Source organism: Ruegeria sp. YKSF57 (assembly GCF_059612585.1).
Map to the genome: position 1 here is coordinate 1 of NZ_JBXWQW010000022.1, position 57,671 is coordinate 57,671.

At 56.7% G+C, this 57,671-nt stretch carries 44 protein-coding genes, 1 pseudogene and 1 riboswitch (1 of these 46 running past the window's edge); of the genes and pseudogenes, 12 read left to right on the plus strand and 33 right to left on the minus strand.

The features are described 5' to 3' along the window. Positions 1–152: 152 nt before the first annotated feature. Positions 153–1,658: a MocR-like pyridoxine biosynthesis transcription factor PdxR gene (gene pdxR, locus AC2FLX_RS10925; RefSeq protein ID WP_496875428.1), complete on the minus strand. Its 1,506-nt coding sequence runs from the start codon at positions 1,656–1,658 to the stop codon at positions 153–155. Between the two features lie 570 nt (positions 1,659–2,228). Here pdxR and AC2FLX_RS10930 point away from each other — a divergent pair. Beyond that, positions 2,229–2,441: pseudogene (locus tag AC2FLX_RS10930) on the plus strand (transposase domain-containing protein); the annotation flags it as partial. 181 nt (positions 2,442–2,622) lie between these two features. Here AC2FLX_RS10930 and AC2FLX_RS10935 read toward each other — a convergent pair. The 7 genes from AC2FLX_RS10935 to AC2FLX_RS10965 form a co-directional block, all read right to left on the minus strand. Beyond that, positions 2,623–3,306 carry a hypothetical protein gene (locus tag AC2FLX_RS10935; protein ID WP_496748522.1) on the minus strand — a complete coding sequence of 228 codons (684 nt, stop codon included), beginning with the start codon at positions 3,304–3,306 and terminating at the stop codon, positions 2,623–2,625. Positions 3,307–3,602: 296 nt separating this feature from the next. After that, on the minus strand, positions 3,603–4,295 hold the full coding sequence (locus AC2FLX_RS10940; protein WP_480751927.1) for a thiamine ABC transporter ATP-binding protein: 693 nt from the start codon (positions 4,293–4,295) through the stop codon (positions 3,603–3,605). Further along, positions 4,282–5,829 carry an ABC transporter permease family protein gene (locus tag AC2FLX_RS10945; protein WP_496810346.1) on the minus strand — a complete coding sequence of 516 codons (1,548 nt, stop codon included), beginning with the start codon at positions 5,827–5,829 and terminating at the stop codon, positions 4,282–4,284. The genes AC2FLX_RS10940 and AC2FLX_RS10945 overlap by 14 nt, the downstream gene beginning before the upstream one ends. Beyond that, positions 5,805–6,785: a thiamine ABC transporter substrate binding subunit gene (thiB, locus tag AC2FLX_RS10950; RefSeq protein ID WP_496810345.1), complete on the minus strand. Its 981-nt coding sequence runs from the start codon at positions 6,783–6,785 to the stop codon at positions 5,805–5,807. Before thiB ends, AC2FLX_RS10945 begins: the two co-directional genes overlap by 25 nt. A gap of 32 nt (positions 6,786–6,817) precedes the next feature. Next, positions 6,818–6,923: riboswitch (TPP riboswitch) on the minus strand. A 189-nt stretch (positions 6,924–7,112) separates the two neighbouring features. Beyond that, positions 7,113–8,237 (minus strand): ABC transporter permease, encoded by a 1,125-nt coding sequence (locus tag AC2FLX_RS10955; protein ID WP_480751923.1) that lies wholly within the window; start codon positions 8,235–8,237, stop codon positions 7,113–7,115. Further along, the gene (gene rbbA / locus AC2FLX_RS10960; protein WP_496810344.1) at positions 8,238–10,931 is read right to left on the minus strand and encodes a ribosome-associated ATPase/putative transporter RbbA; all 2,694 of its coding nucleotides are present in this window, start codon (positions 10,929–10,931) and stop codon (positions 8,238–8,240) included. Then, positions 10,928–11,923 (minus strand): HlyD family secretion protein, encoded by a 996-nt coding sequence (locus AC2FLX_RS10965; RefSeq protein WP_496810343.1) that lies wholly within the window; start codon positions 11,921–11,923, stop codon positions 10,928–10,930. The genes rbbA and AC2FLX_RS10965 overlap by 4 nt, the downstream gene beginning before the upstream one ends. 247 nt (positions 11,924–12,170) lie before the next feature. On the opposite strand from AC2FLX_RS10965, the gene pobA reads away from it, so the two are divergent. From pobA to AC2FLX_RS10990, 5 genes are all read left to right on the plus strand, one after another. Next, a complete protein-coding gene (gene pobA / locus AC2FLX_RS10970) occupies positions 12,171–13,340 on the plus strand; it encodes a 4-hydroxybenzoate 3-monooxygenase (protein WP_496810342.1) in 1,170 nt (389 codons plus the stop codon). Between the two features lie 88 nt (positions 13,341–13,428). Beyond that, complete coding sequence (gene pcaC / locus AC2FLX_RS10975; RefSeq protein ID WP_480751918.1) at positions 13,429–13,806, plus strand: 4-carboxymuconolactone decarboxylase; 378 nt, start codon at positions 13,429–13,431, stop codon at positions 13,804–13,806. Between the two features lie 46 nt (positions 13,807–13,852). Next, a complete protein-coding gene (pcaH, locus tag AC2FLX_RS10980; RefSeq protein WP_480751916.1) occupies positions 13,853–14,581 on the plus strand; it encodes a protocatechuate 3,4-dioxygenase subunit beta in 729 nt (242 codons plus the stop codon). Between the two features lie 2 nt (positions 14,582–14,583). Continuing rightward, the gene (pcaG, locus tag AC2FLX_RS10985) at positions 14,584–15,204 is read left to right on the plus strand and encodes a protocatechuate 3,4-dioxygenase subunit alpha (RefSeq protein ID WP_480751915.1); all 621 of its coding nucleotides are present in this window, start codon (positions 14,584–14,586) and stop codon (positions 15,202–15,204) included. 60 nt (positions 15,205–15,264) lie between these two features. Continuing rightward, entirely contained in the window at positions 15,265–16,110 is an 846-nt protein-coding gene (locus AC2FLX_RS10990; RefSeq protein WP_480751913.1) for a 3-oxoadipate:acetyl-CoA acetyltransferase, read from the plus strand. Between the two features lie 227 nt (positions 16,111–16,337). Here AC2FLX_RS10990 and AC2FLX_RS10995 read toward each other — a convergent pair whose 3' ends face one another. The 15 genes from AC2FLX_RS10995 to AC2FLX_RS11065 all read right to left on the minus strand — a co-directional run bounded on the left by AC2FLX_RS10995 (position 16,338) and on the right by AC2FLX_RS11065 (position 32,755). Next, entirely contained in the window at positions 16,338–17,711 is a 1,374-nt protein-coding gene (locus AC2FLX_RS10995; RefSeq protein WP_480751912.1) for an aspartate aminotransferase family protein, read from the minus strand. A gap of 26 nt (positions 17,712–17,737) precedes the next feature. Next, complete coding sequence (locus AC2FLX_RS11000) at positions 17,738–19,213, minus strand: NAD-dependent succinate-semialdehyde dehydrogenase (RefSeq protein ID WP_496745822.1); 1,476 nt, start codon at positions 19,211–19,213, stop codon at positions 17,738–17,740. Between the two features lie 110 nt (positions 19,214–19,323). Then, positions 19,324–19,803 carry an Lrp/AsnC family transcriptional regulator gene (locus AC2FLX_RS11005; protein WP_496810341.1) on the minus strand — a complete coding sequence of 160 codons (480 nt, stop codon included), beginning with the start codon at positions 19,801–19,803 and terminating at the stop codon, positions 19,324–19,326. Positions 19,804–19,816: 13 nt separating this feature from the next. Beyond that, the gene (gene doeB, locus AC2FLX_RS11010; RefSeq protein ID WP_496810340.1) at positions 19,817–20,809 is read right to left on the minus strand and encodes a N(2)-acetyl-L-2,4-diaminobutanoate deacetylase DoeB; all 993 of its coding nucleotides are present in this window, start codon (positions 20,807–20,809) and stop codon (positions 19,817–19,819) included. A gap of 3 nt (positions 20,810–20,812) precedes the next feature. Further along, positions 20,813–22,000 carry an ectoine hydrolase DoeA gene (gene doeA, locus AC2FLX_RS11015; RefSeq protein ID WP_480751906.1) on the minus strand — a complete coding sequence of 396 codons (1,188 nt, stop codon included), beginning with the start codon at positions 21,998–22,000 and terminating at the stop codon, positions 20,813–20,815. A gap of 19 nt (positions 22,001–22,019) precedes the next feature. Next, positions 22,020–23,009 (minus strand): cyclodeaminase, encoded by a 990-nt coding sequence (locus tag AC2FLX_RS11020; protein WP_496810339.1) that lies wholly within the window; start codon positions 23,007–23,009, stop codon positions 22,020–22,022. Then, on the minus strand, positions 23,002–24,015 hold the full coding sequence (gene eutB, locus AC2FLX_RS11025) for a hydroxyectoine utilization dehydratase EutB (protein WP_496810338.1): 1,014 nt from the start codon (positions 24,013–24,015) through the stop codon (positions 23,002–23,004). The genes AC2FLX_RS11020 and eutB overlap by 8 nt, the downstream gene beginning before the upstream one ends. 17 nt (positions 24,016–24,032) lie before the next feature. Continuing rightward, positions 24,033–24,797, minus strand: coding sequence for an ectoine utilization protein EutA (gene eutA / locus AC2FLX_RS11030; RefSeq protein WP_480751901.1), 765 nt, complete (start codon positions 24,795–24,797; stop codon positions 24,033–24,035). Positions 24,798–24,807: 10 nt separating this feature from the next. Next, the gene (locus tag AC2FLX_RS11035; RefSeq protein WP_496807836.1) at positions 24,808–25,245 is read right to left on the minus strand and encodes a universal stress protein; all 438 of its coding nucleotides are present in this window, start codon (positions 25,243–25,245) and stop codon (positions 24,808–24,810) included. A gap of 15 nt (positions 25,246–25,260) precedes the next feature. Beyond that, entirely contained in the window at positions 25,261–26,547 is a 1,287-nt protein-coding gene (locus AC2FLX_RS11040) for a TRAP transporter large permease (RefSeq protein ID WP_480751899.1), read from the minus strand. Between the two features lie 10 nt (positions 26,548–26,557). Then, positions 26,558–27,124: a TRAP transporter small permease gene (locus AC2FLX_RS11045; RefSeq protein WP_480751898.1), complete on the minus strand. Its 567-nt coding sequence runs from the start codon at positions 27,122–27,124 to the stop codon at positions 26,558–26,560. 67 nt (positions 27,125–27,191) lie between these two features. Then, complete coding sequence (locus AC2FLX_RS11050; RefSeq protein WP_480751897.1) at positions 27,192–28,211, minus strand: TRAP transporter substrate-binding protein; 1,020 nt, start codon at positions 28,209–28,211, stop codon at positions 27,192–27,194. Positions 28,212–28,307: 96 nt separating this feature from the next. Continuing rightward, a complete protein-coding gene (ehuR, locus tag AC2FLX_RS11055; RefSeq protein WP_496810337.1) occupies positions 28,308–29,702 on the minus strand; it encodes a MocR-like ectoine utilization transcription factor EhuR in 1,395 nt (464 codons plus the stop codon). 206 nt (positions 29,703–29,908) lie between these two features. Continuing rightward, positions 29,909–32,089: a serine/threonine protein kinase gene (locus AC2FLX_RS11060; RefSeq protein WP_496745836.1), complete on the minus strand. Its 2,181-nt coding sequence runs from the start codon at positions 32,087–32,089 to the stop codon at positions 29,909–29,911. Positions 32,090–32,128: 39 nt separating this feature from the next. Then, positions 32,129–32,755: an OmpA family protein gene (locus AC2FLX_RS11065; RefSeq protein WP_496810336.1), complete on the minus strand. Its 627-nt coding sequence runs from the start codon at positions 32,753–32,755 to the stop codon at positions 32,129–32,131. A gap of 118 nt (positions 32,756–32,873) precedes the next feature. Between AC2FLX_RS11065 and AC2FLX_RS11070 the strand changes: the two genes are divergently transcribed. Continuing rightward, on the plus strand, positions 32,874–33,719 hold the full coding sequence (locus AC2FLX_RS11070; RefSeq protein WP_480751892.1) for a M15 family metallopeptidase: 846 nt from the start codon (positions 32,874–32,876) through the stop codon (positions 33,717–33,719). 67 nt (positions 33,720–33,786) lie between these two features. Here the strand turns inward: AC2FLX_RS11070 and AC2FLX_RS11075 are convergent, their stop codons facing one another. Then, complete coding sequence (locus AC2FLX_RS11075) at positions 33,787–35,178, minus strand: hypothetical protein (protein WP_496810335.1); 1,392 nt, start codon at positions 35,176–35,178, stop codon at positions 33,787–33,789. A gap of 359 nt (positions 35,179–35,537) precedes the next feature. Between AC2FLX_RS11075 and AC2FLX_RS11080 the strand changes: the two genes are divergently transcribed. The 3 genes from AC2FLX_RS11080 (at position 35,538) to AC2FLX_RS11090 (ending at position 42,667) form a co-directional block, all read left to right on the plus strand. Next, positions 35,538–37,109, plus strand: a complete 1,572-nt coding sequence (locus AC2FLX_RS11080; protein ID WP_496810334.1) for a ShlB/FhaC/HecB family hemolysin secretion/activation protein — start codon at positions 35,538–35,540, stop codon at positions 37,107–37,109. Between the two features lie 4 nt (positions 37,110–37,113). Beyond that, a complete protein-coding gene (locus AC2FLX_RS11085) occupies positions 37,114–41,544 on the plus strand; it encodes a two-partner secretion domain-containing protein (protein ID WP_496810333.1) in 4,431 nt (1,476 codons plus the stop codon). 691 nt (positions 41,545–42,235) lie between these two features. Further along, the gene (locus tag AC2FLX_RS11090; protein WP_480751887.1) at positions 42,236–42,667 is read left to right on the plus strand and encodes a GtrA family protein; all 432 of its coding nucleotides are present in this window, start codon (positions 42,236–42,238) and stop codon (positions 42,665–42,667) included. Positions 42,668–42,669: 2 nt separating this feature from the next. Here AC2FLX_RS11090 and AC2FLX_RS11095 read toward each other — a convergent pair whose 3' ends face one another. From AC2FLX_RS11095 to AC2FLX_RS11125, 7 genes are all read right to left on the minus strand, one after another. Then, positions 42,670–44,046, minus strand: coding sequence for a hypothetical protein (locus tag AC2FLX_RS11095; RefSeq protein WP_496810332.1), 1,377 nt, complete (start codon positions 44,044–44,046; stop codon positions 42,670–42,672). Positions 44,047–44,049: 3 nt separating this feature from the next. After that, on the minus strand, positions 44,050–46,872 hold the full coding sequence (locus AC2FLX_RS11100) for a peroxidase family protein (RefSeq protein WP_496810331.1): 2,823 nt from the start codon (positions 46,870–46,872) through the stop codon (positions 44,050–44,052). A 13-nt stretch (positions 46,873–46,885) separates the two neighbouring features. Next, positions 46,886–48,616, minus strand: coding sequence for a thiamine pyrophosphate-binding protein (locus tag AC2FLX_RS11105; protein ID WP_496810330.1), 1,731 nt, complete (start codon positions 48,614–48,616; stop codon positions 46,886–46,888). 417 nt (positions 48,617–49,033) lie between these two features. Beyond that, positions 49,034–49,531 (minus strand): sarcosine oxidase subunit gamma, encoded by a 498-nt coding sequence (locus tag AC2FLX_RS11110; protein ID WP_496810329.1) that lies wholly within the window; start codon positions 49,529–49,531, stop codon positions 49,034–49,036. A 1-nt stretch (position 49,532) separates the two neighbouring features. After that, positions 49,533–52,403 carry a 2Fe-2S iron-sulfur cluster-binding protein gene (locus AC2FLX_RS11115; protein WP_496810328.1) on the minus strand — a complete coding sequence of 957 codons (2,871 nt, stop codon included), beginning with the start codon at positions 52,401–52,403 and terminating at the stop codon, positions 49,533–49,535. Further along, positions 52,393–52,647 (minus strand): sarcosine oxidase subunit delta, encoded by a 255-nt coding sequence (locus AC2FLX_RS11120; protein WP_480751879.1) that lies wholly within the window; start codon positions 52,645–52,647, stop codon positions 52,393–52,395. Before AC2FLX_RS11120 ends, AC2FLX_RS11115 begins: the two co-directional genes overlap by 11 nt. A 16-nt stretch (positions 52,648–52,663) precedes the next feature. Next, positions 52,664–53,875, minus strand: a complete 1,212-nt coding sequence (locus tag AC2FLX_RS11125; protein WP_496810327.1) for an FAD-dependent oxidoreductase — start codon at positions 53,873–53,875, stop codon at positions 52,664–52,666. Between the two features lie 387 nt (positions 53,876–54,262). On the opposite strand from AC2FLX_RS11125, the gene AC2FLX_RS11130 reads away from it, so the two are divergent. Continuing rightward, entirely contained in the window at positions 54,263–55,330 is a 1,068-nt protein-coding gene (locus AC2FLX_RS11130; protein ID WP_496748506.1) for an aromatic ring-hydroxylating dioxygenase subunit alpha, read from the plus strand. Between the two features lie 95 nt (positions 55,331–55,425). After that, positions 55,426–56,004, plus strand: coding sequence for a helix-turn-helix domain-containing protein (locus AC2FLX_RS11135; RefSeq protein ID WP_480751873.1), 579 nt, complete (start codon positions 55,426–55,428; stop codon positions 56,002–56,004). Positions 56,005–56,031: 27 nt separating this feature from the next. Here the strand turns inward: AC2FLX_RS11135 and AC2FLX_RS11140 are convergent, their stop codons facing one another. Then, entirely contained in the window at positions 56,032–56,787 is a 756-nt protein-coding gene (locus AC2FLX_RS11140; RefSeq protein WP_480751871.1) for an amino acid ABC transporter ATP-binding protein, read from the minus strand. Positions 56,788–56,796: 9 nt separating this feature from the next. After that, positions 56,797–57,671, minus strand: partial view of an amino acid ABC transporter permease gene (locus AC2FLX_RS11145; RefSeq protein ID WP_496875429.1) — the 3' portion only. It continues 34 nt past the right edge of the window; 875 of the gene's 909 nt are visible here — the last part of the coding sequence; its start codon lies beyond the right edge, outside the window; its stop codon occupies positions 56,797–56,799.

Genomic DNA, 57,671 nt, shown 5'->3' on the forward strand with positions numbered 1-57,671 from the left:
GCGGCATCAAGGACAGCGGAAACGGCGTAAAAGAAGGCGTCATCGAAGCCATGAAGTTCTTCACAAACGTCAAAACATACTCCCTGCCATGGCCAACATGATAAACTGGGAAGAAGGGGAAAAGGCCCCGGCAACGGGGCCTTTCCAGATGTTCATGTGAGCTGAACACCACGTTTCAGGCAAACAACAGCTTGCATGGTCTTTTCGACAATCTGTTGTTCCGGTGCGCAGGCAAACCCCAGCAGAAGGCCGGGGGCAACAGGCGCCTGATCCCTGAAGATCGAGACCGGCAGGCAATCGATGCCGGCATCCCAAAGGCGCTTTGCCATTTCACGATCGGATATCGTGGTATCGTTGAACCTTGCAAAAAGATGGATACCCGCCTTGCAAGGTGCTGATTCCAGAATATCTGCTGCGTGATCCGTCAAGGTTGTGACAAGAAGATCGCGACGCTGTCGGTATGCTTGTTTCATCTTTCGGATATGAGCATTGTAACTCCCATCCTGCATGAAAAGAGCCATCGCCTTTTGTTGGAGGAGCGATACATTCTGACTTAGCAATGTTCCAGCGGTGGCAAAGGCGCCGCTAAATCCGGGCGGGCAAATCAGATAGCCAAGCCGAATGGCAGGAAACATTGTTTTTGAAAAGCTGCCGACATAGAGAATTCCCGCGTTCGGGTCGAGTGCCTTGAGGGCGGGTTGGGGGCGCTCTTCATAGTGGAATTCGCTGTCATAGTCGTCTTCGACAATCCACGCTTTCTGATCGCGCGCCAGTTCCAGCAACTCCATTCTGCGAGGGAGGCTCATCGTCATGCCAAGCGGGTGTTGGTGCGACGGCGTGACAAAAATCAGGTTGCAGGGGTCATGATTGGCGACGGCATAGGCGATTGAAAAACCTTCGCTATCAAGCGGTACGGATCGAACGTTCAACCCCTGAAGCCGCGCGGTATCCCGAAATGCAATGTGGCCCGGATCTTCCATCCATATGGTGTTGCCGCGCGTCAGAAGGGTCATGAGAACAATTGAAAACGCTTGTTGAGCACCGGCTGTCACGACGATCTGGTCCGCGTCGCATTCGATACCTCTGCTGTCCCTGACATGGCCGGCAATCGCACGTTTCAACTCTTCAAGCCCACCTGGGGGGCCGTATCCAAGCAAAGCTGAATCCTGATTGCGGGTTGCGCGAGATTGCGCCTCGGCCCAGGCACGGCGCGGAAAAAGATCCAGGGCCGGAATACCCGGTCTGAACGCCGAGACCTGGTCAAGTCGGGTTGTCGAGCGCGACCCGAGGATCTGCTCTATATGGGGTGATACAGGGCCGAGGTTGAGCGAGGGATGCGATCGCCGCGAGGGAGAGACTTCGATCGGCAGATCCCCGAGTGACAAGTTTGCCACGTAAGTGCCTGAGCCTGTGTGTGATTCCAGAAAACCCTCGGTGACAAGCTGTTCAAATGCGTTTTTGATCGTAAGACGTGATACACCAAGATCCTGTGCCAATTGGCGGGTTGAAGGTAAGCGCGTTTCCTGGGGCAGGGAGCCATTCAGGATCGCTTTGCGTATCTTGTTCTCAAGTTGTCGGGTAAGGGGTGTTTTGGTTCGCCTGTCCAGGTGCAGCATCGACAAGAAGGCGCCGCCGGTTTTCTTCATCTTGCCCGTCATCGTGACGGCACTCCTCAACTGGATATACGTCTAATTGCCTTCTGGGGAGTTTCACATATCCATTTTTACGGCACAATGGCGGGTGATCATGATCCGGTGCGAGATCCTGACATCGGTTGACGGTCGACCCGTACAGGTTTGGCCGGATTGCCCGGTTCTCCGTGAAGGGCACAGGTTGCTGTCCAGGGTAGCGCCCCCCTGCGCGTGGAGAATGTTGTAACCAAGTAGAAATGTCGCTGGTTCTGCAAAATGGACATGTCCCAACTGGGCGCTGAGGTGAGCAAAGCCCGACAGGGCGGAGACCTCAGACATCGCAGCTCTGGCTGGCTTTGCGAGCTTCCTTGGCGCAGCGTTTCTTCGGCGGGGTTTTGACCTGCTCGGCCTTGATGTGTTCCAGCACCGCGCTCATCCTTTCTGCAGGACACACGGGCAGGCGGTTCAATTCGGGCTAAATGCTATCAAAGGAGCGGCATCAAACCGCAACACGTCCAGAGCCTGACTTTGCACCTTTGGTTGTGACCTCTGATCCTGTTCCCGGTATCTCGTCGTCGGCGGCAACGTTGGATTTTCGCCAAATCACTCATCGGTGAGACCCAGAGCTACATTGCCAAATACCGGGAAGGCCTGACCGTGTTCCTTGGCGACGGTCGCGTGGAACTGGAGCCAAACAGCGTCGATCCCCATGCCGCGTGGCTTGCCAAAACCCTGACCGCCATCGCAATCGGGCACAAGCAATCCGATATCAACGTCCTGCTGCCCTGGACTTACACCCTGCAAATGTGATCGGCGCACCGCTTATTTTTTTGATGACGAAAAGCGAGAACTTTCGTCAGACAATGTCAGTGTCCGAATTTCGTAGGGGCAGCTCACGACGCCACCGTCGCAGCGATGGCGCTTGTGCTACTGAAGATGTGACATTTCGACTGTGCTTGGCACATGTTAACCAAGTACAGGTGTCGCAGACTCAATCGATTGCGAAGCAGTACAGCAAACCTGCGCCGCCGGTCTTGGGAAGATCCGCCTCACCACATCCTACTGAGGCATGCGAGGAATTCCACGACACCATATTCCGAGAGTCGTTCAGCCCGGCCCGGTCATGGTGACCGACTATTGCAGAACCCTCGCCGTTGCTTGTCCAGTTGCCGCAGGTCGTATCCCCGCCAGCTGTCGAGAAATGTCCGTTCGAGTCTGTTCCTGTAAGGATGTCATGTTCGTTCGGCTTGCTGCCTCGTCCATTGATAGGATTGCCGTTTTCGTCCAGCCCGGTTTCAAGGTTGATATTCGCGTTGGCACTGTGCAGATCGTCCACATCTTTCGCGATCATCTCACCTTTGGCATTGTACCACGGGCCTGATCCGATCCGGTCTCTTGCGCTGATGCCGTTGGTTACTTTGGGGCTTCCGCTGCTGCGGTCAATCACCATGCTTGCGCTCAGATATGCGGCCCATGTTCGCGAAGATCCGGCAGCTTCGGCAAGTTTCGTGCAATGCGCATCAGCACCTTCCAATCCGCCGAAATTCGCACCGTCACCAGCCCCGTCACTTGTAATGAAAAATGACATCTCCTGGGCGTTGCCAGTGGTAGCACTCCCAAGGGTAGACAGTGCTATTGTTGCGCCTAAGATCGTGCCGGTTGCTATTTTGAACATATTATCCTCCCATTATTAAATTCTTGTCAGAACGTTAAGCAGTGACCGCCAATACGTCTAGTCTGAGGCGGTCACGTGATAGAGAGCTGGCGCCAAAACCAGGACTTTTTTGACCCGGACCCAATTCAGATTTCGACAACACTATCGATATCAGCTGTATTTCGAGGTTATTGTGCAAACTTCATTCGCGATATCATCAGCCTTTGGTCGTACAACTTCATACTCAGGTTGGGTTTCGATCGCGAACGAAACGATCCGTGGCTGCGATCGCTGATGGTCGCCCATTCGGAGCACCCCTAGCCCAGGTAGTCGCGCAGGCCCGGAGGGGGAGTTTCAAAAAGTTGCGTTGTCACTGCCGGAGGATGCACGAGCCCATCCGTGACCAGGATCGTCTGATTTGCAATACGACGCGCATCTTGGGGATCATGGCTGATCATCAACAAGGTTGTATTGGTCTCGTTAACCAGATTGGAAACAAGATCCAGCATTTCCGCTTTCAGTGCGGGACCAAGGGCGGCGAACGGTTCGTCCAGCAAAAGCAACTGTCGCCGCTGCACAAGCACGCGAGCCAAGGCGACGCGGCTTTGTTGCCCGCCGGACAGCTGGGAAGGCTTACGATCACCCATCCCGGACAACCCAACTCGCATCAGGGCATCCTGTACCTGTACCTCTTCGGCCTTTGAAAGGCGACCTTTCGGGCGGATCCCCAGGGCTATGTTCCGCTCGGCACTTAGATGAGGGAAGAGATTGCCGTCCTGAAACAACATTGCCAATGGGCGTTTTCCCGGCGGGATATGGGTCATGTCTCGACCCTGCCACGATATCTGCCCTTCTTTCAGATCGCGGAACCCGGCGATGGTTTCCAGAAGGGTGGTTTTTCCTTCCCCCGAAGGGCCAATTATCGCGACACTCGCTCCGGCCTCGATCTGGAGATTGGCGCGCAAAACGAAATTGCCGTTCCCAAGAACGCAGTTCTCAAGCTTCAGCATGCCACCGCCCTCCGCGATCCAAAGCCCAGAATGCTCCCATCGATAGGATCAGCAATATCAATGCGCCGCCCGCTGCGGCCTGCATTTGATAAGCGCCCATCAAGCGGTAAATCTGAAGGGGCAGGGTGGCAACCTGTGCGTCGGCAAAAAGCGCGATCACTCCGAGATCGCCCATGGAAAGCGCGGCAGCGAGACCTGCGGCAAACCCGATCTGCGGGCGCATACGGGGAAGCATGACGCGCTTAAAGAAAACCCATCCGCCCATATCCAGCGAGAGTGCCAAGCGCCCGTATCGTGAAGATACATCTCGTGCGGCGGGCACAAGAATTCGCAAAGCAAACGGCAATGCCATGACCGCATTTACCAGCGCAGTGACCGGCAATGCCAACATCGTTGGATTTGCCACCGGCCGGATCATGATGAACAATCCGGTGCCGATCACCAACGGCGACGCGGCAAGCCCGAGGATGCCTCCGAGTTCAACCAGCCCAAAGCGCCTGTTGGCAACCGCTGCGGCCATTGGCAGGGCCAGAAGCAAAAGGAAAACCGTACTGGCGGCGGCGACAAGAACCGAAATCAGTGCCGCGCGAATGATCGGTATGGGCAACTCTGCAAGCCCCGTTATTCCTGATATCACAACCGAGGCAAGCGGCAGAAACAAAAAAGTCGCACCTGACACGATCCAAAGCGTATCGATAATCGTTCCGTCACCGTCCCAACGTCGAATGGCCCTGTCGAGCCCTGAACCGAACCCTTCCCGGCGTGAAAGCCTTAGGGCGGTCAGTGCGGCGGCGGCGGTCAACAGCAACTGCAAGGCAGACAAAAGTGCCGCCCGCCCCAGATCAAAGTCATAGGTAAATGCCTGATAGATAGCGAGTTCGACCGTTGTCGCGCGCGGCCCGCCCCCCAAGGTCAGGGCGACCGCGAAGCTGCTCAGGCAAATGGCAAAAATGACGGCCATCGTTCCGGGAAGAACACGGGTCAGCATCGGTATCTCGATCAACCGGAAAATGGCGCGACCGTCACAGCCCAGTTGCGCAGCCAGTCGAAAGCGTTCCGCGGGGATTTCCTGCCAGCCCTGAAGAACAAGACGGGTTGCCAGGGGAAGGTTGAAAAACACATGGGCCAAGACCACCCCGTGCAATCCATAAATCTGAATGGGTGGTAGCCCGAACAGGCTCAGAAAATCCGAAATCCAACCGGCACGTCCAAAGACTTGCAACAGCCCGAGAATCGCAACGATGACGGGCAAAATGAATGGCGCTCCCAGCAACGCGATCAACGCACGCCGACCCCGAAAACGCCGTCGTGCAAGCGCGCGGGCGACCGGAATGGCCAGCCCGGTGCTGATCAATGCCGATAGAGTGGCTTGCGTCAGGGTAAACCGCAAGGCAGCCCAGTCCGCCGGGCCGAATCCACGCCCGGCTTCGGCACGCAGGGCTACTGCGCTGAGTGTCCCCAGTATCAGCGCGGCCACAAGTGCAGCCGCGCAGAACCCCGGATAGGGGCTTACTGGCTGAGTGCGCCCAGCCATTCGGCCAGAGCCTCGTCTCGCACGGGTTCAGCTTCGTCAGGCTTGAAAAAAAGAGCCTTTGCGGGTGTGTGCAGGGTTTCGAACCCTTTGGGCAACCCAGCTGACGGGATTACGGCGGGATACATCCAGTTCGTTGTTGGAATGATCTGCTGGAACGCGTCAGAAACCATGAAGGTCAGAAATTCGTCGGCCAGTTCCGGCTGGTCGGTATGTGCCAGTTTTGCGGCCACCTCAATCTGCATGTAATGTCCTTCGTCGAACATTGCGGCGGATTTGGACGCGTCTTCCTCGGCAATCAAGTGATAGGCGGGCGAGGTGGTGTAGCTCAGCACCATGTCGGATTCACCTTCGAGAAACAGACCATAAGCCTCGGACCAGCCCTTTGTGACGGTCACGATATTGTCGGACAGATCTGCCCAGAGAGCCGGTGCGTCGGCCCCATAGGCCGCCTTGACCCACAATAGCAGGCCCAGGCCCGGTGTGGACGAACGCGGATCCTGAATGATGATCTTGGTGTCGCTGTCCGCCAGCTCGCGGAAGTTGGCGGGAGCCGGCACGTCGGCGTTGTGAACAAAGGCGAAATAACCCCAATCATAGGGGACAAATTCTGAATCGCTCCAGTCGACGGGCAGCGCAAAGTTGGCGCTCACCGAATGGGATGCGAACAGCCCGGTTTCCCTCGCTGCTGAAATCAGGTTTGTGTCGAGCCCCAACACAACATCTGCGTCCGAGTTCTCGCCTTCCAGCCGCACACGCGACAAAAGGGCTGCGCCGTCTTCGAGGCCAACAAGATTCAGGTCACAGTCACACACTGCCTCGAACGCCTCTTCGATCTGAGGGCCGGGGCCCCAGTCGGATACGAAGCTGTCATAGGTGTAAACGGTCAACTGGGGTTTGTCGGCGGCAAAGGCCGACGTTGCACTCAGTATTCCCGCAGCAATAATCAGATGTCTCATATCATCCTCCATTGCGGCGTCAGGACAAGGATGGATGAATCCGCTACCTTTCCCTCCGCCGGTTCTAGCCGGTTCAGGTTCAACGGGTTCGCCGGATGGCATCTCAGCGCGATGTGACGCGCACCCCGAGGTAGTGCCGTGACTAGGGCAAGTTCGAACCGAACTCAACAGAAATCCGCGAGCGTTGTCCGCGCCGAACAGGGATTGCTGGGCCTTGAGCCAGGTTCTTCGAACGTAGCGTGGCGCCGGATTCACAAGAGAGCAATCAGAACAGTACGGCAGGTGGTCAGAAGAACACGACGTGGCCTTGCTTGTCGCCGCGCCCCTCTAGCTGCCATGCGCAACGGAACGCCGAAAGAGTAAAAGGCTTGTGGTCAAAAGCATGGCCCCCAGCAATGTCATCCAGAAGAACTCAGGCCAGACGGTTTCGATCCCGGCTCCCTTGAAGACGATTGCCTGGCTGGCGGACATGTAGTGGCGAGACGGAAGGAGCAGAGTTGCAACCTGCAACCATTCGGGCTGCCCCTCGATCGGGGTTTCGCCGCCTGACAGCATCAGCATCGGCAGGATCGTCAGCATCACCAAAAGCGCAAACTGCGCCATGGATCGCGCGAGCGTTGCCAGAAATACCCCCAAAGCTGTAGCGGTGAAAAGAAACAACGCGGTGCCGAGAAGAAAAAGAACCTTCGACCCCGCGATGACCACTCCCAATGATCCTTGCAGAACAAATGTCATCGACAGCGCCGTCGCAACAAGAACCACTGCGGCGTTTGCCCATATCTTGGCGGCAGCGATATCGAACGGTGTTACCGGCATGGCAAGCAAATGCTCGATCGTTCCATGCTCGCGCTCACGGATCATCGCTGCTCCTGTCAGGATCGTGGTCAGCCACATGATCTGACCGATCAGGGCAACGATCCCGGCAAATCGGACCGTATCGCGGTTCGGATTGAAGGCGCTGCGCACGATCATGCCGATTTTGGGCGGATCCAATAGATCGGCACCAATGGCGAAGCGGCGGATTTCAGCACTCAGAATGTTGGAGATATAGCTTGACCCTATCCCCGCCTGTTCCATTGCGGTTGCGTCGATGAGCACCTGAATCTCTGGAGAACGGTTGGCCCGGAGATCCTTTTCGAAACCCGGCGGTACAGCAACGACAAAGATGAAACGACCCGCATCCATCTCTGCCGTACCCGTCCCGGGCTTGATGTGCACCACGGGCTGGAACTCTGGTGGAAAGAATGCAGCGGCCAACGCACGAGAAAGCGGAGAGTTGTCTTCATCCGAAAACGCAATTGACGCGTTGTTGACAGAAGTTGAAACTCCGGTCGCTTCCATGATCGGTGACAGAGTGAACGACCAAACCAGTAGCGCCATCATCACCCAATCGCGGCGCAGGCTTATCATCTCCTTCAGTCCAAGCCAGAAAATGCAATGCAACCGTCGCATTTACTTCTCCTGAGCCCGAAGCGCCAGCACCGCAATTGCTGTAAACACCGGCCCAAAGCAGGCCAGCGCCAGAATATCAGGGCCAAGCGCTTCCCAACTCAGACCTTTGGTGAATGCACCGACGTTCAAGTGCAGGAAATAGGACGACGGCCACAGCGATCCGATCGTCTGCGCGCCGGGCTCCAGGGTCGAGACCGGTTGCAGCAGGCCGGAAAACTGGATGGTGGGCACAACCGAGGCGATGGCGGTTGCAAAGGTTGCGGCAACCTGGCTTGACGTCATGGTTGCGATCAGCAAGCCATAGGACGTTGTGGCCCAAACATAGAGGAGCGCGCCAATCGCAAGTGGAATCGGATTGCCTTTGAGCGGCACACCGAAAACCAGAATGATCATCCCGGTCAGAAGCAGAAAATTGGCAAATGCGATCACAATATAGGGGATCTGCTTGCCGATCAGGAATTCGAGCCGCGTCGTGGGCGTCACATAGAAATTGACCACCGAACCCAATTCCCGTTCCCGCGCCACACTGACGGCCATCAGGATCGCAGGCAGCATGATGAGCAGGATCGCGGGCATGGCAGGAGCCATCGCGGCTATGCTCTCGAAACTCTGATTGTACCGGAAACGCGGCTCGATCCGGGCAATCTCTGCTTTCTTCGCGCCACTGTTGTCGGCCAGAACGTTCAGAAATGTTTGGTGCAGCCCCATGGCATAGCCTTCGACCGTCTCGCCTTTGAACGGGATTGCCCCATCCACGATCGCCAGAACCTCTGTCGGCTCGCCCGAGCGCAGCTTGCGTCCGAAATCCGGCGGTAATTCCACGACCAGAGAAACTTCGTTGGCGGCCAACCGACGATGCCCTTCGGTTGCAGAGGTCAGTGGGGTCGTTGGCTGGAAGTACCGTGACCCTTCGATTTCGGCAACATAAGCTCGGCTTTCCGGGCTTTGTGACAGGTCGTAAACCGCAAAGTTCAGCTCCTCAATATCCAACGTGATCCCGTAGCAGAAAACCAGCATCAACAGCGCTGAACCCAAAAACGCGAACGCAAGCCGAACTCGGTCGCGCAACACTTCTATCGCTTCACGTCGAGCATACGCCAAAACCCGCCCGACTCCTCCTCCGGTTCCTGCGCGCGCTGTGTCAACCGGGATCGTCGGAGCCGAGACTGGAACTGGCGGATCGGCGGCTTGCAGAACGGACACGAAGGCGGCTTCCAGACTGTCGACACCTTCCGCCGCAATCAGCTCATCCGGTGTACCTTCGACAAGAACCCGACCCGCATGCATGAACGAGACGCGGTCGCAACGTTCGGCCTCAGACAAGAAGTGGGTTGAGACGAAGATTGTCACGTTCTCCTGGCGTGCCAGCTCGATCAGAAGCTCCCAGAACGAGTCGCGCGCCTCGGGGTCCACGCCTGACGTCGGTTCATCCAGAATGAGAATTCTCGGGCGGTGGATCACAGCGACTGCAAGTGACAATCGTTGCTTGATGCCAAGAGGCAATGACATGGCCAGCGCATCACTATGGGCTCCAAGAGCGAAGCGATCCAGCAATTCGTCGATCCGCGCATCGCGGTTATCGATCTCGAAAATTCGGGCGTGAAGTTTCAGGTTCTGGCGGACAGTCAGTTCGCCATAAAGCGAAAATGCCTGACTCATATAACCGATTTCTCGGCGCAATTGCAGGTCATGCGCGTCAGCAGGCCTGCCAAACAAATAGGCCTCGCCCGAACTCGCGGGCAGCAGGCCGGTCAGCATTTTCATGGTTGTCGACTTGCCGCAGCCATTCGACCCGAGAAAGCCGAAGATTTCTCCAGGCCTGATAGCGAAATTGACGGCATCGACTGCAACGAAATCCCCAAAACGACGGGTCAGGCCGCGTGCGATAATAACAGGTTCAGCGGTGGTATGTGGGCTTGGCTTTTGTTCCTGGCTTTGCTGCGGTGTCTTGTGTGTCCGGAGCCGCCTATAAGCTGTTTCGAGATCTTCTTCGTCGCCCCTTAATCCTTGGGGCGCCCCCTGGAAAAGTACGCGCCCCCTATCCATGGCGACAATTTGGTCAAATTGCTGAGCCTCATCCATATAGGCCGTTGAAACCAGTACGGTCAGGTTGGGGCTGTCCGCCCGAATTGCGTCGATCAACGCCCAGAATTGCCGACGTGACAGCGGATCGACGCCGGTTGTCGGTTCATCCAACACCAGAATTTCCGGATCGTGGATCAGCGCGCAACAAAGCCCCAATTTCTGTTTCATGCCGCCTGAGAGTTTGCCCATCAACCGATCGGCGAAGGGTGAAAGCCCCGTCGCCGCCAACAGCGCGTCGATTCGGATATCGCGTTCCTCCGGGCCTTGTCCGAAGATGCCCGAAAAAAACTCCAGGTTCTCTCGGACCGACAGTTCGGCATACAGGTTGCGGCCCAGCCCTTGCGGCATGAAAGCGATGGAAGGGCACACGCGGCGACGATGTGCCGGATCGTCGATTGGACCCCCAAGCACATCAATTGTTCCGGCCTGCAGTTTTTTCGCTCCGGTCACAAGCCCCAGCAGGGTCGACTTTCCGACCCCATCCGGCCCGATGAACCCGGTGAGCCGGCCGGTGGGAAGTTCCAATGATACTGCGTCCAGTGCGACAACCTTGCGATACCGATGTGTGACGCCCTGAACGCGGATCGTTGCGGCTGCTCCGGCACTCATTCGAACAACTCAGGTGGAATGCGCCTTTCCAGAGCGTCTGGCCATACGGCGCCAGACGTGAGGCGTATCACCGCCATACCCCTCAGTCCGGTTTTGACATGTTCTATCCGCTCCGAGACCAGTTCCTCTGGAATGCGGACGCGGACCCGAAACACCAGTTGTTCGCGTTCGCTCAGTGTCTCCACCTGCTTTGGTGTGAACTGAGCTTCGGGCGAGACGAAAGTAACGGTTGCCGGGATGGCATAGTCGGGCAGGGCATCAAGTACGATGCGCGCTTCGGCACCGATTGGCAAAAGACCTGCTTCACGGGCCGGAAGGAACACTTCCATATAGATGTTTTCAAGACTGAGAAGGGTCAGGATCGGCTCTCCCGCGCCGACGACTTCTCCGGGCTCAGCCAATCGATAGAGGACCCGTCCGGGCATGGGGGCAACAAGGGAGCTGTCCTCGATCTTTGCAACGATCCGTCGAACCTCGGCCTCGGCCGCCACGATCTGGCTAGCCGCAGTTGCAACGCGGGCCTTGGCCGCGCCCAGGACAGCCTCGGCCACTTCCTTGGCGGTTACGCGTGCCTCGAACACGGTTTCGGAAATATTCTGGCCGGCCAGCAACGCTGTCGCGCGGTCAAATTCCTGCTTTGCCCTGCGCTGTTCGCTCTCTCGCTGGACGACCACGGCCTCGGCTTCGGCCTTGTTCTGGCGCGCCAGGGCAACTTCGGCTCTGGCTCGATCAAGTGCAGCCGACAACTCATCCGTATCCATTTCGACAAGGATATCACCAGCCGAGACAAGTTCGCCTTCTGCTGCCATGATCCGGGCGATGCGCCCGGCGCTGGTCGGGGCGATTTCAACCTGTTCAGCCTCGATCCGCCCGTTGCCGTGCACAAAGCCGGGCGGCAGTTCTTCGCCGTTCCTGGCGATGACCACATACGCCACTGCCCCTGCCAGCAGGAGTATGGTTGCAAAAGTTATCGAGCCTGCCGTCAGTTTCATGAACAAGTGTCCAACTGTTGACGATGCGCTTTGAATATATTTTTTCCCAACCCAACCTACATTGCGATGAATCAAACGGCAGTAATGGCCTGACGACGGGTACCTATTTGTCGTTGACACACTTCCGACGCGGCTAAGAGCGATCGGGCATCGAGCCATAGTTTCCAAAAGGCGGGAACGATAAGATCGTTTTACTTTGATCTATTCGACAAGCAATATCTTATTCAAAGATTTTGGGAGGACCACCATGCGCACGCAAGTCGCCATAATTGGCGGTGGCCCGTCAGGGTTGTTGCTGGGCCAGCTACTCCATCGAAAGGGTATCGACACGGTCGTTCTGGAAAGGAAAACCAGGAACTATGTTCTCGGCCGCATTCGCGCGGGGATTCTGGAAGTCGGATTTGTCGAGCTTATGCGCGAGGCAGGAGTATCGGAAAGAATGGACAGGGAATGCTTTGTCCATGACGGTACGGTGATCTCTTATGGCGGTACGGAATTTGGCATCAACTTCAAGGAGCTGACCGGCAGTCACGTTGTCGTCTATGGCCAAACCGAGTTGACACGGGACCTATACGATGCCCGCGAGGCCGCAGGTGGCAAGGTCATTTTCAATACAGACAATGTCACCATTCACGGCGCAGATACCGATACACCGCACGTCTCCTACATGGTCGATGGCACCGAATACCGCATCGATTGTGACTACGTCGCCGGTTGTGATGGGTTTCACGGGGTCAGTCGTCAGACCGTTCCCCTGACCGTGCGACGCGAATACGAAAAACTCTATCCTTTTGGGTGGTTGGGCGTTCTGTCTGAAACTCCACCTGTGAACGACGAAGTGATCTATGCTGGATCCGACCGTGGCTTTGCCCTGTGCTCGATGCGCAACGAACATCTCAGCCGGTACTACATCCAGTGTTCCCTGTCCGACAGCCCCGAGGATTGGACGGACGGCGCATTCTGGGATGAACTCAAGCGCCGCATTCCCGAAAAATACGCGGAAAATCTGGTGACCGGCCCATCGGTCGAGAAATCAATTGCGCCGCTCAGGTCTTTCGTTGTCGAACCCATGCGCTGGGGGCGCCTGTTCCTTTGCGGGGATGCCGCCCATATCGTACCCCCAACCGGGGCCAAAGGATTGAACACCGCCGCCAGCGACATTCACTATCTCTATCATGGATTGATGCAGTTTTTTGAGGAGGGTGACAGTGAAGGTATCGACCGCTACTCGGAAAAGGCATTGGCGCGCATATGGAAAGCAGAGCGTTTCAGCTGGTCAACCACCAACCTGCTGCATCGCTTTCCATATCAGAACGAATTCGATCTCAAGATGCAGCAGGCAGACATAGATTTCCTGCGGGAAAATCGCGAGGCACAGTCGGTGTTTGCGCAAAACTATGTGGGGCTGCCATATTGATGTGGACAGGATGTTTGAACCCAAATCGTCCGTTTCATGTTGCCCTGTTTGCCGATCAGAGAAACGAGGTTTCAAAGGAGACGCTTGAATGAACGACCGATTTCGCGACGGAATGGAGGTGCGCCGGAGAATTCTGGGTGACGCCCACGTTGATCGTGCCGAAGCGGCAAAGTCGGATTTTGATGAACCGTTCCAGACCCTGATCACCGAAGCGGCGTGGGGCACGGTCTGGGCCTCGGATGGGATCAGTGACCGCGAACGTTCGATGCTGACACTTGCCTTGTTGGCGGCACTGGGAAACTTTGACGAAATCCCCATGCATATCCGCGCCACGGCTCGGACCGGGGCCAGCAAGCAGGATGTGTTGGAGGCATTTCAGCATGTGGCGATCTATGCCGGTGTGCCGCGTGCCAATCACGCATTCAAGCTGGCCAGGCAGACCTATGACGAAATGGAAAAGGAATGACAGCCAAACGCGCGCAGCACCAGAATAAGGGAGGAGAGATCTGACAATGTTGAAACCAGGCGAGTTCTATCAGAGGGATCGTGAATGGCATCCTCCAGCCCTCACGCCAAATTACAAGACAAGCGTGTCGCGCTCACCTCAGTACTCTTTGATCTCGTTGCAAAACTCGATCGGCGAAGTCACGGGTCCCGTCTTTGGTCACAACGACATCGGCCCGAATGACAACGATCTGATCTACAATTACGCGCAACCCGACCAAAGCGCCATCGGCGAGCGCATCATACTTCATGGGCGCGTTCTGGACGAAAATGGTCGACCGGTTCCTGGTACCCTGGTCGAGATCTGGCAGGCCAATGCGGGCGGTCGTTACCGGCATAGGAAAGACACCTACCTCGCGCCGATCGATCCGAATTTTGGTGGTTGCGGCCGAACCCTGACTGACGAAAATGGATACTACTACTTTCGAACGGTCAAACCCGGGGCCTATCCCTGGCGAAACTGGGTCAACAGTTGGCGTCCTGCACATATCCACCTGTCGATATTCGGTAGCGCGTTTGCGCAGCGTCTGATCACTCAGTGCTATTTCGAAGGCGACCCGCTGATCCCGCAATGCCCGATCATCAACACCATTCCGGACCCAGACGCAATCGAGCGACTGATCGCGCCTTTGGATCTGAACTCTACCATCCCGCTCGACACAATCGCCTACAAATTCGACATGGTGCTCAGGGGGCGCCGTTCGACCCTGTTCGAGAACCGCCTGGAGGGGAACTGATCATGCCGCAGGAGCTCAGATACCTCAAGGAAACACCGTCTCAGACGGCTGGGCCGTATGTCCATATCGGTCTTGCGCCGGGGGCAGCCGGATTTGACATATACAAACACGAACTTGGGCACGACATCGCAGGTCCAAATGCGAAAGGAGAGCGCATTCGCATCGAAGGTGTGGTGATTGATGGCACCGGCAGCCCGATCAAGGATGTGTTGCTTGAGGCGTGGCAAGCCAATTCCGAAGGTCACTATGCACACCCGGAAGACGAGGGAGAGGTTGAGGTCGGATTTCGAGGCTGGGGCCGCGTCATCACCAACTTTGACACCGGCGAATGGGCATTCGATACGGTCAAGCCCGGACCGACCCGGGGGCGCAACGTTGGCGTTCAGGCCCCACATATCAGTTTGTGGATCGTTGCCCGCGGCATCAATGTCGGACTGAACACGCGCATTTATTTCGACGACGAAGTCCAGGCAAATGCTGCTGACCCGGTGCTTAACCTGATCGAATGGGAACGACGGCGCGATACTCTGATTGCGAAGCGTTCCGAACGGGACGGGCAGGCGGTTTATCGCTTTGACATCAAGCTGCAAGGCCAGGATGAGACCGTTTTTTTCGATATCTGAGGCAGTTTGTTCATCGCCCGGTTCAAGTTGGCCGGTGGACCCACCAGGATAGGCCAAGCCATGACCAAGCCCTGCATCATCTGCGTTGCCATCACGGGGTCGTTGCCAACAAAGGCCAACAACCCTGCAGTTCCTATTACCGTGCAGGAACAGATCGAAAGCACCCACGAAGCGTTCGAAGCAGGGGCTTCAATCGTCCATGCCCATGTTCGGAACGACGACCAGACACCAAGTTCGGACCCCGAAAAATTTGCCCGGCTCAAGGAAGGTGTGGAAAAGCACTGCCCCGGGATGATCATCCAGTTTTCGACCGGAGGACGCTCGGGCGCAGGGAAAGAAAGAGGTGGAATGCTGCCTTTGGCACCCGATATGGCCTCGTTGTCGGTAGGCTCGAACAATTTTCCCACGCGCGTCTACGAAAACCCGCCGGATCTGGTGCGATGGCTCGCTGCTGAAATGCGCAAATACAACGTAATCCCCGAAGTCGAAGCCTTTGACCTCAGCCATATTCTGAACGCCATTCACATGCATGGCGAAGGCATTTTGCCGGGCCAACTCTATGTGCAATTCGTTATGGGGGTGAAGAATGCGATGCCCGCTGACCGTGACGTATTCGACTATTACGTCAAAACCATGCAGGCCCGTGCACCAAACGCTGAATGGTGCGCCGCTGGTATCGGGCCGAACCAGATTGTTGTCAACGAATGGGCTATTGCCGCCGGTGGTCACACGCGCACTGGCCTCGAAGACAACGTCAGGCTCGATAGAAGTACGCTAGCGCCTTCCAACGCGGCGCTGGTAAGACGCGCGGTCGAACTTTGCGACCGCTATGATCGTCCCGTGGCAACATGGCGGCAGGCAAGAGAGATGCTGAAGCTCGCAAGAGCTATTCCCGAAAAATGTTAACTGCAAGGCCGGGAAAGAGAACTATTCACCGACCGTCAGCGTGTCTAGGTACGGCTGTGGTTCGGCGGCAGCGCGACTCTGGCGCGCAGACGTTTTTCAACGGCACTTAACTTGTGCGCCGCCTGATTAAGCCCAGGCTGGCGCGATCCTGACAACTGGCGAGTTGAACAAGCCGGAATGACAAAGGGCCGGAATGACCGGCCCTCTCGTCAGACTATCGGCGGGGTTCATCCAAGTACGGCTTTGACGGCCTGAACTGTCCCGGCCACAACCTGATCCGCCTCTTCGCGGGTCAGGCAGAAGGGTGGCGCAAAGCCGAGGATGTCGCCTTGTGGCATGGCGCGGGCGATGATTTTGCTTTGCTCCAGCAATTTGGCCGATACCTGCGGGCCGATCTTGTCGGCTGCGTCAAAGAAGGTGCGACTGTCCTTGTCCTTCACGAACTCAACAGCGCATAGCATACCTTCGCCGCGCACGTCGCCGACATTGGCATGGTCCGACAATGCCTCGGCCATGGTGGCATTGAGGTAGGCCCCAACGTCGCCGGCATTTCGCACAAGGTTCAACTCGTCAATCAGCTTGAGGTTGGCAACCCCTGCCGCGGCCCCGATCGGGTGCGCCGAATAAGTCCAGCCGTGGCCGATCGGGCCATTTTCATCCGTGCCCTGTTCCAACACTTTCCAGACCTTGTCCGAGACGATGGATCCGGAAAGCGGCGCATAGGCCGAGGTGAGGCCCTTGGCGATGGTTATGATGTCGGCCTCTATCCCATAGTGATCCGAACCGAACATGGTGCCGAGGCGGCCAAAGCCGGTTACCACCTCATCTGCGACCAGCAGGATGTCGTGTTTTTTCAGCACCGTCTGGATCGCTTTCCAGTACCCTGCGGGCGGCGGAACGATGCCGCCGGTGCCCAGCACCGGCTCGCCTATGAAGGCTGCGATTGTATCTGCGCCCTCGCGCTCGATCAGCGCTTCCAGTTCGGCCGCGCAATGGGCCGCAAACTGGTCTTCAGTCTGTTTCAGGTCGGTGCGGCGATAGTAATAGGGCGCCTCGGTGTGGATCACCTGTTCCACCGGCAGGTCGAATTTCTTGTGAAACAATTCCAGCCCGGTCAGTGAGCCGGTAACCAGACCCGAACCATGATACCCTCGCCAGCGCGAGATGATCTTCTTCTTCTCGGGGCGACCCAGAATGTTGTTGTAGTACCAGATCAGCTTGACATTGGTTTCATTTGCATCGGAACCGCCAAGCCCAAAATAAACCTTCGACATGTTCTTGGGCGCCCGGTCCAGGATCATCTTTGACAGCGTGATCGAGGCCTCGGTACCGTGACCCACGTAAGCGTGGTAATAGGCCAGTTCGCGGGCTTGCTCTGCAATCGCCTCGGCAATTTCCTGACGACCATAGCCGACATTCACGCAATAGAGCCCGGCAAAGGCATCCAGCAGCTTGTTGCCGTCACGATCTTCGATAAAGACGCCGCTGGCGGTCTTAATCACGCGGTTCGGGCTTTCCCCCCGAGCGTGCTGCGCCAGATGGGTCGAGGGGTGGAAAAAATTCTCGCGATCCCACTGGTCGAGTTGGTCGTTCTTCAGCATCAGTTTTCCTTTCTCATCCGTGTGGATCACGCCCAGTCACGGCAGACGTATTTTATTTCGGTAAATTCTTCCATGCCCAAACGGGCCCCTTCGCGACCCAGGCCGGATTGTTTGGTGCCGCCGAACGGTATGGGCGCGCCAGTGACCTTTGTGCGGTTGACCGCCACCATGCCATATTGCAACGCCCGGCTCAGCCGGTAGATACGGCGTGGGTCGTGACTGTGAACATAGGCCACCAGCCCGTATTCGCTGTCATTGGCTCGTGCAATCACTTCTTCCTCGGTGTCGAAAGGAGTGATCGGGGCGACAGGGCCAAATGTTTCCTCCGACATGATCAGAGCGTCAGCGGGTACATCCGTCAGCACGGTGGGTTCATAAAACAAAGGACCCAGCGCGTGACGCTTGCCACCACAGGACAGCTTGGCACCCTTGGCCATCGCGTCCGCCACATGCTCTTCCTGCTTCTGTACCGCCTTTTCGTTCATCAATGGGCCGATATCACAGTCATCCAGGCCCCGTCCGATTGTCAGAGCCTTTGCAGCTTCGGTGAACTTGGCACAGAATTCTGCATAGGCCGGGCGTTCGACAAAGATCCGGTTCGCCCCAAGGCAATCTTGTCCGGATGTTGCAAACTTTGCCTTGATGGTTTCGGCAACCGCCCGATCCAAATTGGCGCCTTTGAAAACAATCACCGGCGCGTGTCCACCCAATTCCATCACCAGCCGTTTCACCGTGTCGGCGGACTGGCGGTAGAGCAACTTGCCGATGGCTGTAGAGCCCGTGAATGACAACGCCCGGACCCGCTTGTCGCGCGTCCACGGCTCCACGATTGTGGCGGCCTCTCCGGTGACGACGTTGAACACACCCGCAGGGATGCCCGCGCGTTCGGCAAGTTCTGCCAACGCCAACGCGCTGAAAGGGGTTTCGCCGGACGGATGGGCAACAACGGTACAGCCTGCTGCCAGAGCCGCAGCTGCCTTGCGGGTGAGCATCGCCGAGGGGAAATTCCAGGGCGTGATCAGGGCCGCAACACCCATTGGTTCGCGCCACAATTCCACTTCAGCATCCGGCAGGTGGCTGGTCACGCCTTCGATATTTGGGCGTTTGGCTTCCTCGGAATAGAACTCCACAAAAGCTGCGCCGTACTCGATCTCGCCGCGGGCTTCCGACAACGGCTTGCCCTGTTCCAGCACCATGATGCGGGCCAGGTCCTCCTTGTGATCCAGCTGCAGCTCGTACCAGCGGCGCAAGATCTTTGCGCGCTGTTGGGGAAGAAGTGCGGACCAAGCCGGAAAAGCTGCCTGAGCAACCTCAACCGCACCAGATGATTCCTCTGCCGAAAGGCTTGCGACATGACCGAGTTCGGTTCCGTCTGCCGGGTCGGTGACAGGAAAAGATCTGCCATTGGCGGCAGCACACCATTTTCCATTTATATAGGAAAAAGAACGTACTAATGCCTTGTCTGCAATATCTGCGCGAGCAGAGAGAGCGGTTTCTGTCATGAACAACCTCCAAACCTTCGCAGCCGATTCTGCCCGATCGCCTTAGAAGTTGTGGCCGAATTTGGCCCCGCTGACAGAAGATTCATCTGACAAGGACCCTGAACCTTTGCCTAACTCCGGCCTAGCAACAGTTCAAAGGGTGGAGGGCTTTGACCCTTGACCGGTTTGGTCACGACATATGTGAAATACCTCGACAGACCGATGCGGGCGTCCAGCATTTCGTCGATCAAACGTTGATAGGCGTCGATATCCCGGGTGATGATCTGCAGAAGATAGTCAAAACCTCCGCCAAGTGCCCAGCAGGCGGTTACCTCGTCATAGCGCTGCATCGCAGCCTCAAAAGCCCGAAAGCTGGCAGCGGTGTGATCGGTGATCTCTGCCGCAACAAACACTGTCACATGCGGCGCCAGTTTCCGCAGGTTGATGTGGGCACCGTATCCTTCGATCAACCCGGCTTGTTCCAGCTTCTTCAGCCGGTCCCAGCAGGGCGTCGGCGACAAACCGATCCGGTCGGCCAGCGCGGCCTTGGTAATGCGGCCCTCGGTCGAAAGCACGCGCAGAATCTGTAGGTCGCGCTGATCCAATTGCATGTGATTGGTCCGGTTACGTCTCGGTCACGCCAACAACTGCCAGACAATCCCCGGACTGGATCAGGCCGGGATAGTGGCGGCTGATGACATGGCCATCGCGGCGCGCGTGGTATTCGCGCGGTGGCTGCCCAGTTCGGTCCAGCGGCCAGACACGGGCGATCAGATCGCCCTTGGAAACCGGTTCACCCAAATCCACCATCACCTCATAAAGCCCGTCGCCTTCGCTGAACAAAAAGCACTCGTCATCGGGCATGGACAGGTTCACCGTTTCGTCGATCTGCATCTCGCCTTGCAGGATGCCGAAGTGTATCAGGACGTTGCGCAGTCCCTTCTTGGCAATCGCATTACTGCGGGCGGTGGAAGAGCCGCCACCACCAAGTTCGGTAGTGACGAGCACCTTGCCCATCTCCTCGACTGCGGTGTCGTACATACCGGCGCTGTCAATTTCCAGAAGCTGTACCGAGTACGGGGCATTGAATGCCTTCATCGCGGCGAAACAGGCGTCCTGCGTGGCCTTGTCCTCAAGAATATGGGCTGCGGCAAAAGGTACAAAATCCAGTGTTCTGCCGCCTGAGTGGAAATCCACTGCGACGTCGGCCAACGGCAGAAGCGTGCGCTGGAAATAGTCAGCGATCTTCTCGGTCACGGTGCCGTCAGGGCGGCCCGGAAACGACCGGTTCATGTTGCCTTTGTCGATCGGCGAAGTACGGGTTCCGGCCCGGAAGGCGGGATAGTTGAAGGCAGGGATGATGATCAGCCTGCCGGTCACATCTTCGGCGCGGGTCGTGGCCGCCAATTCGTGCAGGGCGATGGGGCCTTCGTACTCATCACCGTGGTTGGCCCCGGTCAAAAGCGCAGTTTTGCCTTCGCCATTCCGGATCACGGTCAGCGGGATCATGATTGAACCCCAAGCGCTGTCATCGCGGCTGTAAGGTAGTTTCAGAAAGCCGTGATGCACCCCATCCTGGTCAAGCGGGATGGTGGATGAGATCGGATTTTCCTTCATGGATCAGTCCTTTACGACCATTTTGCGCGGCACGTTTGACAGGCATTCCGGCCCGTTCGCGCCGATGCGAATGCTTTCGGTGATCTCGAAACCCCAGTCTTCCATCCAAAGACCCGTCATGAAGTGGAAAGTCATGTTTTCCTGCAGAACCGTCGTATCGCCCGGGCGCAGCGACATGGTGCGCTCGCCCCAGTCCGGCGGGTAAGACACGCCGATGGGATAACCGGTGCGGTTGTCCTTCTCGATGCCATATTTTTTCAGAACCTTGAAAAAGGCCTTGGCAATGTCTTCGCAGGTGTTGCCTGCCTTGGCCATCTCCAGCCCCGCATCCATGCCTTCAAGCACTGCTTTTTCGGCATCCAGGAAGGTTTGCGTCGGATTGCCCAGAAACACGGTTCTGGACAATGGGCAATGATAGCGGTGCACGACGCCAGCAATCTCGAAAAAGGTCCCTTCGCCAGACTTCATCGGCAGGTCATCCCAGGTCAGATGCGGCGCGGCGGCGTCGGGTCCAGACGGCAACAGTGGCACGATGGCCGGATAATCACCGCCAATGCCCAAACTTTCGTCAAAGCGCAGTGCGGCGTCATAGATATCGGCGACAAGATCGCATTTGCGCATGCCGGGTTCGACCTTGTCGAAGATCCGCTGATGCATCCGTTCGACGATCTTGCCGGCCTGGCGCATAAAGGTAAGTTCGGCCTCGGATTTTACCGCACGCTGCCAGTTGACCAGCGCATTGGCATCGGCAAAGCGGGCATTGGGCAGGTGTTTTTGCAACGACGCAAAAGCTGCGGCCGTGAACCAGTAGTTGTCCATCTCGACGCCGATATTGCCGCTGTCGTGTCCACGGTCCTTCAGTTGTGCCGAAAGGTAATCCATCGGGTGCCGTTCGGTCGACTGCACATAGTGGTCCGGGTAGCCGATGATATTGGCGGGATTCATAAAGCAGGTGCGCAGGGCGCCATTTGCATCCTGACCACGCCCATACCAGATCGGGTCGCCGTCCATGCCCAGCACAACGCATTGATGCACATAGAAGGACCAGCCGTCATAACCGGTCAGCCAGTTCATGTTCGAAGGATCGGTAACGATCAAAAGATCGAGTCCACGCCGCGCCATTTCGGCCCGGGTATTGCTGATGCGTTGCTGGTATTCAGCATGCGAAAAATACAGCTTTGGGTTTGCCATATGGGTAAGTCCTGGTTGATCAGCTGGTAATGTTGGTGCCTGCACCCGCCGCATTGGCGCGGGAACCTGCAAGTGTTGCTATAGCGGTGTCCTGTACACCGGTTCCGGTCAAGTCGCAGACGGTGATGTCCGCATCCGAAGCCCGGCCCGGTACCTGGCCCGCAATAATTTGGCCCAGTTCGGGAAATCTCCCTGTTTCGGTGACAGTGCCCGCGGCCAGTGCAGGGCGTAACTCGCCTTGCTTTACGGATTGTGCCAGCCGGTCCACAACAAACAACGTCGCGGCGGGGATCACATCTGGTGAAAGCTCGGTCTTGTAATCGGCATCAGAACCCATGGCAGTCACATGTTGTCCGGGCCGGAGCATTTCGGCACTGATCAGCGGTTCGCCGGATGGTGTGGTGGTCACAACGATATCAGCCTGCTCCATTACTTCGGCAATGCTGCCAGCGGTGACCTGGATGCCCAGTTTTTCCGCGCAATCCCGCGCACACGCCTCGGCTTTCTGCACATCGCGGCCCCAGATGACGGCGCGTTGGATATCGCGCACCAATGTCAGCGCTTCCAGTTGCAGCCGTGCCTGAATACCTGTGCCGAGGACGCCTGCGACTGTGCTGTCTTCCCGCGACAGATGTTTGGCCGCGACCGCACCGGCGGCGGCGGTACGGACATCGGTCAAATAGCCGTTATCCAAAAGTACTGCCTGCACGATGCCGGTTTTCGCGTCAAACAGCACCATCAATCCATTGAGGCTGGGCAGGCCCAGATTAGGGTTGTCGAAAAACCCGGGACTCATCTTGATGGCAAACCCGTCCAGCCCCGGCACGTAGGCGGTCTTTACGTCTACCTCCCCGTTGTACTCAGGCACATGAAAACTAAGAATCGGGGGCATCTGCACATCTTTGGTGGCAAGCAGGCGAAATGCCTCTTCCACGCACATGACCGCGTCACCATCCAGCGCAACAGCGTTGCGCAGATCGGATTCCGTAAGAATCTTGATATCAGGCATCCACGCTTCCTTGTTTTCTGGTTTCTGCTTCGACATCGACGTTTTCGCCATTGATGATGCGCTTGTGCAAAACCATGTCGATGTTCTGCCCGCTTATCAGCGACACACAGCGGCCAGGATTGTCAACCTTGCCCGACAGCAGCGCGGCAATGCCGACGCTGCCAGAGCCTTCGATGACCTGTCGCTCTTGAAAATACGCATGACGGATTGCCTCGGCGATTTCAGTTTCAGTGACAAGTACAATTTCATCCACCAACGCTTTGGTCATTTCAAAGGTATAGGCATTGTCCAACCCAATGCCTCCGCCTAGGCTGTCGGCCAGCGTCGCTTTTTCTTCGACCAGAATGGGTTTGCCTGCTTTCAGGCATTCGTACATGGCGGCACCTCGTTCCATCGAGACGCCGATCACCCGTATTTCCGGGTTTGCGGCCTTCATCACCATCGCCACTCCGGAAATCAGCCCGCCTCCCGACAAGGGCACCAGCACGGTTTCCAGATTTGGCTCCTGCTTGAGAATTTCCAGCGCTACGGTGCTTTGGCCAGCTATGATATCGCGGTGATCAAAGGGGGGCAGCATGGTCATGCCCTCTGATACCAGCCAATCGACTTCGACCTGCGCATCATCCTGCGAACGACCGACAATGCGCACTTCTGCGCCGTGGGATTTGATGCCGTCAACCTTGTTCCGAGGCACCAGTTCCGACATGCAGATGACGCAACGCACACCCGCCTGTGCCGCGGCATATGCCAGCCCGCGTCCGTGATTGCCGGTAGAAACGCCCACGACTCCTGCAGCACGCTGGTCATCGGTCAGCGACAGAACCGCGTTGGTGGCGCCGCGCAGTTTGAAGCTGCCGGTGTTCTGAGTATTTTCCAGCTTCAGGGATATATTTCCGCCGGTCAACGTACTCAAGGACGGAGAGGAGGCCATGGCCGTCTTCCGGATACGTCCGGCAATCCGCGCGTGCGCCAGAAAGCTGTCCTGAAGGGTTATTTGTCTTTTCATCGGGCGTGTCCGTCTGCCTATAGTTCAAAAAGCCTGCCGTAACCCTGTCTCTGATCCGGAATTCCGGCCAAGCGCAGGCAACGCCAGACCATTGCCTGGTTCGAGCTCACAACCGGCTTGCCCAACGCATCCTCGATCCGTTGCACGCAAGTTGCGGCACGCAGAGCGGTGCAGGAGAGAAACAGTGCATCTGCCTGGCTGTCACAGGCAGCAATCGCGCCGTCGATAATGCTGTCCTCGGAAATCCGCGCCATTTGCCGGTCATCGGTCAGCCCAAAGCAGGTGGCGCTGACAACTTCGGGACCATGCGCCGCAAAGTACTGAGCCATTTCATCGGTTACGTCCGGGCTGTAGGGAGTCAGCAATGACACCCGTTTTGCGCCAAGGGCTGCAAAGGCATCAAAGGCAGCGGAACTCGGCGTGACGCAGGGCGTGTTCGGCTTGGCGGCGTTCAGATACCGGGTCACGGTATCATTGCCCAGCACGATTGAGGCCGCGGTACAGCAATAGGCGACCACATCCACCTCTTCATCCGGCAGGATCTGCGCCGCGGCCGCAGTCAGGCGCGGCCCGGTCTTCAGAAGCGTTTCCTTGGTGGTCGGATTTTCGAATTCGATCCGGTTCACGTAGACGCCAACCTGATCCGGATCACAGATTCGAGCGAAGTCGCGCTCAGACGTATGATCGGTTGCCAATGCCACCAGAGCAATCCGCTTTTTTACCGGGCGGGTGTCCAGCCGGGCGGGAATGCGCGACGGTGTGGTGTGGATATCCAGTGCCATTTTCGTACTCCTAAACGACAAGAACTGGCGTTTCGGCAAGGCTGGTCACCTTGTGCGAAACGCTACCCAAAAACACCCCTTCGAGCGACCCCAACCCGCGGCTGCCAATAACGATCAGATCGTTCTGGTGTTCTCTGGCAAAGCCGACGATTGTGCGCGCGACGGGACCGCCCTTGACGAAAGCCCGCACATTGGGAACGCCGGCTTCGCTTGCAAGAGACTTGCCGCGCTCGGCCACTTCTTTTGCGTGTCCCCGCATGATGTCGTCCAGATTGTCGGGTTTGTCCGAACCTACTATATGCATCGAGGCTTCGAGCAAGGAGTGGTGACGATATACCGTCAGTAGGGTCAAATCGGCTTTGCACAGCTGCGTCAGTTTCGCCGCCTTTTGCAGGGCCGCCTCGGCCCCGTGAGATCCGTCAAATGGAACCAGGATTGAAGCAAACATGGGGATATCCTTCCCTTACTTGGCAAAGGCCAGATCACGCAGAAACAATGCTATCTGCGGGAAAAATATCAGCGCCACCGACACGCCCAGCAGCATCAGGATAAATGGCGGCGTGCCACGTACGACCTCGGCATAAGGGCGTTTGAAGACCGCAATCGCGGTGAATATATCGCACCCAAAGGGTGGTGTGGCCGAGCCGATGGCGACTTGCAGCGTAATGATGGTGCCTACCAGCACGGGATCGATACCGACCGATTTCACGACGGGCGCAAAGACCGGAACCAGTACCAGGATCACCACGATCGGATCCACGAACATGCAACCGATGAAAAACGCAATTGAAATCACGAACAACACGCCAATCGCGCCCATCTCGCTGATACCGATGGCGCCCAGTATCTGCTGCGGCACCTGCGCGAAAGAAATCACCCAGGAAAACGCAGCACCAGCGCCAACCAGAATAAAGACGATGGCTGTTATGAGACCAGTGGATTTGGCCGTGTCATAAACATTTGCCAGCGTCATCGACCGGAAGACACCAACTTCGAGGATAAGCGCGTAAAGCACGCAGGCCGCTGCCGCCTCGGTCGGGCTGAAGATGCCTCCGTAGATGCCGCCAATGATGATGATCGGAAAGCCCATTGGCCAAAGCGCCTCCCGCATGGTCGTCAGGCGCTCGCCCCAACTGGCCTTGGGTTCGGTCGGAACGTTGTTGCGCACGGCGTACACGTAACTGTACCCGGAAAACAGGACGAGGATCAGCAGCCCGGGGCCAATGCCCGCGATGAACAGTTCAGCAATCGACGTGCTGGAAACAACACCATAGATGATCATCCCGATCGATGGCGGGATCAAAAAGGCAATGTCGCTGGCGTTGACGATCAGTGCCAGCACAAAGCTGTCTTTGTAGCCTGCCTTCAACATGCGGGGCCGCAGCGGCGAGCCGATCGCCACAACCGTTGCCTGGGTCGATCCCGAAACGGCGCCAAACATGGTGCAGGCAGCAGCGGTGGAAATCGCCAGCCCGCCACGGATATGGCCGACATAGGCCATCACCACATTGATCAACCGTCCGGCTGACTGGCCGCGCGTCATGATATCGGCAGCAAAGATGAACATCGGCACCGCAATCAAGGATGCGGGGCGGATGCCGGCCATCATCTGCTGCACCATCGTCTCGGTCCTGGCCAAATCACCGAACAGCATCAGAAAACCGATGAATGCACCGGCAATCAGCGGGATCATCATCGGGAAGCCCAGAAGAAGCAGGACAATCATGGTCAGGAAAATTGTTGCAGCCATTGAATTGCCCTCAGATCTCGATTTCTTCTTCGCTCTCATACCCTTCTTGCACATGGGTCGAGAGATAGATTTCGGGCGACGTAAAGTTACGCACCGCGGTCAGCAGATACTGGGTGCCGGTCATGAAGAACCCGGCAGGTACCCAGATCAAAATCACCCAAACAGGGATCTGCAACGCGGGCAACACGCGCCCGCGCGACGCCTGAGCGCCGATGTACTTCACCGAGTAGTAACAGAGCAGGAACATGAAAAATGCCGTGATCACGGCAATCACGACCATAAGTGCCTTGCGAACGCGTGGTGGAAACGTGTCATAGATGGCCGACATGCGGATATGACGGGCATGGCGTGCAGCATAGCTGATACCAGCAAATGTGATCAGGATGATCAGTATGCGGTTCAGTTCTTCGGAAAAGAAAATCGAATGCCCCAGCAAAAACCGTCCAACAACGTTGGCCACGGTATTGGCCGCCATCAGCAGGACGCCTGCGGCCAACAGAAATGATTCCGTACGGCTTATTGCGCTGTCCAGAACACCCAAAAATCCCGGCAAGGCCGAATCATGCGGATTGCCCATTTTCTCTCCCTATTGATTGGGCGGCAGGCCGGTCGTGTCCCGGCCCGTCGCGTTTCACCAAAGGGTTTCAGTTTGCTGTGGCCGCGAGGTCCGCTTTCATTTGCTCGAGAATGGCCGCGCCGCTATCGCCGGTCATTTCGACAAACTTCGCCTCAACCTCGGCTGCCGCCTCCTTGAAACACTGGCGCTGATCATCGCTCAGCACGGTAACCTGCATTTCCGGCTTGGCCTCCATGATCTTGGCCAGCTCCGTCTCTGCCGCCTGCTGTTGATACACAACCGTGTGGTCATAGGCGGCCTGGGCCGCGTTTTGAACGACCTGCTGATCTTCGGCGCTCAACCCGTCATAGAAATCCTTGTTGGCCATTACTGCCGTGGTGAAGTTGTTATGTCCTGCATAAGTGATGTAGTCGGTCACTTCGTAGATCTTGGTGGAGTAGAGGAAGAACGTCGGGTTCTCTTGTCCCTGGATAACATTGGTCTGCAGACCACCATATACCTCGCCCCAGGGAAGTGGCGTCGGCGTGGCGCCAAAAGCCTTGTAGCTTTCCACCAGAAGCGGGTTGGTCATGACCCGGAATTTCACTTCGTCCAGATCGGAACATGTTGCAACCGGCGTTTTGGTGGTCATGGCGACCTCGCCTTCGGGGAACATGTTCAACAACTCCAGCCCCTGATCGGCATAGAGTGGTTTGAACATTTCATTGATCGCCTTGCTCTCTTTGTAGAAGCGCGCCAGATGCTCCTGATCAGTGGGCAGCAGGTAAGGGACAAAAAAGACCTGCGCTTCGGGAATCAGCGACCCGGTAAAACCTGGTGATTGGTCCACGAACTGCAGAATTCCGTCCTGAGTCTGCTCCATGATATCGGCGGATTCACCCAAGGTGCCATAGGGGAACAGCTGGATCTCGTGATCCGAGTTCGCCTCGATCTCTTCCTTGAATTTCTGGGCATAAATGCCCTGCACATCGGTCATCGCTTCTTCGAATGCATAACGCCAGGTTTCCGCCTGCACGGTGGTGCCTGCTGTCAGTGCAATTCCCGCAGCCGTCAGGACTCCAAATGTAAATTTGATGGATTGAGCCATAGTTTCCTCCCAAGATCACCGGTGCCGGAGCACCGTCGTGCTCGGTTTGAGAGAAATTGTACTGCATGTCAATTTATTTATTGTAGCATGACAATGTTAAAACGTGAAAGGGGCAACTCCCTCAGGCGGCCGCCTGAGCATACCGGCAATCAGCTCCAGGCCTTGCCGGAACCGTTCCAGATCCTGGATGCTGCCCAGCGAAATGCGTACTGCATTTTGCTGTGATGTATTTGGAGTAAGGAAAGGCGCATCCGGGGCGACCGCCACCTTCAGTTCGCGCGCATACGAGACAAAACTTCCAGTGGTCCATCCCTCTGTCAGCGGCAGCCACAAATGAAGCGCCGATGGGTGCCCCTGCCACCGCCAGCCGTCAAGTACGTCCGCCGCAATACGGTAGCGTTCGTCCAACGCGCGCCGCTGCCATTGCGCAAGTTCAACTGCGGTTCCATCCTTTACCCACCGGGTCGCCAGTTCGCATATCAATGGTGTCGCCATCCAGCCGAACACGACAATCCGCCCGGTCAATGCAGGCAGCAGATGGTCCGGCGCGGCCATGTAGCCTGCGCGCAACCCGGACACGGTGCACTTGGTGAAGGTTGTCAGATATATCGATCGTTCGGGCGCCAGGGCGGACACGGGAACTGGCCGGTCTTCTGCAACAGGACCAAACGCATCGTTCTCTATGATGTACAATTCGTACTTTCGGGCGATTTCCACCAATTCCCCACGCCTGCCTTCAGGCATCATTCCGGCCGTGGAGTTGGCTAACGACGGAAGTAAAAACAATACTTTAGCGGATTTTTCACGGCAATGACGCTCTAGCGCATCAGGGATGACTCCATCCGCGTCCGTCTCAAGCCCCACAAGGTTCAGTCCGAGATAGGAACATCCAGAAACCAATAGATGATGCGTGATCCGGTCAGATACCACCGTGTCACCCGGGCGGGTCAACGCCGACAGCGCGGCAGACATCCCGTGGCTGACCCCATTTGTCATGATGATGCGTTCCGGGGATACTTCCAATCCGCAAATCCTCAACCAATCCGCTCCGGCGGCGCGATGCGCGTCATGGCCAATATTCGGACGGCAAGACAAATAGTAGGTCGGGTCCAACCCTTCGGGTAACTCCTTCAACGCCTGCTGAAACCGCTCTGCATGTTGCTGCGAGAAAACCGGTCGAGAAATCGACAAGTCGAAACCGGATCCTCTTTCCGAGCTCAGTTGAAACGGCTGGTCGTTGGGTTTGTCAGGATCCAGAACGTAGCTACCCCGTCCCACCTGACCATCAATCAACCGTTGCCGCCGCAAACTTTCATAAGCTTTGCTGACCGTATGTACGCTCAGGCCCAGTTCTTCGGCCAGTTTGCGATGAGTCGGAAGCTGCGTACCCTTTGGCAGCTTGCCATCAGAGATCGCCCTCGCAATGGATCGCGCGAGACTGGAATGTATAGGTGAGCCGAGGGAACTGGGGTCAGGAAGCCAAATTGTCATGCGACATATGTACAATTGATCAGTACAAACTGGCAATACAAACGTCGGCTTTCTGAGTTTTCCAGCGAGGCTTGTCGTAGCAGCGTCATTTCCTGTCTGCCGCCAATAACCCCGACCGTTCGCGAGTTAGGCAAGGTGCAACTTCTCAATATCGCGGCTGGGTGTGCGAAGTTCGTAGGGCAAACAGGTTTTCAGTCCTCGAGTCGCTACTTGTCGAGCGTGGTCAATATCCGGCTGTCCAACGACAAAATACGCGCGCTTTGGTTGCGGCTTTGATCCCGTAAGGCTTCGGCATAACCAACAGCAGACTCGGTTGTTGGCCGCATGCTCTCGAACAGCGGTTCGTCGGAATGAATGGCGATAATCTTGCTTTTACCAAGCGTGCTGTCATCGACCTGAAACGCAATGCCGCCGTTTTCCTGACTTTCCGCAATGGAATATGCGACGCGCACTGACAAAGGTCCGTTGCGTCCGTTACGGAGCGTCGAAATGTCGTTGTTCTGGCGTGAAATGTTGGGAATCAGATGGAACACGTTGCCGGAAACGTCCAACACCGAAACAGACAGAAAGCCATCCTGAGCGTCAGCAGGCAACACTATGTCGATAACCGGGTTTTCGCCAACCACATAATCCCCGGTCGGGTTTGGTGCGTTACCCGCTTCTCCGTTGCTGAAGTCTATACCAATTTCCCCCGCTGGCGCTGCCGGGAGAAAATTCTCGATCAGGCACAACGTCGGATTCAGGATACTGGTGTCGACGGTAACCGGGCGCTCTCCCCCAACCGCGCGAACGGAATCGAACAAGGCCGCACGTGTTTCAGCCGTTGCAACTGTTCCCTTGACCAGGATCTGGCTTTCGGGGCCGTAACCGGCGGCCGGAGGGTCCACTAGGTTCAACTCACCGCAATCGGCAAGGTTTTCGAGAACCGATGTAATTGCTTCGGCAGACAAAAACAGTTCCCTCAGTTCCACAGAAACATTGCCCTTCAATCCGCCGGAAAATCCCGCGCTGAAAACTTGTTCAACTTGTTCCTGGATACCCTTGTCACTCGTCAGGCCGTTGACCGACGCGTCATTCCCATTCAGCTCAAGTCTCCAGGAATCCAACGGAGAAAGGGCCTTTATTGTGGCCACCACGTCCGCACCCCATGTTTCGGCAATTTCACCAGATGCCAATGTGAGTTGGGCGAATCCAGCGTCAGATTCCACGATTGCAGTGATTTCCTCTCTGATCTGTTCAGTCGGTACATTGCCTATCGCACGGGGAACGCCGTTTTGGGGCGCTTCCACAATCAGTGTATATGGGTTGGCTACAGGATAGGTTGGTCCCATCATGCTGTCGAATAATCCCGCTACGTATCCGCCTGCGCCCAACAAAGCCAAGAAACCAACAAGCAAAATTACAACCAACCCACTGCGCGACCCTGTTTCATTCGCCTGTGGTGCAGGGCGCGAAGATTTTGGTTCCTTCATGAGCGCGGCTTGTGGCTTCGCCGGTTCTGGTTTTGCAGCACCCTTGGGCACGATAATCGTCGCATCCTCCAAAGGTGTTGTGTGCTCGGCCTTACGATTGGCAAGAGTGCGCAAAACCTCTGACGCGCTTTGAAAACGGTCGTCGGGGTCGGGAGCGGTCATCTTGTCGATTATCGACTTCAAAGGGTCCGGCACATCTTCTGTGTCCAAACGCTTTTTCTTATTCTCGACCACCTCCATCGGATTGCGCCCTATCTCGGGTGACTTGCCACGATAATTAGCCAAAAGCAGAGCGCCCAGAGAGTACAGGTCGGTGCGGGCATCCGTTTTGCCCGACAGTTGCTCTGGTGCGGCGTAGGCATATTTCCCGGCAAATTCGTTGCCGACAATGGTTTCTGCGCCGGGATTGGTGTCCTTGGCGATGCCAAAGTCGATAATCACTGCCTGCGCCGGGTCGCCGTTGCGCAGGATGATGTTGTCCGGACTCAGGTCCCGATGAACAATGTTCCTTGCATGCGCCGCCTCAAGGCCTTCACATACCCTCTTGCAGACTGTCAAAAGGTCCGCAGAAGACATCGGGCCTTCTTTAAGCTTTGCGTCCAATCCCGGCCCGTCCACATAATCCATCAAAAGATAAACGTGGCCATCGGCAGTTCGGTGATTTTCCGAATATCGCACCACTGCATCGTGCCGGATTTCACGGATTTCCTCTTCTCGCGTGAGCAGGACGAGGTAATCATCATTGCCCGAAAACTCTGCCTTAAGCACTTTTAGCGCAACTTGTCGGCCTGAAATTTCCGACTTGGCCCGATACACATCCGACGTGCCACCCCGGCCCAGGATCGCCTCGATACGGTAAGTATTATTTACCAAGTCGCCTGGCTGAAACAGGTCACCGGCGCGGGATTCGGTCATTCGGCCCCCATAGATCAATCGGTTGAAGCGAGTACGTTCTTAACCAAGCGCCTGGAATTCCACCCGACGGTTTTCATCCGCGCGGGTATCGTCCGAGTTATAGGGAACGGTTTCACCCATCCCGATGGCTTCCAGCCGGTTTTCCGGAATGCCGCAATCACCCACAAGATGACGTTTTACTTCCTTTGCACGCAGCAAGGACAGGTTTTGGTTATAGTCTGCCGACCCCGAACTGTCTGTGTGTCCGATGATTTGAAAGACCTGAACATCCACCGATTTCATGGCCTGGCAAAGCGAAGCGAGCTTGGGTTTCTGGTCGTCACGCAACGCCGCAGAGTCAAAATCGAAACTGATCTGCAAATTGACCTGATCCTCTTTCGCGACTTCTTGATAATCTGCCGCTGCAGCCACTGTGGTTCCACTGCTTTCTTCGGTTTCTGCGGTCGTAGCTTGCGTTGAAGGCACTATAACCAAGCCGCGCGTTTTTTGCTTGTTGAACGCATCGGTCATCTCTTCTGCCGTCATCTCGCTCGAAGTTTGTGCGCTTGCCGCTTGCAGGGCGAACAACCCCACCGCGACCGATGAACAGAAACGAACGAGATTTTTTTTGAAGAACATTGCCCGGCTCCCTGGCGCCAAATGAAGAGTTCTCCTGAGATTAACCAACGGGAATTGGTGTCACAATCATTATGTGCATTTGTTGAGCCTTCGACGTGACAGTTGCAAAAGAGCATCCTAAAGTATCGCTGAGCGGTAAGAACGTCGGTTCACAGGGAAATAACTCATGCGCATCGTGCCTGCGATAATTCTGGCAATCGCAATTCTGCTGGCACCTATCATCTGGTACGTCTTCCCGATGCTTGTTTCGTCTGACGAGACATTTGATGGCCCGGCCATCGATTCAGGTGCGCGGATCGAAATTGAAATGCTCAGCCAGCAGGTCGAAGATCTGAGAAATCGCTTGGAAGAAATTTCCGGTGAAATCGGGCGCTTGCAATCCGGCAATGCCGCACCGTTACTTCAACCCGATAGCCTTGATGCGGATTCATATGGTTACGACAGCACGTCACCCAACGATATCATCGATGCCTATGCTCAGGTCGTTCTGATTGCCAACAGAAACAAGGTGAACCGAGAGTTGGAAATCGCGTCGCCATCATTTCTGGCTCAAACCTTCGGGCCGCCACGCGAGAACCTGACCGACACATGCCAAGCCATGACCAACGAGCGGTTGGCTGACAAGCTTATCCTCGAACAGGTTGGCCCGGTGCAGGTCCGTATGCTGAGACCCGCAATCGATTCTCTGCGTCAGGTCTTCGACAACATTCGAAGGACAGATCCGGACCTGTATGCCCGGATAAACACGGCCGGTTCGCTGTGTGTGCGGCTAATCCGGGGATCGACCTCATCGGCGTCAGCCCATGCTTACGGTTTGGCTGTGGATTTGAACATCGACGGTGTTCTGGACACATTGGGCGATGGGAAAACCCAGTTGGGTCTGACGATCCTGGCCGATTTCTTCCGCGAAGAGGGCTGGGTATGGGGCGCGGCCTGGGGCCGCGAAGACTCGATGCATTTCGAAGTCAGCCGCAACAAAATCGAGGAATGGATCGAAGAAGGCGCGCTTTAGCGGCAATCCACGTTTCGAAATCCGTCCTTGCAACAGAACCGTTCCAAGCCTTCATGAGCACCCTGTACTACACGGTCATTTCCTGTTCCGCGAAGGCAACCGCTTCTTCAGAAAGCACTTTCACTTCATCAAGCTCGCGGTTTTGGAATGCCATTTTCAATCGGTCCAACAAGCTTTCAGCTTGATCGCGATTTTGCGTCGCTGACGCGATGGCCCCATGGGCCGGTTCGACAAATTCCAAATACACACGGGCAGCGGCATTGCCATTCGCTATCGCCGCTTCTGCCGTTTCGAGACAGCGAAATGCAGCCAGAAAATTTCGGGCACGCGCGGCTTGATCGGCCTCGGCCAATGCCGCATGAACCTGTCCAAGTTCTGGTTTGACGCAATTGCCCACGTTGACGCGCTGCAACTCTTTCGCACGGGCGACCAACTGTCGGAATACGCTGGCGTATTTTCCGTCCTGCAGGACGTCTTGGGTCACTTGTTCGACGATCCGCCGTGCAGTCTCAAGCATGGCCAGCGCACCCGCTTGATCAGGAAGGATGGCTCGAGCTTGCCGAAGTGTCTTTATGCACTCGGACAGTTCAGTCGAGAATTGGCGGGAAGCAGGTAGCTTTTTCAACCCGCCCACCATCGCGAAAATGCGGGCATAGACTTTGTCGAAGTCGTCATCTTTTTCCACGGCTGGCAACTTTGAAGCCAAATCCAGCCCCTTTGTGCCCACTCGCAATTCGGTACGCGCCTTTTGCAGCATGACCACCGCACCGACCCAATTGTCGCTTTTGGTAAAGTTGGCGGCGTCGTTCATCATCTCGCGGACGTCGTTCAGAACTGGCCGCGCCGGACCACCTGCTGGAGCAAGGGCTTCGATCCTTGCGATTTCAGCAGTAAGTTCCGTGACCAGGCGCGCATAGTCGGCCCCACGTGAGGCCTCTTGCATCATGGCAGTATGGCGGTGATCCTGCCCTTCGCATACGGCCAGAGCCTGCCCGATATCCCCGCGTGCGATTGCCGCCTGCCTGCGCTTTTCGTCTGCTTCCATGCGCGCGAGATAATCGAGAATGGCTATATCCCCCCCAGTGTGTTTCTGGGCCAGGGTCTGCTTGAGCCGCGTCTGAAACTTCTTCTCTTCCTCCAGGTACAAGACGGCCGCATCGTACTCCCGATCCAGAGCGCGAGCCGTGTCACGTTCCCGATCCAATACTATTTCAGCGTTTTCTCCAGCACCCTGGGCAATCAGATCGCGCGCCTTGGAAAGTGCTTTCGAAAGGGGGGCGGACAAAGGTTGCAACAACCGCGCCCCTCGCGGAGGCAAGGCATGAACCCGCGCCAAAAGTAACTCGAAATCTTGTGCAGTCCGTTCGAAATCGCCGCTTTCATCGGTCCGATCGCCGCCTTCGGGCCCCTGCGTATCTGTAAATCTTTCCAAAAAGGCTCGTTGGGATTTGGTCAGCATGAGCTTGAACTCCGGTTCAAAGCAGTCGGGAACAAAGATAGCCTAGGTTTCGGAATGTGGCGGAAATTTGTTGCTCCTCCAACATACTTGGCCCCGGATATTAACGAGAAACACACATCTCGGCTCTTTGTGCTTGCCTGATACGGCCCAAAAGGGGTTCTCTGTCAACTACCCGACCATTTGAATACAGTAAGGAACCAATGCGTTTTCCTCGGTTAGCCGTCTCGCCCAAACTTATAGCCTGCTTGATCTCCGCGTTGCTGTTCGGGGCGGATAACGGACCGGCGTCGGCACAGTCCGCCGGCAATCTGGCACCGTCCACTTTTCAGCCGCAGAACCAGCGCGCAACGTCAGGGCCAGTGACCGTCGCGCGAGACCCGGGTGCGCAGACTCCGCCGGGGTCTGACAGGCTATTCGTCACCATCGGCACCGTCGAAATCCAAAATGCCTTACCTCAGATGGCAGCCGCAAATCAGGCGTTCACACAATCTCTGGCTGGCAAACGGGTTCCTGTTTCCGAGATTTTCAGAGCCACAAGGGTATTGGAAAGTGAATATGCAGATGCAGGATATGTGCTGGCCCGGGTTGTTCTGCCGCAGCAGACTGTCAGGGATGGCGGCGCACTCAGGATCGTTGTGGTTGACGGATTCATTGAACGAATTGATGCAACAGCCGTCCCCGAACCCGTGCGGGGCCGGATCGTCCGCCTGACGGATCCCCTGATCGGAAAGCGCGGCATTCGTCTTCAGCAAATCGAGCGGGCACTTTTACTGGCCGGCGACACCTATGGTGTAAGGCTGTCTTCCACCCTTTCCACAGGCCAGCAGGATGGCGGCACGTTGCTCACCCTGGATGGCGAATACCAAAGGGTGACCGGATCATTTGGTTTCGACAACTCGCTTTCCGACGAACTAGGTCCACTAAATTTGAGCGCCGGTGTGGAACTGAACGGCGCGCTTCAGATGGGCGAGACGTTTTACGCTCGCCTCGGCGGCTCTCCGACCCGGTATTTTTCAGACTCGGCCCAATACCGCATTCTTGCTGCCGGCGCCGTGTTTCCGATCGGCTTGAGCGGGTTGACCTTCAACATCGAAGGCACATCCAGCCGGTCGACGCCAGATAATGAGCTCATTCCGACCAACAGCAGCTTTGACCGCCTGTCTTTCCGGTTTTATTACCCATGGATCCGGTCGCGACGGTTCAACTTGTCCTCGCAGTTCATTCTTGATCGCACAAGTGACGAGCAAAACCTGATCGGAACAACGACCGAGTTCCCAGTCTATGACGACGAATTGAGCGTTCTGCGGGCTTCCCTCGATGGGACTTGGAACTACGATGACGGATCATACCTGCAAGCCAGTGCAGTTTTGTCACAGGGCATAGATGCGTTTGGCGCGCGGACAACACCGGGGCCAGGGGAAACACCGCTTTCGCGTCAGGGTGCTGATGCGGTTTTTACCAAACTCGTATTGGGTTTCCAGTATCTTCGCCCATTTGACAAGAATTGGAGCCTGTCGTTGCGCGGTCGCGCCCAAAGCAACTTCGGGGATCCACTGGTGTCCTCCGAGCAGATCAGCCTTGGCGGCACGGGAGAGTTGTCGACCTTTGATGCCGGAACGATCAAGGGCGATGATGGATGGGTCCTGAGGGCCGAGGTTGCCCGACAGATGGCGCTTTCCATTGGCGGCTATCCGTTTATTGGCAAACCATATTTGTTCGGAGCCACAGGTATGGTAGGACTAGAAAATCCGACTGTTTTTGAACAAAGCACCACCAAGGCTTCCAGTTACGGACTTGGTTTCGAATTTTTGACGATTGAAAACTCCCCATTCAAGTCCGGATCATTGCGAGTTGAGTATGGGAGAGGGTTAAGAGATGATCTTGAACCAGATGAGAACCGCTTCAGCATCGTCGCCAGCCGCAGGTTCTAACAAGATGACACACCCATATTCTTTACCATTCCTCGTCGGCACCTTGGCGACGTTGCTCTGCACAACTGCCTTGGCGGACAGTCTGCCAACGGGCGGAACCGTAAGCGCTGGTTCCGTGGCGATCACTTCTCCATCTTCGTCCCAAATGAACATCAACCAGGGCTCAGATGCCGCCATCGTCAACTGGAACAGTTTCTCCATCGGTCAGGACGCTCAGGTCAACATTACCCAGCCAACGGCAAACAGCACTTTGTTGAACCGGGTAACCGGAAACACTACCTCGCAGATTCATGGCCAGCTGAACGCCAATGGTCAGGTTTTTCTGGTCAACCCAAACGGTATTTTCATCGGCCCGAACGGACATGTACAAACCGGCGGTTTCGTGGCGTCCACTTTGGATATCAACAACGACGATTTCCTTACCGGGCAATATCGATTCAATGGGCACGGCAGTTCGGCAAGTGTCGAAAATGCGGGCCAGATTTCAGTTGTACCGGGGGGATATGCCGCTCTGATGGGTGGCAAGGTCAAAAACTCGGGTGTCATCCGGGTCCCTCTGGGCAAGGTTGGCCTGGCGGCCGGAGAGCAGATTACGCTTGACGTCTCCGGTGACGGTTTCCTTCAGGTTGCCGTACCCTCCGACAGCGACGACAGCATGGATGCATTGGTCGAAAACTCCGGGTTGATCGAGGCAAATGGCGGTCAGGTGCATCTGTTGGCGGCCAGCGCGCGGGATGCGGCGCGTCAGGTTGTGAACATGTCGGGCGTGATCGAGGCGCAGACAGTCGGCGGACGTTCCGGCGCCGTTGTTCTGGGAGGAAGCGGCGGCAGCGTTAACGTCAGCGGAACAATCAACGCTTCTGCACAGGTAGAGTTGGTTGAAACCAGTCCGCGTCCCGTGGCTCGACCGGCGACCGGAGGGGACATCACCATCACTGGCGAGCAGATCACGCTTGCTGGCGCCGAGCTTCTGGCCGACGGGGCAGGGGAGGGACAAGGCGGCCTGATCCGCGCGGGCGGTGACTATCAAGGCAGCGGCACTCTTCAGCACGCTTCGCACGTTGATGTCGATGCCGATACACGGCTGTCCGCCAATGGCGGCGACAGCGGGGACGGCGGTCGCATCATCGTCTGGTCCGATGTCTATACCGAGTTCGACGGCCTGATATCCGCCCGGGGCGGTGATATTGCTGGCGACGGTGGCTTTGCCGAAGTGTCGGGCAAACTGGATTTGCGCTATCGCGGTTTGGCCGATTTGCGAGCACCCAACGGCGAAGTCGGACTGCTGCTGCTCGATCCTACAAACATCACCGTGCCCGGCACCATTGACGTGGTCACGATAGAATCCAATCTGGCCACCACCTCTGTTGAACTCAACACCAATGGCACCGGATCTTTGGTTGTGGGTGGTTCCCCGACGGATCTCGGCGGCTCGGGGACGGACGTCGGTGACATTACGATCAACAGCGCGATTACCTGGAACAGCTTCAGCGAATTCCGGCTGACAGCCAACCGAAATGTCATCCTGAACGCCGGGATAACCGGAACGACCGGTGAGTTTGCCATTAATGCCGGCGGCACGATCACCACCGGCGCAAGCGGAGCCGTAAACGTAGGGACTTTCCGACTGGAAAACGGTACTTGGTCTCAGGTGAACGGAACGTTGCCCGCATTTCAGGCTTCGGATTTTCAACTCGGCGGTTCCACCACCTTTTTGCGTGCCCTCGGCGGTGACGGGTCTGCTGCCAATCCATATCAATTGGCGGACATCTACGGCGTACAAGGGGTAAACAGCACCTCACTATCCTCGTCGAATTTCGTGCTTGCCAATGATATCGACGCAAGCGGAACATCTGGTTGGTTCGATTTTGGCGAAGGTTTCGAGGGATTCCAGCCCATCAGTTCGTTTGACGGAACCTTCGATGGGATGGGCCACACGATTGACGGGCTGTTTGTCGACCGCTCCGGAGCTATAGGCGGGCTGTTTACCACGCTAGGAAGCAGCGCGGTCGTAACAGATTTGCGGCTCGCGAATGCTGATATCGTGACCGGCGGCGGAGGTATCCTTGCCGCTGTCAACAACGGGTTGATCGAAGGCTCGTCTGTCTCGGGATCGATGAGCAATCAGTCTTCGGGTGGGTTTGAGTACGGCGACTCCGGTCCCTTCGGCGGCATGGTTGGAACAAATAACGGCACCATTCGCGACAGTTTCTCGTTGGCTTCTGTCAGCTACCAAGAGCCGGGTTTTGGGTCAGGGTTGGTTGAAATCGGCGGGCTTGCGGGTGTGAACGATGGAACCATACTCAGGTCTCACGCGGGCGGAACGGTTACGGGCACCGATCCTGGGTCTGGTTCAACCATCGCCAGCTTCCATGCGGGCGGCCTGGTTGGTGAGAATGGTTCGACCGGGTCCATTCAAAGCTCTTACGCCATCGGCGACGTAACACTTCCCCTTGCCGGCGGCACCGGGACGGCAGGGGGCCTGATTGGCAATAATGCAGGTGGAACAGTATCTGCATCCTATTCAACAGGCGGTGTTTCGGTTTCGAACGGAACTGCTTTCACCGGTGGTCTGGCCGGGGCCAATACAGGAACAATAAGCGGTTCTTTCTGGGACACGGGCACGTCCGGACAAAGCACCAGTGCGGGCGGCACCGGGTTGAACACGGCCCAGTTTCAGGACACGGATGGTTTTGTCTCGCTGGCAAGCGCCGTTGGGTGGGATTTCGCGAACAACTGGGCTCCGGGCGCATTCGGCCTCTATCCCCAGAACTACACCACCAGCCCCGTGATCTACGTGACATATGATCCACTGTCCGCCCAATACGGCAGCACATTCTCCGCGACCGCAACCGGCACCGTCACAGGTGGTCCGGGAACCTATTTGTTCGGGCCGGCAGGTGACACACTCGACACCGCACCAGCCTTCACAAACTTGTTCTTTGCCGACGATACGGTAGGAAGTACGACGTTTGCGACGTCGACGACATCGCTCAACAGCTCTCAAGGCATAACATATGACGTCGCGGCCCTGTCCGGTGCAGGAACGGTTACACCCGCGCCTTTGACTATTACCGCAAATGACCAGTCCAAGACATATGGCACCACGTTCAGCTTTGATGGCACGGAATTCACGGCAACGGGCTTGATCGTCGCGAATGAAGATTTTGTGTCGAGCGTCACGCTGACAAGTGCAGGCTCGGCCGAGTTTGCCAGTGTAGCCGGAAGTCCCTACGCAATCGTCGCAAGCAACGCGACCGGCGGGGGGTTGAGCAACTACGATATCACCTATGTAAACGGTCAGCTGACCGTGGATCCCGCGTTTTTGTCCATCACCCCCGACTTCCTGAGCCGCACTTATGGCGACGGCTTCGCCTTTACCGGAACCGAGTTTACGACAACGGGCCTTTTGGGGTCCGACACGGTGACAAGCGTGACACTGACCAGCGCTGGCGCGGCTCAGTTCGCTCCGGCATCGGGCAGCGCCGGATATCTGATCGAATCCAGCAACGCCATCGGGTCAGGTGTCGGGAACTACGACATTTTTTATGATACCAGCCTATTGTTCGTTGATCCTGCGTCTTTGACTGTTACCGCGCTAAATCAGGTAAAACCGGAAGGTCTTGAATTTGTTTTCAACGGGACCGAATTCACCACTTCTGGCCTTGTGAATCCGGCCGATAATGTTGCCTCAGCGCAGCTGCAAAGCGCAGGTGCCTCAGCGGACGCAACAATTGATGACTCGCCTTACGCAATATCTGTTTCCAATGCGACCGGCAGCGGCCTGTCGAACTATGTCATTACTTATGTGGCCGGCCTTTTCGATGTTGTGGAGGAAATAAACGTTCCGTATCCGCCGATACCCAAGATCGAAATCACCCCGACCGTAGATACCAAGATCAGTACCGGCGGCGGTGGCGGTGGCTCCAGCACCGGTGGCACTGCCGTCACACCGGTCGAAGAAGCAGCCAAGACGCTGGATACGGTCGAAATCGTTTCCGATGACTTGGATGCCCGTATCGCGTCGTGCGGTGGCCAAGGTGACGATGTTGCATTGTACCTGGCCTGTCTCGCCGATGCGATGGACGACTACGCGGGCGATCTTGAAAGCATTGCATCCGACCTGCCGCCCGGTTTGGAACAGATCGGAGACATTGTCCGCGGTGCGGCCGCCGGGGTACGGGAAGCAGGCGAGAATGCCAATCGCCGTCTTGCCCTGGCAACCACGGCCGCAGAACGTGAATCCATCCGGCGTGAGGCCGCCACACAAGCACGACGTGCGATCCAGTCGGCTCAATCTGAAATCCGTAAGGCGATCACCCTGATCCGAGCTGATGATCCGGAACTGGCGGGATTGCAACGTCAGCAGGTCGAGACAATCGTACAGGCGGTGGGCCGCGCCGAGATTAGCCTGTCCCGCGTGCTGGAGTTGTGATGCACCGGCACGACGGATGACTTGCTTCTACGTGTGATTTCAAAAGGCGCTCCAGCTCTGCAGGGCAGGGGCGTACAAATTGAAACGCCTAACGGCAGGCAATCGCGAAAGTGGCCCCAACCGCAGCAATGTTTCCATTGACTGGATGATTGATCATTCTTCTACGCTATTGTTGACGGGATGGATTTTTGCGAAATCCGATTGGCATATGAAGAACGCCGCGCAACACATTGTAAGTAAAAAAATATCAAAATCCACAAGCTGAACTGGTTGGTTGAATTCATTGCGTATTTAAGAAATTTGTAATGCTAACTGTTCAGATGTGGTAGATTGAAACAGTCGATCGCCGTCTCTAGTTTTTGGTGTTTCCACCTTTTAGCAAAGCAGGAAGGTCAAGGAACGCGGGGTGTTCTTCCGCAGCCAACCTTCTTTCTTTAGGTCCCGATACGAGAGACGTTCGCTCGATGATCGCAGGAACGTTTCCCGCGATGTGTTTGAATGTAGTGCACCGTGTTTGGTGGTTTGGTTGTAAATGGTACTGGGGGGTTGTCCCAATGAGTGGGGATAAGCAAAAGGGTTTGCCGTCTTCGTCGTGGTCCGACGAAGCCGGCTTTGAAAATACTAAGGCCGCATTGGGGTCTGTCTGCAAGCGTCGCTTTGCAGACATTGCCTTTGGCCAGAGGGTGGGCAGATGACTGTTTGCTGCTTGCCCAGACCGGTTGATGACATCTCACTCCCCAGAGGACTAAGGCTTAACCTTGTTCCTTTTGGATTGCTTTGTGTTTTGTCGGGTTATTCAGTTTATGCGGTGCTGGTATTTGCCGGACTGAATCCGTTACTCGCGCTAACCGCGCAATTCGCTTTGTGTTGGGATCTTAATCTGCGATGCCACGCAACTCATGTGTTCCGTTCCAGAGGAACAACCAGGTCGCGCGTCTATATCCTTGCGAATATCGTCGTGTATCTGTCGAACCTTTACCTACTGCAGCTGGTATTGAAGTCTGGCGCAGACGCACTTACGGCTCAGGCCCTGGCGCTTTTGCCGATTGCGCTTCTTTCACACGTTTTGAACTCCCATGCTTTGGGCGTGCGGCCACGCGACTATCGGGGCGATTTGTTCTGACCTCACGAAGGCCAGTTCGCGTCCTGCGCGCGCTGTGCCTCGGTCAAACCGTCGTCAAAGTAAGTCTCATAATATTCGTTTTCGACCCGGTGCGTCTGCAGCCAGATTCCCGGCGCGTGAATCGCTTCGCAATGCGCTGGAAAGCGCCCGTGTGTATCATGGATATAGGTGCAGATATCGCGCGCGCAGTTGATCACATCCTGCTCGTATTCTCCGGCCTCTTCCAGATACTTGTTCCCAAAATCACCTTTGTAGATCCTGGCGAACAACTCCTCGTTTTTGTAGATGCCGCCATCGCCGAACTTGCCGGCAATAACCGCATCAACGGCATCCGACATTGAATTGTAATAGGGTGGGCATTTGCCCTTGATCAGATGTTCCCCGTGGTGACGCAGTCCCACTGCGTGAGCGCGGACATCCTTCATCCTTGTGATCGGCAGCGTATGCCAGCGGAACAAATCCATGAACCGCCATCTTGGCGAAACATGATCGAAGTTCAGCATGGATCCGTATTTCTTCTGGAACTTCGGATCGCCAAGCAAAACAGGCGGAGAGATTGCAGCGTGTATCCAGCCACCGAGGCCCAAGGCCTCCGTGACCAGAAACAGGTTTTGAATCAGCAGATCCGCTTCGATCTGAGTGCGCATCTGGCCCAGGGCGCCCAATGGAATTTTGATATCGGGGTTCAGGAATCCCTTCTTGATCCACTCCTTAACCCCGGCGGGCTGATAAAAGTTCCGATCATCCACAATGACCGGGCGCGCATGGTCGGGTTGGGTCAGCAGATACATCAACGCATTGATGTACTGGTGCGACAGATCCACCACGGGAAAAAAGATCGTTGATCCGGGCCTGTTCGACAAAAACCGGTTTGCATCAAGATAGGCCGGAAAGTCGCGCATATCGCCGGGCACATCAATACGGCGATCCAGAATGCGCACCTTGGCCCGTTCCGCCCGCTCGATCAGCACATCCGGCGTCCAATTTTCGGTGCCGCCTGCCAATGGATCGAGACGGCGCAGGAAATATGTACCGCTATCGTTGATCATGAAAAAATGCGTGCCTTGCGCATTATCAGGGCTTCCAGCGGTGCGCCCTTCCATCACCAGATTGGGTTTGGACATGATCGGATCGCCGCTTTCGTCGTCGAAAAAGGGCCTGTCCGGCATGGTCATGCCTGACGCACCGGTTGCCGCGATCAGAATGGCCTCTTGCAATGGATCGAGGGGTGAACGTTCGTTTTCTGACGTCCAACTTAAAGAGCCTGCAACCACGTTCGAACCACGGCTGACCCGCTTGGTTCGCCGGTTCCAAAGGGTTCGGGCAAGGGGGGTTTCCAAAAAGGCATCTAGCCCCTTCGAGGTGTCGGCTTTTCCCATATCTCACCCTCCGTCTACAACCCGCCATGGAGCAAAAGCGGTACCCGTTTTTGGCAAGACCGATGCAAACTCGGGGAAGTGACGCAGCAGTACCGACTTCATCCCGTTCCGTGCAATCCAATCCATACCCAGCGGTGTATAGACTTCCGGTCTGAAATCGGTGGTCAGGAACCGGTCTGACTGCAACCGCCGCGACGCCATCAGAACAAACACACGAAACGCGGTGTCGGAGAATCCAAACCCGTCGGGGGGCGTTTCCCCCAGCAAGCCGATTACCGTATCGACCTTGTCGATGTCGCCATAAAGCTCTTCAAGTGTCCGGTTTGTTGCGGGGTCTGCCGTCAAATCCTCCCACCGGGTTACCGGGGGCATATGCAAACCTTTGCGAAACTCGTTGTAACGCGGTACGCGTCGCGCGCGAGTTCGTACAATGTCGACAACCGACAAATCGATCAACTCGCCAAATCGCTCCAGGTTCTGAAGCGATTTTGGAAAGTTGTGCAGTGTGATTGCTCCGGGATGGGCAACTGCAAGTGAGTATAGCGCATCCCTCAGTCCCAGCTTTCGCAATTGGTCATCGGTGTGCTGGCCCTGAATATCCAAAAATCCAAGCCGCGCTTTTTCCTTGCCGGACCCGAAGTCATAAAAGATGTAATCATCCGGAATAAGCGGATGCATCCGGTAAACCGTCGCGAACTCCTCGGTCAGCGCGTATCTGGCCGTGTGGTGATCAGGAAGGGTTTCCGGAATGCCCTTCAAGGCATGCACGTCAGTCAGCCATATCCCCAACCGTGTCAGCCAGGACTTTGGCGGGCCGAACCAGTTGGTCTTCATCCCGATATCCAGCGCCTCGGTGCCAAGAATGGCGGGGGTCCATTCGACCGTATGTATCTTGGCAATCAACGCTGACACGATCAGTCGCGCGGTCTGATAGACTCTTTCTTCGTCCATCCGCGGATATTCTCTGCTCAACGCATCGCAGATCGCATTGTGTTCACGGGCAAAAAGCGTGTGCATGGTCGACAAGCCCAACCACCAGCTTTCGTTGAACCCGGTCATTTCAAAACCGTGAACGTTCTCGGGCAGATACCCGTTATCTAGTTTGAGCTTGGCTCCATCTCTCAGCGACTGCGCCGTCTTTGAATTGTTGCCATAGACTTCCGATCCATCCCACCAATGCGAGGTTTCATTAGCAAACAGGAACGGATCGCCACCGTCACCAAGCGGGATGTTTCCCGCAATGCGCATTTCCCGTTCGGGCACTCCATCGGGTGTATTGCGCCAATCGGGATAGGCATCGGGGATCGGGACAATGTCATCCTGTTCGCCCAGCTTGCGGCGTTCATGTGCGACCCAGTCATGAACCTGAAACTGTATCCAGGAGGCCGCCAGAATATTCAGAATCTTGGCCGGGATGAAAGAGTCCCGATCCATCAGCCTACGCGCAACCTCTATCGGGTTGGGACTTGCAGAGGGCTGGATTTGTGGCGGCATGTTGCGCCCGAAACTGGCGCCCACCGCTCCCATTCGGGGATCGGAAAGGTCGTTATAGGTGCCATCATATGTTCGATACAGCCGCTGTTCGGCGGTAGGTTCTGATGGGACAGTTCGCGCTGACGGAACCTTTTCTTCGGGATCGGTGTCGAGCAGACTTTTCTGTCTCAGGTCGTATCTCAGGGCGTCCAGGTTCAGCAGTTGTATCAACAGAAACGGGATCTTATGCCATGGCACGCGCCGGTTGACCGCGCGAAGAACGGACCGCGCCAAATTGCCAAATACCCGGTTCTGCAATGGCGGTGGATGTGCCTTGAACCGCTTGCCTTGACGATGGGCCGCCGAGGCATCATAGACCGTCTTGCGTGCCCGGTTCAGGTTTCCAAGCGGCCTGAATGCGTCCGTCGTGTTCCACGGGTTGAATGCCATGCCGTCAACAGCCGTGGCGTCGGCCAATGCATCGGTCGTGGAAAGATCCCGCCGGGGTATCACCAGTTCAGCTACCTTGATAGGAGGGCTGACAGTTTCTTCCCATTCATGCGCCGCATCTTCGATCGGTGTCTGGGCTTCCGATACAAAGCGTTGGGCAAACAGCTCAAACAGAATGTCCCCCGTGGCCTGTCTGGCTGCGAATTCGGATGAAAGACGTGCAGGGCCAGTGTATTCGCCAGCAACGCCAGGTGCGCCGGGAGCCGGCTTGAAAACATACCGCACCGCCTCGTTACCCCAAGCGATGGCGCCGCGGCTCCAATAGCTTTCAAGGGCGACACTGTCACAAGTCCTAAGCGCCTCACGAACGTTTTGCAGCATGCGCCATGTCTCGGACGGGCCCAGTACAAAAGCCAACTGCAAAAGGCCAAAGAGCTTCGACACCCTCCCTCCGGCAAGCGCGTGAGCAAAAATCACGAATTGTCGGGCGTTGCGCGCGTGCGGCACGGGATAATTCGTGGCCAGAAGGTCGTGCGCGACGCTTTCGCTCTCTTCAATGCGCACAGCGATGCCACGCAAATCCTTTTCCTCGTCCGACTGGGTTTGTGAAGACGCGTTGGAAAACCGGACCATCGCGGGATAAACAGATCCGGGTTTGGCAAAGCCAACTTGCAGGTCTTCAGGCAAATCTTCGACAAAGCGGAGCTCGGCACCTTTCAATGCCGCAATCGATTTGGTGTGAAAGGCCCGGTCCACCTTGCGTGCCTTGGCCGCCGCCTGAGACTTGAGTTGGGCGGCCATCATCAGTTCGGCAAGTTTTTTGGTCTCACTTCGCTCAGCCTCCGGAGAACCGCCAGAATAGGTTTCGGTCCACTTGTGCGAAGTCGCGGTATTGCCGGTCATCTTGGCCTCCCAATCACAACCCAAATCTTTCGCGCACACCCGACCAGAGCGCAGCCAGAATTCCTTCGGGATGAGGCGAATAATGCGGCAGGGCCAGACGTGTGATCCGGGCGTCGATCAACGTGGGCTTCCCGCTGGCCAGGGCGGCACGAAATGCCTCTTCGAAATCGTCCAGCTTGTCGACAGCAAAGCCTTGCGCCCCACAGGCGCGGGCATAGGCGGCATAGTCGGGATTGTCGAACTCCACCAGACCGGTCTTGAAAAACGCTGATAGCTGGTAGAGCTTGATCAACTTGAACTCTCGGTCATTGAAAATGACCCAGATGACCGGGATGTCGTATTGCACTGCAGTCATCAACTCGAACCCGGTCATCAGATAAGCGCCATCTCCCACTGCAGCGACCACCGGCCGGTGCATTTGAGAATATTTTGCGCCAATGGCACCGCACACACCGATGCCCATAGGCCCGTAAGTTCCGGGTTTACGAAAATTCTGACCTTCGTCGAGTTCTAGATAATAAGCCGTCCAGGCAGCATGCGCCCCCGCATCAGTCAGAACGATCCCACTGGGTGGAAGCATCTGCGAGATTTTTTGCACCATCTCACCGGGGTGAAGTTCTTTCTGCGGCGAGATGATGAACCGTTCATCATAGTCCTCGGGCCGATAGTCGCGTTCTTCGATTGGGCCTATCTGGCGGTCTAGCTGTGCAAACACCTCTTCCAATGCTAGTCGGGCGTCTCCCTGAATGACAAGGTCGGCCTTGTAGAACTTGTCGAACTCACCCGGATCGATATTGATGTGAATAAGCGTTTTGTCCTTGAACAGATCCTCAAAGAAATCGAAAGTCGCATGCTGTGCGAAAGAATTTCCAACAGCCAGAACGACATCTGCCTCTTCAAAGACTTCCCACGCCGCCTTGTGGCCGGAATCGCAATACAGCCCGATGGCAAGCGGATGCTCTTCATCCACAATTCCCTTGCCGTCCATTGTCGTCAGCAGAGGCATCTGAAAGCGCTCAATGAATGTTCTGGTGATCTCGTGCGCCTCTGCTCGAATGGCCCCGAAACCAGCCAGCAAAACGACCGTTTTTTCGTCGCCCAAGGCGTTTTTGAGGCATTCGACAACTTTCCCGACTTGTGCCGGGTCAGGACGCATGACGGTTTTGCTCAGCTTCAACGGCTGGAAATTCGTTACCTCGACATTGGGGTCGGTGATGTCTTCGGCGATTGCCACATGAACCGGTCCCGGACGTCCTTCAAAGGCGACATCGATTGCCCGCTGTAACACATCGACAAGATCGTTCGGATCGGTGACCAAATAATCTGCAGGTTCTCCAGTGGCGGGGTCTTTCTTGGTCACCGCCCGAAAAATCATGCGCGAGTCCGGTGTCCGGACCAATCCCGAAGTCTCGTTCAGGCTCCCGCGACCTTGCCACGCCAATGTCGAATAGCCGCTTATCGCCAGCAGAGGATAACTGTCGGTCAACGCCACCGACAGACCCGAAATCAGGTTGAAAGCACCAGGGCCCGCTGTCGCAAAACAGACCCCCAGCTTGTTGGTGAACATGGCATGGCCGCAGGCCATAAAGGCCGCACCTTGTTCGTTCTTGGCGATAACCGGTCTGATCTTTTCCGAGGCATCCAGCGCCAGCATCAATCCCGCGGCGTTTTCACCAGCGCCACCATATGCGGCATCGACACCAATGGATTCGAGCGCGGCAACAACCGCTTCGTACACCCGCATTCAATGCACTCCGCCAATAAATTCTCTAGTATAGTTTGAGTAATCTACCAAAAAATCGCGAATTAAGATAGTGACGGCCAAACCGGTTGGTATAAAGTCGCCAATGGAATACTTCTAATAATTCACCATAACACTGATTACACGATGTAGAGCCACAGCCATATTCCGACCCCGCCGCTATCAACTCTCTACCGTTTCATGCCGTCCCGCCAGAACCGATGCTTTCGGCCTCTGGGACGGTTACGCTCTCGAAATGGCCGCCTGAAAGACGCGGGCCAGACCGCTGTCAGTCGCGTGCAAACAATTTGGCAATACCGCTCAGACCGCTTGAAAAATCAGTTGCTAGAATAGGTTGCATGCGCATGATACTGCGTCTGGTATTTGTGGATATGGACGCGGGTCATTGCGGCTCCTTCATCAAGCGGTGGCGCGGGACAAATAATCCTCCATCATATCACCAAAGCTTTGCTCGATGGCAATTTCGAAGCCCTTTTCGCACCGCACTACCAGTGCCCTGAGGCCGAAAACTTCGGTGAACGTGGTCGCCTCCTCACTGAATTCAGCGTCATGCATATCCAACGGGCAGGCTATGGACATCACCTCGGCGACCTGTGGGCCCACTACGTGAAAAAAGGTCAGCGTATCGGAAACACACACGATACTGATATCGGCCGGGCAGTCAGTCGGCCTGAGCGTTGTATTCAGTACGCCTTCTAGCTCCAGAGGTGCCCGGACGATCCAATGGTCGTTCCCGATAAAGTACACTTCTATGTTGCCCCGCGCGCGCCGCGTGTTGGGCATTTCTGGCAATTTGGGCAAGATATCACCGCACCAGCTTTGGATAGCCGAGGGCGCGCCTTTCAGATCGAATAGCGCATACAGGCTTTGCCGGCGGATCTGCACGTCATAGCTCATGTCAGGACCTCAACAATTCGCCATCCGGGTCGTGAAACACCGGCTTGGTGATGGTTACCGGGATCGTCCCACCCTTTAGACGCACATGCGCGGTTTCCCCGTGCCGTGCATGGCCATTTTCCAAAAGCGCAAGACCAACCCAACGATCGTTGACAACGCTCCAGACGCATGCAGTGACAAGCCCTTCGGTCGCTTCCCTGCGCCCGCCTGGGGTCAGCGGCGCACCTTCGGGAATCTGGCGGCTCGGATCCTGTGGGAGCACACCCACAAGCTCGCGCCGAGGGCTGCCGCCGGCGCGGCGAAGCTCGACCGCGCGCTTGCCCAGATAGTCGGGTTTCTTTTTCGACATTACCCATCCCATTCCAAGATCATGGGCATCGACGGTTCCGTCGACCTCGTGCCCCAGCGACAGGAACCCCTTTTCAACCCGCAGAACATGGCTGGCTTCGGACCCCACCGGCTCGATCCCAAAGGATTCGCCTACCGCCATTACCATGTCCCACAATTCCCGCATGTGCCGAGGGGCGACGTTGACCTCGAAAGACAGCTCGCCCGTAAAGCTGACCCGAACCACCCGCGCAGGCAGGCCGGCAACAGTCCCTTCACGGAAACTCATGAACGGGAACGCGTCGGAAGACAGATCAATATCGGTCCCCATGGCCTGCAATACCTCGCGTGCCCGCGGCCCACAGATCGTGGCATTGTTCCACTGGCTGGTGACGGTCGTGATCATCACCTGCCAATCGGGAAACTCGGTCTGCAGCAACTTTTCCATATGCTGGTTCATCGCATCAGCATGACCGGTTGAGGTCGACATTAACCAGCGATGCTCGTCCAGCCGCAGGGTCACGCCATCATCCAGGATCAACCCATCATCAGATAACATCAGGCCATACCGTACCTGACCCGGCTTCAGGCTGGACATCACATTGGTATAGAGGAAATCTAGAAACCTGCCGACATCCCGCCCCTTGAGTTCGAACGTACCCAATGGCGAACCATCATAGACACCCACGCGTTCGCGCACTGCGCGGCATTCCCGATTTACCGTTTCCTGAAAGCTCTCATTTCCACGCGGAAAATATCCCGGCCGCCGCCAGCGCGCGCCCGCCTCGTACATGAAGGCACCCTGTTTCAGATTCCACTTCGTCACCGGCGTGTGACGATAGGGGAACAGGACGCTCCCCTCGCGAATGCCGCCAATTGCTCCAAAAGAGACCGGGGTGTATGGCGAGCGAAAGGTGGTTGTTCCGACATCTTGCAGCGGGCGACCCTGCTGCATCGCCACCGTTCCGATGATGTTGATGTTGCCCGTTTTGCCCTGATCAATTCCCATGCCGCCAGTGGTGTAGCGTTTGACATGCTCGATGTTGTCATAGCCTTCCCGCAGCGCCAGATGTACATCATCCACAGACACGTCGTTCTGCAAATCCAGAAATGCCTTTCCGCGCTGACCTTCCGTATCTACACGCCATAGAGGTTCGATCGCATAGTCCAGTTCCTCACCACCTTCGACAATCCGATCCAGCGTCATATCACCAGCGGCTGCACCGACGGCTCGGCAAGCCTGCACGGCCTGATCGGGAACGAATCCGGCGATGCTTTCTTCGAACCGCACCGAGCTGCGCGATTGTGACCACAGATGTACATTTGGACTCCAACCACCTGACAAGGCCAGAACATCGCAATTGATCCACTGGCCCGAACCGCCACTTAGCGGCTTGGTCAAAACGGCCTTGACGCCTTTTCTCCCCCGAACACCTGCGGCCACGGTGCCAGCGTAAACCGGCAAGCCGTTGACTGCATTCAGCGCGGCCTGTGGCACGGTCTTGCGGCTGTCCAGAACGGCAGTCACCGTGATACCCTTTGACACCAGATCCGCAGCAACTTCATAGGCGCTGTTGTTGTTCGTGAACAGGGCCACCTGTTGGCCCGGCCGCACTCCAAAGCGGTTGGCATAAGCCTGCACCGACGAGGCCAGCATCACGCCTGGGCGGTCGTTGTCACCGAACACCAGCAGACGTTCGGTTGCGCCGGTTGCAATCACCACCTCACCCGCCCGGACCCGCCAACTGCGCTCGATCACCGAGGGGTTTTCAGGCCCGCGCTCGTTTACAATCAACAGGTTGTGCTCACGATAGGCCCAAACAGTTGCGTTCTGCAGATGGGTGACATTTTTCATCGCTCGCAATTGAGCAACCGTGTCCCCCACCCATTCCATTGCCGGAGCGCCATTGATGAACAGCTCGCGGTTGAGGAGGCTGCCGCCGGCCTCACGGCCTTCGTCCGCAAGGAACACGCGTTTCCCAGTCTGGGCCGCTTCCAGCGCGGCACGCAATCCAGCCGGACCCGCCCCCGCAACCAGCACATCCGTATGCGCATGACGCGCCTCGAAATGACCCGATGCGGGCGGTTCGGGCGGCGCTTCGGCAAGGCCTGCAGCCCTTCGGATCGAAGGTTCGAACAGGTGCCAGTCCGGCCATTTGAATGTCTTGTAGTAGAACCCCGCCGGGATGAATTTCGCAGCCAACTGATTGACACCGCCCAGATCAAAATCAGGCGAGGGCCAACAGTTGACCGAGCGCGCGCTCATCCCGTCACGCAGCGGTACCGTGGTAATCGGATTGTTGCCCGAGGCGTCGACACCTTCAAGCTCGACCAGAGAGGCGGGTTCTTCCGGCCCATGCCCGACGATGCCACGCGGCCGGTGGTATTTGAAGCTACGGGCAGTGACGCGCACTCCGTTTGCCAACAACGCCGAGGCCAGCGTGTCGTCTTCATAGCCTTCATAAGTTTTGCCGTTGAACCGAAATTTGATCGGGCGTTCTCGGTTGATCAGCCCACCCGAAGCGAAACGGTTTTCATTTCCCATCGGGCTTCTCCACAATGTCATGGGTTTTGGTATCACGCCAGATTTCGAACCAGGTGCCGCACCCGCGCGCGTGCCACCAACGTTCCTGCACAGGACCCAAGGGGTTTGGTACTATGGTCAGGTATTCGACCCATTCCACATCGCTGGCAGTATTCGGGTTGGGGCGATCAGCTCCGACGGGACCGCCATAGACAAACTCACTTTCGTTGCGACGCCCACAGAAAGGACAGGGAATGTTCATCATGATCTCGTCCTCCTGCTCATCGGGCAGTTGTGGTGCCGGATTCCATCACGAAATCCAGATTTCGGAACCTGTTTAGGGTGAAATCCGCCATCAACGGGTGAGGCTCACCCCGAGAGACGAGATGCGCCAATGTCAGCCCCCCGGCGGGAATGGCCTTGTATCCACCCCACCATCCGGCGGTAATGAAAAGCCCTTCGATTTCCGTCTTGGACATGATCGGAGAGGCGTCATGTGCGATGTCCAGGTGACCACCCCATTGCCGCATCAACTTGAGTTTCTTGAACGACGGGAACAGCGACAACATCGCTGTCACCGTGTCTTCGAACACATGTTGCTTGATGTCCCGTCGAAAGCTCTGCCCCATATCGGGCGCGCCGCCGATCACCATCTCTCCCTTGTCGGACTGGCTGAAATAGAAGCCACTATCGGGGCAGTTGACGATCACGTCGACCAGCGGCTTGACCGGCTCCGAGACAAAGGCTGTCAGGTTTATGGTGCGCAAAGGAAGTTTCAATCCGGCGGTTTCGGTGATTGTTGTCGTGTGACCTGACACGGCCACCACTACCTTGGGCGCCGCCACTGTGCCACGAGTGGTCTCGACCCCTTCGATACGACCGCCCGCACCACGTATCAGTGACAGAACAGCAGTTTGTTGATGTATTTCAACCCCCAACGCATCCGCACCGCGAGCGTAGCCCCACGCCACCGCGTCGTGCCGATTGACCGCGGCATCCGTATGCACCATCCCGCCGATCACCGGCAAACGTGCATCTGGGCCGCCCCCGGTCAGTGCCGGTATGCGGCGGCGCAATTCCTCTGTCGAGATCTGCTCATAGGTGGATCCATAGATGTCCATAGTCAGTTGCCGACGACGCAGCTCACGCATTTTGGGGTAGGTCTGAACGACATCGACCATGGTGCGCTTGGAGTGCATCATGTTGAAATTCAACTTTTTTGTGAGCCCTTCGTACATCTCTACCGACTTGACATAGAAGGGAATCGATGCGTCTCGCATGTAGTTTGAGCGGATCGTGACCGTGTTGCGGGCAATGTTGCCGCCGCCCAGCCAGTCTCGTTCCAGAACGGCTACGTTGGTGATTCCGAACTCCTTGGCGAGGTAGTAAGCGGTGGCCAAACCATGGCCGCCGGCGCCTATGATTATGATATCATAGGAAGATTTCAGCGGCGGAGAGCGCCAGGCGCGGTGCCAGTTTCGGTGGCCGGTCATCGCGTTTCGGGCGAGAGAGAAGATCGAATACTTTTGCATGTTAATAAGAATATTTACTTTGACTAATATTTCGTCAAGAAGTTTTTACTTGAGATCAAGCCAATGTTATATCAGCAATGCGTTGCTTTTATTAGATCTTTTTGATTGAGTACTTAAACCACGGCTCGAGAGGACGGACAATTTGGCCGAGTGCAATTCAGAGGAGGCGTCCTTCTTCGGCCTGGATGGTGCCGGACCGGTTTCTTTCGGAATTGTCCGAAATGTACATGTTCATCACCCCCGATTGTTCGAATTGTACTTTTGTCTGCCTGTCCTAAATTTTCTCTTTGCGAAAAATTTTGACTTTCAGTAAATTCGCCACAAGCGTGCCAAGCCATGGAGACCATCATGCAAAATGACCTGATCGGCAGTGAACAATTCATTCGCAACAGCTGGTACGTCGCCGGGCGCAGCGCGGATTTTGGACGCACGCTGACGGCGGCAAAGCTGCTGGGCGACGCCGTCGTGATCTTTCGCGGCGAACAGGGCGAACCAATCGCACTGGAGGATGCCTGCCCACACCGGAAACTGCCACTGTCACGCGGACGGATCGAGGGCAGCGCGGTGGTTTGTGGCTATCACGGGCTGACCTTCGATTGCACGGGCGCCTGCGTCGCCGCCCCGACACAGGAGGATTCCATCCCCAAACGCGCCACGGTCCGGTCCTACCCTGTTGAGGACCGGTGGGGGTTCCTGTGGATCTGGATGGGCGATGCCGACAAGGCCGACCCCGACACCATCATCGACATCCCCAATTTCGACAATCCGCAATGGGGACGCACCCCGCTGGGCGCGATGTCGATGGCCTGCAACTATCTCTACATCACCGACAACCTGCTTGATCCCAGCCATGTCGCCTGGGTGCACGTGACCTCGTTTGCCGGGGCGGGTACCGACAACCGGCCGCTGGAGATGGAAGAAAGCGAAGACCATGTCACGATCTTCCGCTGGATTTCGAACGAGCCGCCCGCGCCCTATTACAAGCCCCTGCTTGGATTTGGCCCCAACTGCGACCGCAAGCAGCACTATGAATGCCGCTTGCCGTCCATCGCGATCAACAAGTCGATCTATGCCCCCGCCGGAACCGGTGGCCAGGACAAGACTCTGCCGCCCGAGACCTTCATGAACATCTCCTACAATTTCATCACGCCGGTGGATGAGGAGAACTCGCTCTATTTCTGGTTCCAGCACCGCAACCAGCACGCCGGCGACGAAAGCATCGACAAGCACATGTTCGAAGGCGCCATCATGGCCTTTACCGAAGACAAGGAGGTGCTGGAGGAAGTTCAGACCGGCATGGCAAATCGCAAGACGCCCTATCTCAACCTTGGGCTTGACGCGGGCGCCATGCGCTTTCGCCAAAAAATCGCCCGCCGCGCCAAGGAAGAACAATCCGCGCCTGTCGCCGCAAAATGACATGGCTTGCCGCTGGCGAACCGAGCCTTCTTGATACGGGGCCGGGCCAACCTTAGATTGGGCGGGCTGAAACGCGAACAGAAGCAGAGGCGGCGGTGGCGTCAGGATCTGAGATAGACGTGGAAATCGGGCGCACGCTGAACCGGCTGCGAACCGAAAGATCGCTGACCGTTACCCAACTGGCGGCCAAGGCGAACCTGTCCACCGCGATGATCTCGCGGATCGAAAACGGTCATGTCTCGCCCTCGCTCTCTTCGATGCATGCCTTGGCTGACGCCTTGTCGGTATCGCTGATGGCCCTGTTTTCCCACAGCAACAGCGCGGCGGATGTCCATCATGTGAAGGCCGGGCAAGGCCTGCCCTCGCGCCGCCTGACGCCCGATCACGCCCATGACTATCTGATGCTGGGCAAGCATAGCGGGCCAAGCGGTATTTTTCAGGCCTCGCGCATACGGATATTGCGGGAGAATTCGGGCACATTGCCCAGCTACCAGCATGAGGGCTATGTCTTTATCTACATGATCGAGGGCGAGGCGACTTATGGCTGCGGCGAGGAACAGTTCGAAATGTCGGCGGGAGATACGTTGAGTTTCGACGCCAAGCTGCCGCACGGGTTCAAGAAAATCCGCTCGCCAGCGATCGAGTTCATCACCACCTCGACCCGACCGGCCTGATCAGCGACACCGGCGGGACTGAAAAGGCTAGTGACCCAGAAGCTGGCTGAGGAACAGTTGCGCACGGTCGCTTTGAGGATTGCCGAAGAACGCCTCGGGCTCGGCCACTTCGATGATCTCGCCCTCGTCCATGAACACAACCCGGTCGGCCACCTTGCGGGCAAAGCCCATCTCATGGGTCACGACGACCATGGTCATTCCCTCTTCGGCCAGTTCGATCATGACGTCGAGCACCCCTGCGATCATCTCGGGGTCCAGCGCCGAGGTCGGTTCGTCGAACAGCATCACCTTGGGTTTCATGCACAGCGATCTGGCGATGGCGACCCGCTGTTGCTGACCGCCTGACAGCTGCGCGGGATATTTATCGGCCTGCGCCGCGATATGGACCCGGTCAAGATAGTGCATGGCCAGTTCGGTTGCTTCCTTGCGGGACATGCCGCGATTTCGGACCGGCCCGAGGGTCAGGTTGTCGACGATGGTCATGTGCGGGAACAGGTTGAAGCTTTGGAACACCATGCCGACCTCGCGCCGGATGTGTTCGATGCTTTTCATGTCGGGCGTCACCTCGACGCCATCAACGTGGATCGTTCCCTTCTGGTGCGCCTCAAGCTGGTTGATGCAGCGGATCATGGTTGATTTGCCCGATCCGGACGGGCCGCAAACCACGACTTTTTCGCCCTCGTGCACGGTCAGGTTGATGTCGAAGAGCGCGTTGAAATCGCCATACCATTTGCACATGCCGGTGATTTCGACCAGCGGTTTGCCGGGTGAGGATTGCAGCATCGGAAACTCCTATCGGCGACTGCGGGCGGCGCGGCGTTCAAGCCAGGCGAACAGAACCGCGAAACTGTAGCACAGGACGAAATACATGCCGCCCACCAGTATCCATGTCTCGAAGACCTTGGTGGTTGTGGCGGCGACTTCGGTGGCGAGAAAGGTCAGCTCCTGGATCGAGATGAGCGATACGATGGCGCTGTCCTTGATCAGGGTGATGAACTGCCCGGCCAGAGGCGGCAGGATCTTGCGGATCGCCTGTGGCAGGATCACGTCACGCAGGACGTTGGTGCGCGACAGGCCGATGGCGCGGGCGGCCTCCCACTGGCCCTTGGGTACGGACTGGATGCCGGCGCGCACGATCTCGGTCACGTAGGCGCCTTCGAACATCGCCAGACACAGGAGGCCGGCAAGGAAGTTGGACAACAGGCGCGGGTCGCCGAACAGGAAGCGAAAGACGGGGTTGTCGACCATGCCGCCATCGGGATTGATGTCTTCCAGCCCCAGCGCGGGGAAGAGCTGACTGGAGATGAAGAAGAAGAAGATGAAGATGAACACCACCGGCGGGATGTTCCGGATCAGTTCGACATAGCAGCGGCTGATGATCCGCAGGGTGAGGTTCTCGCTGGTGCGCCAATAGCCCATCACGATGCCGATCACGGTGGCCAGAACGGTGGCCCAGACGGCAAGGCGCAGCGTGGTGAACAGCCCGGTCAGCAGCAGGTTTCCGACCCAGCGGCCGGTATCGGCGTCAAAGCGGACCAGAAACCCCAGGACCCGCGACCAGTCCCAGTTATAGACGAGAACGTCATTCACCCGGTAGCCAGCATAGGCCACAAGACCAAGCACCAGCGCAAACAGCGCGTAGTCGACCGGCGTCAGGCGTTTGCGGG

Coding starts and splice junctions, on each gene's coding strand:
- pdxR (WP_496875428.1), bottom strand. CDS start 1,658: ATGACGGGCAAGATGAAGAAAACCGGCGGCGCCTTCTTGTCGATGCTG.
- AC2FLX_RS10935 (WP_496748522.1), bottom strand. CDS start 3,306: ATGTTCAAAATAGCAACCGGCACGATCTTAGGCGCAACAATAGCACTG.
- AC2FLX_RS10940 (WP_480751927.1), bottom strand. CDS start 4,295: ATGCTGAAGCTTGAGAACTGCGTTCTTGGGAACGGCAATTTCGTTTTG.
- AC2FLX_RS10945 (WP_496810346.1), bottom strand. CDS start 5,829: ATGGCTGGGCGCACTCAGCCAGTAAGCCCCTATCCGGGGTTCTGCGCG.
- thiB (WP_496810345.1), bottom strand. CDS start 6,785: ATGAGACATCTGATTATTGCTGCGGGAATACTGAGTGCAACGTCGGCC.
- AC2FLX_RS10955 (WP_480751923.1), bottom strand. CDS start 8,237: ATGCGACGGTTGCATTGCATTTTCTGGCTTGGACTGAAGGAGATGATA.
- rbbA (WP_496810344.1), bottom strand. CDS start 10,931: ATGAGTGCCGGAGCAGCCGCAACGATCCGCGTTCAGGGCGTCACACAT.
- AC2FLX_RS10965 (WP_496810343.1), bottom strand. CDS start 11,923: ATGAAACTGACGGCAGGCTCGATAACTTTTGCAACCATACTCCTGCTG.
- pobA (WP_496810342.1), top strand. CDS start 12,171: ATGCGCACGCAAGTCGCCATAATTGGCGGTGGCCCGTCAGGGTTGTTG.
- pcaC (WP_480751918.1), top strand. CDS start 13,429: ATGAACGACCGATTTCGCGACGGAATGGAGGTGCGCCGGAGAATTCTG.
- pcaH (WP_480751916.1), top strand. CDS start 13,853: ATGTTGAAACCAGGCGAGTTCTATCAGAGGGATCGTGAATGGCATCCT.
- pcaG (WP_480751915.1), top strand. CDS start 14,584: ATGCCGCAGGAGCTCAGATACCTCAAGGAAACACCGTCTCAGACGGCT.
- AC2FLX_RS10990 (WP_480751913.1), top strand. CDS start 15,265: ATGACCAAGCCCTGCATCATCTGCGTTGCCATCACGGGGTCGTTGCCA.
- AC2FLX_RS10995 (WP_480751912.1), bottom strand. CDS start 17,711: ATGCTGAAGAACGACCAACTCGACCAGTGGGATCGCGAGAATTTTTTC.
- AC2FLX_RS11000 (WP_496745822.1), bottom strand. CDS start 19,213: ATGACAGAAACCGCTCTCTCTGCTCGCGCAGATATTGCAGACAAGGCA.
- AC2FLX_RS11005 (WP_496810341.1), bottom strand. CDS start 19,803: ATGCAATTGGATCAGCGCGACCTACAGATTCTGCGCGTGCTTTCGACC.
- doeB (WP_496810340.1), bottom strand. CDS start 20,809: ATGAAGGAAAATCCGATCTCATCCACCATCCCGCTTGACCAGGATGGG.
- doeA (WP_480751906.1), bottom strand. CDS start 22,000: ATGGCAAACCCAAAGCTGTATTTTTCGCATGCTGAATACCAGCAACGC.
- AC2FLX_RS11020 (WP_496810339.1), bottom strand. CDS start 23,009: ATGCCTGATATCAAGATTCTTACGGAATCCGATCTGCGCAACGCTGTT.
- eutB (WP_496810338.1), bottom strand. CDS start 24,015: ATGAAAAGACAAATAACCCTTCAGGACAGCTTTCTGGCGCACGCGCGG.
- eutA (WP_480751901.1), bottom strand. CDS start 24,797: ATGGCACTGGATATCCACACCACACCGTCGCGCATTCCCGCCCGGCTG.
- AC2FLX_RS11035 (WP_496807836.1), bottom strand. CDS start 25,245: ATGTTTGCTTCAATCCTGGTTCCATTTGACGGATCTCACGGGGCCGAG.
- AC2FLX_RS11040 (WP_480751899.1), bottom strand. CDS start 26,547: ATGGCTGCAACAATTTTCCTGACCATGATTGTCCTGCTTCTTCTGGGC.
- AC2FLX_RS11045 (WP_480751898.1), bottom strand. CDS start 27,124: ATGGGCAATCCGCATGATTCGGCCTTGCCGGGATTTTTGGGTGTTCTG.
- AC2FLX_RS11050 (WP_480751897.1), bottom strand. CDS start 28,211: ATGGCTCAATCCATCAAATTTACATTTGGAGTCCTGACGGCTGCGGGA.
- ehuR (WP_496810337.1), bottom strand. CDS start 29,702: ATGACAATTTGGCTTCCTGACCCCAGTTCCCTCGGCTCACCTATACAT.
- AC2FLX_RS11060 (WP_496745836.1), bottom strand. CDS start 32,089: ATGACCGAATCCCGCGCCGGTGACCTGTTTCAGCCAGGCGACTTGGTA.
- AC2FLX_RS11070 (WP_480751892.1), top strand. CDS start 32,874: ATGCGCATCGTGCCTGCGATAATTCTGGCAATCGCAATTCTGCTGGCA.
- AC2FLX_RS11075 (WP_496810335.1), bottom strand. CDS start 35,178: ATGCTGACCAAATCCCAACGAGCCTTTTTGGAAAGATTTACAGATACG.
- AC2FLX_RS11085 (WP_496810333.1), top strand. CDS start 37,114: ATGACACACCCATATTCTTTACCATTCCTCGTCGGCACCTTGGCGACG.
- AC2FLX_RS11090 (WP_480751887.1), top strand. CDS start 42,236: ATGACTGTTTGCTGCTTGCCCAGACCGGTTGATGACATCTCACTCCCC.
- AC2FLX_RS11095 (WP_496810332.1), bottom strand. CDS start 44,046: ATGGGAAAAGCCGACACCTCGAAGGGGCTAGATGCCTTTTTGGAAACC.
- AC2FLX_RS11100 (WP_496810331.1), bottom strand. CDS start 46,872: ATGACCGGCAATACCGCGACTTCGCACAAGTGGACCGAAACCTATTCT.
- AC2FLX_RS11105 (WP_496810330.1), bottom strand. CDS start 48,616: ATGCGGGTGTACGAAGCGGTTGTTGCCGCGCTCGAATCCATTGGTGTC.
- AC2FLX_RS11110 (WP_496810329.1), bottom strand. CDS start 49,531: ATGAGCTATGACGTGCAGATCCGCCGGCAAAGCCTGTATGCGCTATTC.
- AC2FLX_RS11115 (WP_496810328.1), bottom strand. CDS start 52,403: ATGGGAAATGAAAACCGTTTCGCTTCGGGTGGGCTGATCAACCGAGAA.
- AC2FLX_RS11120 (WP_480751879.1), bottom strand. CDS start 52,647: ATGATGAACATTCCCTGTCCTTTCTGTGGGCGTCGCAACGAAAGTGAG.
- AC2FLX_RS11125 (WP_496810327.1), bottom strand. CDS start 53,875: ATGACCGGCCACCGAAACTGGCACCGCGCCTGGCGCTCTCCGCCGCTG.
- AC2FLX_RS11130 (WP_496748506.1), top strand. CDS start 54,263: ATGCAAAATGACCTGATCGGCAGTGAACAATTCATTCGCAACAGCTGG.
- AC2FLX_RS11140 (WP_480751871.1), bottom strand. CDS start 56,787: ATGCTGCAATCCTCACCCGGCAAACCGCTGGTCGAAATCACCGGCATG.